This window comes from uncultured Pedobacter sp., from assembly GCF_913776295.1.
Lineage (GTDB): Bacteria > Bacteroidota > Bacteroidia > Sphingobacteriales > Sphingobacteriaceae > Pedobacter.
Genome location: NZ_CAJYOJ010000015.1, coordinates 1 through 57,671, shown reverse-complemented (window position 1 = coordinate 57,671; position 57,671 = coordinate 1). Strand labels below are relative to the sequence as shown.

Below are 57,671 nucleotides of genomic sequence, written 5' to 3'. Positions count from 1 at the left end.
TACCCTGAATTTTGAAGAACGTTATTTCGAATCGCTGCACTTTTATAAAAAAGCGATTGATTTAGAAGCTGAGAATGCAGATTTCTGGTTTGCCATGGCCGATGCTTATTATAAACTAGGCCAGATTGACGAATCGATCGAGGCATACGAAAAAGTATTGGAGTTTAATCCTTTGGATATTGAAGCCTGGCTGGATTTTAGTACGGTGCTTTACGAACAGGGAAAATTATTGGAAGCTGCGGAAACAATGGCAGAGGCGATTAAAAATAACCCTGAAGCTGCAGAATTATATTATAGAATGGTGGCCTATCTTTTTGCCATAGGAAATTATGGTGATGCATTGGGTTATTTAGAAACCGCATTAACAACTGACCCTGACAAACACTATATTTTATTTGAATATTTACCGCAATTACAGGATAACAGTGCTATTTTGAATGTTATAAACCGGTATATAAGGTAACTACCTTGTGAGAAAAATTTAACTGATAAATCTGAAATTTTTTTTCACTTTTGTACGCATATGAATTATCCATTATTAAACGTTCCCGAACGTCCGACTAAACCACGCCAAAAGGGCTTAACAATGGTTATGGATAAGGGATTGAGCCTACGCCAGGTTGAAGATTTTATTGAAGTTGCCGGCATACATACAGATATCGTAAAATTAGGTTGGGCAACATCGCATGTAACACCAAACCTGAAAGAGAAATTAGCTTTATATAAAAGTGCAGGTATTCCTACCTATTTCGGTGGAACATTATTCGAGGCTTTTATTATCCGTAACCAATTTTCAGATTACCAGCGCGTTTTAGATCAATACGGAATGGAATACGCAGAAGTATCTGATGGATCCATCGAAATTGAGCACGATAAAAAATGTGAGTTCATTAGCGAACTGGCCAAGCAGGTAACGGTTATCTCTGAAGTAGGCAGCAAAGATGCCGCTAAGATATTTGCACCATATAAGTGGATTAAATTAATGAAGGCCGAAATTGATGCAGGTTCATGGAAAGTGATTGCCGAAGCACGGGAAGGTGGCAACGTTGGTATTTACCGTGGAAGCGGCGAAGTACGCGAAGGTTTGGTTGATGAAATTTTAACACAGATTCCTGAAGAAAGTATTATCTGGGAAGCCCCTCAAAAAGAACAGCAGGTTTGGTTTATTAAATTAATCGGCAGCAATGTAAACCTGGGTAATATTGCCCCGGCCGAAGTAATTCCATTAGAAACCATCCGTTTGGGGTTGCGTGGAGATACTTTCGACTATTTCCTGAACCAGGTAAAATAATTAGATATAAAGCAACAGTATTTAAATCATTTCTTGATCTTTAAAATTGAGCCTGTCGAAATGCTTTGCAAAATCCTTCGACAGGTTACTATTGACATCATCGTTTAATTATTTACCTGTAAAAGACTTGTGAAATGTTCATTTCCATCTAACAAGGTCTTCGCACTGTATCTACGTTCTAATTACATCGGGCCTAAAAAATTTTTTGGTATCCACTACCCAAGCCCTAAAACTGACTTTGAAAGAAAACGGCGAAGCCCTCATGAATGCAGCTGGAAACTATAACCACAAATGAATAAATTTTCAGCCGGCATTTTATTAATGGTTTTCTATGGTTTCATTTGTATTAATGAACTCAGCAGAGCCTCGGTTTTGTTTCTTTTTGATGCCAAAAAGAAAGAGCCCTTCGGCGGCGGCAGACCTGTACCGATTTTTCATCGGTAGCGGAGGCAAAACTTGTGCGAAGGGAAAAACATCATTATATTGATATTTTTAAAATAAATTATCACTCAGGATGACATCTGCCTAATATGCAGTGTTTCTTGTTTCTAGTTGAATATGAAAACATACGGTTTAATCGGTTACCCGCTTTCTCACTCTTTCTCTAAAAAATATTTTACCGAAAAGTTTTTAAATGAAGGCATTGCCGATCATCAATACGAGCTTTTTCCAATTGAAGATATTAAATCGCTGCCCGATTTACTAAACGATAACCCATCATTGCAGGGGTTAAATGTAACTATTCCGCACAAAGTAAATGTACTTTGCTATTTAAACGAGGTAGATGAAGCTGCCGATAAAATTGGTGCGGTAAACTGTATTTCGATTAAAAACTTTGAAGGGAAAAACTATTTAAAAGGCTATAATACCGATGCTTATGGTTTTGAAGAATCGCTAAAACCGTTATTAGAACCACAGCATACCAAAGCCCTGGTTTTTGGCGATGGTGGTGCGGCCAAAGCCGTAAAATATGTTCTGGAAAAGTTGGATATCCAATATCAGGTGGTGGTGAGAACTGCAGCTCCTGATGCTATTTTGTATGCTGACATTACACCAGAAATTTTGTCTTCGCATCAATTATTAATCAATACCACGCCATTGGGCATGTCGCCAAATATAGATACCTTTCCGGATATTGATTACAGTTTGGTTGGAACAGAACACCTGGCTTACGATCTGGTTTATAACCCACTCGAAACTGCATTTCTGATTAAGGCTGCAGCCGGCGGAGCAAAAACTAAAAACGGACTCGAAATGTTGCATCAGCAGGCCGAAAAAGCCTGGGCCATCTGGAATAAATAATTTGGCCTATCTTTATCCTGTTAACCATTAAGCTATTCTGAAGAATGAAACTAAAACAGCTGATTTTTTTACTCTTTGCACTGCTTTTATGCGTAACAGCCTGTCAAAACCACGATTATAGCCCTAAGCCAAAAGCCTATTTCAGGATTGTATTCCCTAAAAAAAACTATACCCCGTTTACTGAAGCAGTTCCTTTTACATTTAAGTATCCTACCTATGCCACAGTAGAGCAAGATCAAAGCCGGGATGCCCGAAAAAACTGGTACAATTTGCACTTTAAACAATTTAATGGCTTTTTGCATTTAACTTACTATGATGTTTCAGGTAAAAGCGAATATGATGAAATGGTGGAAGACGCAAGAAAACTGGCCTTTAAACATACGATAAAAGCAAGCGCGATTGATCAAAAAATGATCAATTACCCAAACCATAAAGTTTATGGCATTTACTACGCCATTGAAGGGAATACGGCTTCATCTGTCCAGTTTTTTTTAACAGATAGCGCTAAGCATTATTTTAGAGGAGCTTTATATTTTAACGAACGTCCGCAATATGATTCTATTGAGCCTGTTGTTAAATTTATCAAAAAAGATATCGATACCCTGATTGCTACCTTCAGGTGGAAGAATTAATTTATTTATGTGATCCTGTTTATGCAAACAGGCATTTTCTAAGACTTATGATTACCGTAAAAACCTTTACTTTTAATGCTTACAGCGAAAATACCTATGTACTTTACGACGAAACCAGGGAGTGTGCAATTATCGATCCGGGGATGTACGAAGGTTTTGAGCAAAATGAATTGGCAGATTTCCTCAAACAGGAAGGTTTAAAGCCTGTTTTATTGCTGAATACACATTGCCATCTTGATCATGTTTTCGGGAATAAATTTGTGGCTGAAACTTACGGTTTAAAACCCCAGTTCCATCAGGGCGAATTACCGATTTTAAATGCCGTTCCGGGTTACGCACCGTCAATGGGCTTTACCCGTTATGAAGTGTCTCCCTTGCCAGATACATTTTTGCCCGAAACAGGAACCGTTTCTTTTGGCAATAGCAGGCTTAACTTAATTTTTGCGCCAGGACACTCGCCTGCGCACCTGTGTTTTTACAGCGCAGCTGATCATATTTTAATAGGTGGCGATGTGCTGTTTTATGGAAGTATCGGACGTACAGATCTGCCAGGCGGCAACCACCAGCAACTAATTCAAAACATTTCTGATAAGCTTTTTGTCTTACCTGATGAAACTAAAGTTTATCCTGGCCATGGACCAGCAACCAGCATTGGTTTTGAAAAACAACATAACCCGTTTTTTTAGGTGGATTAAAGGTGCATTATTTTTAAAGTGTTTATAACCTTAAGCCTTCAACCTTTAAACCCTCAACCTTTTATTTATCTTTACTGCTGTGAATACATCGTTTTACATTGCCAAAAGGTATCTTTTTGCCAAAAAATCAACCAATGCCATTAACCTGATTTCGGGCATATCAATGGTTGGTGTAATGGTAGGTAGTGCTGCGCTGATTATTATCCTTTCGGTATTTAACGGTTTAGAAACAGTGGTATTGAATATGTTTGATACCATTACCCCGCAAATTGCGGTTACACCGGCCAGGGGAAAAACTTTTGATCCGAACACCAACTATTTTAACCAGCTCAGAAAGGATAAAAGGGTTGCTGCCTTTACCGAGGTGCTGCAAGAAAATGCATTGCTGAAATACAACAACAAACAAGCTGTCGGGATGGTTAAAGGGGTAAGTTTAGACTATTTGAAGAATGCCAAATTAGATAGCACCATCAAAGAAGGCCGTTTTATATTGCATAATAAAAGTGGTGATAACGCAGTAATCGGTTCGGCATTACAAAGTTATCTGGCTGTTAATACGGTTGATCCTTTTACCGAACTGGAAATTTATTCGCCCAAAAAAGATATCGCAGTAAATACGGTCAATCCGGCCGACGATTTTGTGGTGAAAAACATCCGGGTTAGCGGTGTTTTTGAGGTGCAGCAAGATTTCGACAACGGGATTATTGTTCCGCTAAACTTTGCCCGTGAGCTGCTTGGAGAAGAAAAAAATGTGTCTGCTATAGAGATCAATCTGCAAGCTGGTGTTGATGTAGATGATTTTAAAAACGAAATAATCGAAAAGACCGGTAAAGAATATGAAGTCAGAAATCAGGCCGAACAAAATAAGTCACTTTACCACATTTTAAATACAGAAAAATGGGCAGTATATATTATCCTTACTTTTATCCTGATTATTGCCATATTTAATATCATAGGGTCATTAACCATGTTGGTGATCGATAAGGTAAAGGATGTGGCCATTCTGAGTAGTTTAGGAGCAGGGAAAAATTTAATCAAACGCATATTTTTATTTGAAGGCATGATGATTACCATGTCTGGCTGCGTGCTGGGGCTAATTATTGGGATCATATTTTATTATTTTCAGCACACCTATGGCTGGATTAAAATGGGCGATGAAGTAAATAAAACATTGGTAAGCGCCTATCCGATTGCACTAAAATGGAAAGATTTTGTACTGGTTTTTATTACAGTAGGTATCTTCTCATTTTTGGCATCTGCTTTGTCATCCAATTTAAGCGTTAAAAAGATAGATCAAATTAATCAAACGATATAAAATGAAGTTATTTAAGCAAGCAATTGTAATCGTTGTGCTCCTTGGCGTAGCTGCTACAGCTTGTAACAGGAATGATAAAGCCGAGGGAGAAAAGAACAATATTAAAACTGTAAAGGGCTTGTATACATTTGGCCCCGAAATGAAATCAATTACGCTATGCGAGGATACACGGGAATTTTGGGTGGCAGACAGTGTAAAAAAATTAGAGTTATCATACAGTAATTTAGGATTCGAAAAGCCTTACGAGCCGGTATACGTAGAGTTAGAAGGTTATTTTACCAAAACGGATACTGCTACGGTTGCCGCCGATTTCGATTCTACCCTGGTGGTTACCAAAGTAATCAAAATAAGCAAAGAGATTCCGGACGGGCCCTGCGCGCAGTAATTTCCTTTTATTTCCTATCCGTAGAGTTAAGCGCAACGTCTTTACGGATTGACGAATAGGATAGATTTTTCAAACCCAATATTTCGAGCTAAACCGAGGTGAGTTTTATCTAGGTAAGTTTGGTTAGCCAGGTTCGGTTAATTAAAGGATCATAAATTGTTATTTCTATTTTTTGAAGCGCAATTGTAGTACTGATCGGTTATTCCTGTCCTGCTTTCCGTTATAAGTCCGCGCTCATGCTTCGCTTGCGGGCTTCCACTTCAATCAGGGCTATGTTGGCTGGAGCCTGTGCGACTATGAATCCCCTTTCCTGACCATATTTTCCTGTGCGTAGCGTTAACCGCAGCGTCTCTACGGATTGACGAATAGGATTGAGTTTTCAAACTCAATATTTCGAGTTACACAGAGGTGAGTTTTATCTAGGCTAGTTCGGGTTAGCCAGGTTCGGTTAATTACATAATCTCAAATTATTATTTCTATTTTTTTGAAGCGCAATCGCAATGTTGATTAGTTATTGTAGCAGTGTGGCCTATCACTGTTGCAGTGCAAGTAGTGGCAGCAAACTGTGTCCCGGTTCTGGTCAGGTAATTAGCTGGCTTTGAACGGAAAGAAAGAAAGGTTTATGAACGAGTAATTGTGTAAGAAACAAAAGGTAACAATGCTGAAGTCATGTTCAGACTGAAAAGTTTCCTTTCAGGTTCATCCGGTTGGCCAACTGAGTCAGACAAGACAGACAGCAGGTGGTTAGGCAGGGACAGATATCAACGGTAAAACACCAAACGTTTCTACGGAACGCAACCGCAAATTATATAACCGGATAACGATGAGGCGTCTCAACGGGACGAACATTTTTCATACGAACCAGTAAGGGCGAATATTAATTTTACAGTTACGTTTCGTCCCATCAGGACGAATGCCCGGTAGAAAAAAATGTTTTTTTCGTTCCGTAGGAACGTTTCATGTGCGGACATCATATTAACAAGCCTTTGTTCAATAAACCCGACAGCAGCGAACACGAATCCCGGTTTTTCATCGGGTGATTAAAGCGAATGGCGGGATTGCCGGCCGCCAAAACCAACTGACAATCGTTTCCAAAAAAGGCAAACCTTTTATTTACCCAAAAAAACATCGATGGCTTTAATGGCATTTGCGACTCTCTCTTCACCTAAACCTCCGATAACTTTATAATTGGCCCGGAGCGCCTGCAATTCTTTATGCCAAACCTCCATAAAATATTCGCGTTTCTCCGGAAAATCGCGCAACGGATCGTCCTGCCATGGCAAATCGATATCCATTAACAGATACAAATCGTACGGCTTTTTGGGCAGTGCCTCCAATACAACCTGCGGTGTCTCGCCAAGCACTTCATCACTCCATATCTTTACCGTAATAAAAGTGGTATCACAGATAATAAAATCACTCTCGGCGGTAACCAAAATTGCATCCTCTAACGCTACCTGCCCGTAATACATATTTATTTCATCTTGCAATGTATAATCGGTAATCAGATTTTCGCAGTAATAACGGGCATACTCTGGCACCCACGAAACTTTGTAGTATTTGGCCAGTAACTGAGATATGGTAGATTTCCCCGTACTTTCCGGCCCAACAATAGCTATCTTTTTTATATTTTTATTCACGATACGTTTTCTGGATACGGTCAAATGTAAAAGAAAAAGCCTTAAAAGAAAAAATCCGGTTGAGGAGGGCTCCTCTAACCGGATAATAAACCAAACAAACTATTTATGAAGAAATCCTCATGGCGGGTAACTAATCCGCGGAGGAAGCTTTAGATCATTGTCTAAAGTATATACAAAACGCGTATATGTTTTGCTTATTACAACATTGTTGCCAATAATCGGCTCATCACAACTTCGTGACTTAATTCTGACCAACAGCCCTTATATTGACAAAATTGCTTAACACGAATTAACGTTTGTGACAAATATACACATTTTGATTTTACATTTATGTATAATTTATAGTACAAACAGAAAAATAGTGTTCACTATTTAAAACTATTTGCCCTAACCGCTGTTATGTATTTAAGACATTTAGCAACTAAAACGTTATACCATGAAAAATTTGTGTGTTGTACTATCTCTACTGATCATATTTGCTTTAGGTTCTGTTGCCTTTAAAAATGTTAAAATGGGTGGTATCATTGGGAAAATCACACCAATTGATGCGGCTGCTTCCGTATCTCTTGTAGCAACAAAAGACACGCTAAGTACACAGATTAATCAAGGTGTTTTTACTTTTACCGACCTCAAAGAAGGGGTTTATACTGTAGTGATAAAAGCCAATGCACCATATAAAGATGCAGTGCTGGAAAAGGTTGCCGTAAAAGATAGCGCCACTACCGATTTAGGCGAAATTAAATTACAACAGTAAGCCATTCTGCAAAAGGAAAATCTAAAAAGAGCACTGAAATAGCGCTCTTTTTTATTTTAAAAAAAACGCCTCAAATCACATCTAAAGATGTATCTTTGCATCCCGACAGAACAGTTGGGATTTTCTTCTCGCAAGCATAAGACCTCTTGCTTCTTTCACCTTCGGGTTCAAATACTTTAGAATTTTAATTATTGTTTAAGCTTTATCATGCCTAAAGACACTTCCATTCGCTCAGTACTGATTATCGGATCTGGACCAATTATTATTGGCCAAGCCTGTGAGTTTGATTACTCAGGTTCTCAAGCGGCGCTTTCTTTAAAAGAAGAAGGAGTAACCGTTTCCATTATCAATTCCAATCCGGCCACGATTATGACGGATAAGGTTATTGGTGACCATGTTTATCTACGCCCGTTAACTGTTGATTCAATAGAGGTGATTTTACAGGATCATATCGAGTCTGCGGATCTACCTAGAATTGATGCTGTACTTCCTACAATGGGGGGACAAACAGCACTAAACCTTTGTAAAGAAGCTGAGGAACGTGGTGTTTGGGAAAAATATGGGGTTAAAGTTGTAGGGGTTGATGTTGATGCAATCGAGAAAACAGAAAACCGCGAAGCTTTCAGGCAGTTAATGGTTGATATCGGTGTGGGTGTTGCTCAATCTAAAATTGCTAACTCATTTCTGGAAGGTAAAGAAGCGGCTCAGGAAATCGGATTCCCTTTGGTAATTCGCCCATCATATACTCTGGGTGGTTATGGTGGTGGTTTTGTACACAAAAAAGAAGATTTCGATGCGGCGCTAAAACGCGGTCTGGAAGCTTCGCCAACACACGAAGTACTGGTAGAGAAAGCGGTTTTAGGCTGGAAAGAATACGAGTTAGAGTTATTAAGAGATAGCAACGATAACGTAATTATCATCTGTTCGATCGAAAATTTCGATCCGATGGGAATCCATACAGGAGATTCAATTACAGTTGCGCCGGCAATGACCCTGTCTGACCGTTGCTACCAGGATATGCGAAACCAGGCGATCAGAATGATGCGCGCCATTGGTAACTTCGCCGGCGGATGTAACGTTCAGTTTTCGGTTAACCCGGTAGACGATGAAATTATCGCCATCGAAATCAACCCGCGCGTATCACGTTCATCAGCACTGGCCAGTAAGGCAACCGGTTACCCGATTGCAAAAATTGCAGCCAAACTGGCTATAGGCTATAATCTCGATGAAATCGAAAATCAGATTACCAAAACGACTTCAGCATATTTCGAACCTACTTTAGATTATGTAATTGTTAAGGTTCCACGCTGGAATTTTGACAAATTTAAAGGCGCTAACAAAGAGCTTGGCCTGCAGATGAAATCGGTGGGTGAGGTAATGGCCATTGGCCGTACTTTTATTGAAGCATTACAAAAAGCTTGTCAGAGTTTAGAGATCAACCGTGCAGGTTTAGGGGCAGATGGCAGACAGGTACGCAATATAGAAGAGATTATGGACGGTTTGGAGCATGCTTCATGGAACCGTTTATTCTTGATAAAAGATGCCATGGCTATGGGCGTACCTTTGGAATCTATCCGTAAGGTAACCAAAATCGACAAATGGTTCTTAAACCAGATTCAGGAACTGGTATTGCTGGAAACGGAATTAAAAAGATACTCACTAAACAATATCCCTCAGGATTTCTTTGCAACACTTAAACAAAAAGGTTTCTCTGATGTTCAGATCTCCTGGTTGTTAGGCAACGTTACGGAAGATGAAGTTTATGAGCGCCGTAAAGCTTTAGGCATAAAAAGAGTATATAAAATGGTTGATACCTGCGCAGCAGAGTTCCCGGCCAGAACGCCTTACTATTACTCTACTTTTGAAGAAGAGAATGAATCGAAACCTTCTGACAGGAAAAAAGTGATTGTTTTGGGGTCGGGTCCTAACCGCATTGGTCAGGGTATCGAATTCGATTACTCATGCGTACACGGTTTACTGGCTGCAAAAGAATCAGGTTTCGAAGCCATTATGGTTAATTGTAACCCCGAAACGGTTTCAACTGACTTCAACATGGCTGATAAATTATACTTCGAGCCGGTTTTCTGGGAACATGTTCGCGAAATTATCGATTTGGAGAAACCTGAAGGTGTAATTGTTCAGCTAGGTGGTCAAACTGCTTTGAAAATGGCTGAAAAACTGACCCAAAACGGTATCAAAATTATCGGAACTTCTTTCGAAAATATGGATATTGCTGAAGACCGCGGCCGTTTCTCTGACTTGTTAAAAGAATTAGAGATTCCTTATCCAAAATATGGCGTTGCAGAAAATGCCGAAGAAGCCATCATTGTAGCAAACGAGGTCGGTTATCCGGTACTGGTTCGTCCGAGTTATGTGTTGGGCGGGCAAGGGATGAGCATCGTAATTAATGATGAGGACCTGGAAAAAGCAGTAGTAAAATTGTTAGGCGATTTGCCTGGCAACCGCGTATTGATCGATCACTTTTTAGATAGGGCAGAAGAGGCAGAATCTGATTCGATCTCTGACGGGGAGGATGTACATATTGTAGGTATGATGGAACACATTGAGCCTGCAGGTATCCACTCGGGAGATTCATTTGCAGTATTACCTACATTCAGCTTATCAGAAAAGGTAACTAAAGCCATGGAAGAATACTCCATCAAGATTGCAAAAGCATTAGATGTACGTGGTTTATTAAACATTCAGTTTGCCGTTAAGGATGAGAAAGTTTATGTAATCGAAGCAAACCCAAGGGCATCGCGTACGGTTCCTTTCATTGCAAAAGCTTACGATGTTCCATACATCAACATTGCGGCTAAAATAATGCTGGGCGCTGCCAAACTGAAAGATTTTACCATCGTACGTAAACTTAAGGGTTATGCCATTAAAGAGCCGGTTTTCTCTTACGAGAAATTCCCTGAAGTAACGAAAGAATTAGGTCCTGAAATGAAATCTACAGGCGAGGCGATCCGTTTTATCAAAGATTTGGAAGATCCTTACTTCCGCAAGCTTTACAAAGACAAATCGATGTATCTAAGCAAGTAATTTGCCCACAGAGATTATAAAAATAGCAATGGCCAGTGAAATCATCACTGGCCATTTTTTACGATCGCGTTTAAACCTATCAGGTTTTAAAAACCTGATAGGTTTATTTAATCGCTATTATTGCTTCAACTTCGGAATCCTTGTTGGTGTATCTGTACCATTTACGATACTGGTTGCACTCTTAGCAATTGCTTTGATGGTAGAAAGGATATTGTCCACATCTAAAGAACTATATTCATCTTTCACGCTGTGGTACAGTTTATCGATATCAATTTTATCCGTACTAATGGTGTGTGCGGGCACACCTAAGGCGGCTAAAGCTGCATTATCACTTCTATAGAATAAGTTTTGATCTGGATAGGGATCCGGGTGGAATGTAAATTCAGTTCCGGCTAAGTTTTTCTGCAAAATCTTTCCGAAATCAGATCTTTCATAACCCGTGATAAAGGCGGTATTTTTACCAAATTTCGAATCTTTGCCAATCATCTCAATATTAAACATGGCTACCACATCATCAGGATTCAGTTTTGCAGAGAAATATTTTGCACCATAACCACCTATTTCTTCAGCAGTAAAAGCTACAAAGATTAAGGTACGCTCATTTTTTTTCTGTGCTTTGTAATATTTGGCCAGGGCAATCATGGCTGTTGTACCCGAGGCATCATCATCTGCACCATTGGCTATACTATCGCCATCTACCGGTTTTAAGAAACCCAGGTGATCGTAATGACCGGAGAAAATAACCATTTCTTTCGCTTTTGATTTACCAGGAATTACTCCAGCCACATTAAACAAAGGCATTTTATCTACCTTACTTTTAAATGTTGCTGAAAAATCTGTTGCGGCATCTTTACCTAAAACAAATACCTGTACAGCGCTCGTGGTTGCGTTCACCTCTTTCTCATCAACAATTTCCGGTTTACCAAAATAACCTTTGTAACGGTTAAAAAGATCGGCAAATTTACGATCTACCAATACAACCTGATTTTTACCGGCCCCCATCATTGTTCTCAATTGCGCCACAAAAGGTTTTTCAGGATCTAATTTCACAACGGTAGTATTCGATTGATCAAGGGTAATACTTTCTGAAGTTACACCTGAAACCATTAAATTTTCCGGGGCAATTTCCTGTCCGTCTATTTTAACGCTTGTGGTTAATGGGCTAACCTGGTATTTATAAAACGTTTGCCGGAAAGTTTTTTCACCAGGTAGAGGCTGCAAACCAATTTTTTTAAACTCAGATTCGATAAAAGTCGCTGCCTTATCAATTCCGGGCGTAAAAGTTGCACGTCCCTGCATATCATCCGCGCTTAAAGTTTTGATCAGGTGATCAGTATATTCGCGGGTGATGATTTTATCGATGTTTTGCGCTTTAAGCTGCAAACTTGTCATCCCGACAAGGGTAAAAAAAAGTATTTTTTTCATATTATATCTATAGAAGTGTGAATTTAGGCTTTTTGGCTGATAGTTTATGGTTTAATGCTTTGATCGTTCATAGTTGATGGTCATAGCAGGCTTCCTCTCCAATACTCCACTATCCCTTTCACATTATACATTTTCCATTTATTCCTTGTCCCAATCGTATTTTTCGAGATCGCGATAGGCTTTGCCCTTAATAATTTCTTTTTTCTTTGACGACTCGGAATCAACTCTGGTTTCGTGAACATTATCGGCCACCTCGAAATGGAAATCCTTATCTTTTTTAGAATGGTAGATTGATACCTCATCACCATCAGCAATCGCATAATCATAAGGGCCCCGGGAACTCATCAGTTTTACAAAAACGGGTAAACATTCAAAGAATATAAATAGCAGCCCGATAAAAGTTACCGCAATTGCCGTATTGTTATCCCGCGTGCCATCTACATTGAATTTAAGCTGCCCTAATGCCCAGTTGCGATCGGCAAAACCAGCAATATCTGATAAACTATCCAACTGTTTTTTGGTGTACAGCTTTTCAGTAAACAGGCCATCAAATTCCTTGCGTTTATCCACAAAACTTTCCGATTTATTGATGGAAGCTTTCAGCGAATCCAATTCGGCCGTGCGCTGTGCAATTTCGGCTTCCTTGCGTTTGGCATATGGCCCATAACCCATTACACCAGATGTTTCGGTGGTTTTGTTTCCGAAGATCTCAAAATTGAGCTTTTGCCGATCCGCTTTAATGCCTTTCTCCAGAGAATCGCGCGTGGCTTTTTGTTGATTTAACCTGCCAAATTCTACCTGATATTTTTTTTCAAAAGCTTTGTTCAGGGTATCGATTTTAGCACGCTGGCCATTGAGGTAACTCACCTTCAGGCGTTCTTTAATTTCTTTATCGAAAATCTTTAGTTCTATCGGCCTTGAAATGACCATACCGATCATAACAGCCAATAGGATACGCGGTGTAGCCTGCAATAATTGTTTACTGGTACCGGCACTTTTATTTATGCTGGATACAATGTACCGGTCCATATTAAATATGGCTGCTCCCCATAAAAGGCCGAAAACAATGGCAAAAACCACTGCCAGATCGTTGCCTTTAAAAACAAAATACATGGCGTAGCCTCCGGAAAGCGCAGCAAATAAGCCGGTAAAAAAAATGGTGGCACCAATGCCTGTATATTTATTTTGTTCTGAAGGATATTTTTCCAGTGTCGGGATGTGAGCGCCAGAGCAAAACCAAAAGAAACGGTTCAGTTTGTCCATTTGTAACTATTTATAGTTAAACGCCTAAGGACAATAGTTGTTACAGTTTCAGACAAAATTTTATGGCATTTTTTTAATGTGGGAGCGTAAATTTGATTTTCCTATATTTGCATAAATACATTTAACAAAATGAAAGAAATATCGGTACAAGAACTAAAAGAGAAAATCGATAACAAAGAAGATTTTCAATTAATCGATGTTCGTGAAACATTCGAATATGAGGTTTCCAATCTGGAAGGTGAGAATATCCCTTTAGGCGGAATTTTAATTGAAGCTGACAAGGTTGCGAAAGATAAACCGGTAATTATCCAGTGCCGCAGTGGAAAAAGAAGTGCCGCAGCGGTAATGCAGTTGGAGCAACAATATGGATTTGACAATCTTTATAACTTAAAAGGCGGTATTTTAGCCTGGCAAGAAGCTTTTGACCCGAATATGCCGGTTTATTAGAATAAACAGTATTCAATAACCAATTATCCAGAAAACAATGACCAATAACCAAACTCCAATGATCAATCGGAGAAGGGTTTTATAGCACAAACAAAGATCAATTTTCAAACTTTAACCTTACAGGAACAAACCTTTTGAATATTTCAGCTCAGGATGGTGTTTGAAAATTGATTATTGCTAATTGGTACTTTGCACATAAGTTCTCGTAAAACTAAAATCCTCTATCTGTGGGAAAAAAATTTGCTTTAAATATTTTCTATAACCTGGCCATTATCCTTTCTATTTTCGGGCTGGTTTGGTGTTACAATAATCACAAATATCTTCCAGCCGGTTTTTTGGTAGGTGTAACGGCCTGTTTGTTCTACTTTAAGTATCAGCTTACGAAAGACATCAGAAAAAGCTTTAAGGAAAAAGATCAGAAGTAATATCCGCTAAGCCTAAACCTGGCTGGTCATTTAAAATATACTTCCCGTTTTCAAAGGCCGGATCTTTAAACGGGTTATTTTTGGTGAGCCATGGCCCGTCTAAATCGGCCCAATTACATAGCGGAGCCAAAGCTGCGGCGGCCAAGGTAGCGCAACTGGTTTCGCTCATACAACCAATCAGCACTTTCATCCCAAAAGAACGGGCCTTCAAAATCATCTGATGGCCTTCATACATTCCGCAGCTTTTCATCAGTTTTACGTTGATCCCATGATAGGCTCCCTTCAATTGATCCATATCGGCTAAACGCTGTACGGCTTCATCAGCAAGTAACGGAATTGGGCTGCGCTCGGTTAACCAGGCGTTACCATCCAGGTTGTTCTTATCCATAGGCTGCTCAATTAATACCACGCCCTGGTTATGCAACCAGTAAATTAAATCAATAGCCTTAATTTTATCTGCCCAACCCTGGTTCGCATCTACATATAAGGGCACATTGGTCATGCTGCGGATGGTTTCGATAATTTCCCGATCGTTATCCCGCCCCAGTTTAACCTTAATCACTTTAAAAGCTTCAGCATCTTTCAGTTTTTCGCGGATAACTTCAGGGGTATCAATACCAATGGTATAGGAAGTTACCGGCATTTTAGCCGGGTCGGCACCATAAACTTCATAACAGGGTTTATTTAACAGTTTACCTTGAATATCGTTAAGCGCAATATCGATAGCCGCTTTAATAGCTGGCTGGCCCTGGGCAAGACTATCTAAATAAGCGATTATTGCTGCAAAATCGAATGGATATTGGATCTTACCCCAATCTACAAGTTGCAGAAAAGCGGTTGCACTTTCATAACTCTCACCCATGTAAGGCACCATAGATGCCTCACCATAACCGTTTACACCTTCATATTCTATTTTTAATAACATCAGCGGTGTGCTGGTACGGGTAAATTTCGAAATTGAAAAAGGATGTTTTAGTGCTAATTCAAATGGCCTGCAACTAATTTTCATGATCAATCGTCTTATAAATATATAAAGTAAATTATCTTGTTACCAATTATCTTTGTTTATTAACATAACGCCATCGCCATGAAAAACAGTTCAAGATTACGGTATTTTATTTATTTATCCTTAATAATTATTGGAGGATGTACCACAGGAAAAAACGCCTTACAAAAAGGTGACTATGATGCTTCTGTTGAAAAATCGGTGAGCAGGTTGCAAAATTCGCCTAAAAACAGTGAAGCCATTGAAGTGTTAAAAAATGCCTACAGTCTGGCTTTGCAGAATCATCTGCGAAAAATAGAAGAAGCCAAAATGTCGAACGATTTATTCAGGTGGGAATCGGTGATGTACGATTACCAAAAAATAAACCAGTTGGCAGACGATATCAATAGCTGTCCGGCCTGTTTAGCGATTGTTCCCAATCCTTCAAAATACATTACCGAACTGGCTGATGCTAAATACAATGCTGCCGGTGCAAGATATCATGCTGGTTTGGACTACTTAAGGGGAAACAGCCGCCAGGCCGCCAAAAAAGCATATTATGAGTTTGAAAAAACCCTGAATCTTCAGCCTAATTATAAAGATGCCAAAGCAAAAATGGAAGATGCATATTGGGCAGCAGTAACCAGGGTTGTAGTGCAGCCAATACTGGTAAACAGCAGTTTGTATAAATTAAGCGCTGATCATTTCCAACAACAGATTGACCAGTATATTGCAAAATATTCCAGAAATAAGTTTGTGATTTTTTATGGTGAAGCGCAGGCTACCGGGCAAAAAATTGTTCCCGACCAGGTACTGAGTTTAAACTTCGACGATTTTGTAGTGGGCCAAACCTATGTGAAAGAACGTGTTGAAAAGTTAGAACGCGATAGTGTAGTGATTGGCGAAACACGCAATAAAAAACCAATTTACGGCACAGTGAAAGCAACATTGAGCATTTTTGAAAAGAATATTTCATCGTCAGGATTGTTGGACATGAGCATCACGGATTGGAAAACAAAAAAATTGGTTCACCAACAGAAATTTCCCGGAACTTATGTTTGGAGAGACAGCTGGGCCAGTTATAAGGGCGATGACAGGGCCCTGACTAAACAACAACTGGCCATTACCAAACGCAGGGAGCAATTACCGCCTCCGCCCAATGCTTTGTTTTTAGAATTTACTAAACCTATTTATAACCAGCTTGTTGATGATATCAGTTATTATTACAATAATTACTAGATTTCTCTATATTAAACGATGTAACAGCGCAATTTATTAATTAGGTATACGATGGTGTAATTCCACATCAGATGCCGTGTTCGTAAAGGCACTATTGATAGAAACCAATTTATCAGATCGGTTGGTTTCTTAATTACTGACATAAAAGGCTTATTTTAGAAAATGAGGGAACTGTGATTCTTGGTGGCATGCAGTCCCGCCATTTGCTATAGCTCCGATTAATTCCGATTTAAAATCGGATCGGAGGCTGCCGCTACTGTCGGGTTTAGGCACAAAGGTTATGCGCCTTACAACTCCGCCATGAAATACTGCCGAAGCCAATAGCCCTCTTGCCCGTTGCAGGCGGGGCTGAAGCATTACCCTGCAGCAACGAGGTACGAGGTGGCGAAGCGTAAAAGGAAAAGACAGGAACACCTTTCCCTATTTAACAAAGGCCTTGCGCTCCAAATAAAAACTGATCATTGAGATAAACGATACCAGTACAGGCTGAGGTGGTTGTAATCGCTGCGTTAAAATAAAACATCATTGCTCAGCCATAAAAATATAATGGCTAATATTGCAATAATGAATACCGGCTTATATAATCCTTTCCAGAATTTCGATTTTTTATATAAAACCTGCTTTTTAAGCGGAAAAACATTTAATTCTCCTGTTATTCAGGTGCCTTTGCTTCCAAAATGGTTATTGGAACAGGCAGGTTTAAGCGGCGAAGAGCAAATCCAGTTTTTGGATGAAAGTATCCGTTCGTACAATACACTCGTTATTCCGGTGAATACCGAGATTAACGAACAGTTTTTAAATCCGCTGGAAGATAAAATAGAAGCGGCATTCGGACAAGGTTATGATGCGGTGTCTGCATTGCCGGAACTGGACCTTTTTAACTGGATCGGCAAATTTTTGTATGGCTTTGTCTACATCGAAATGCATTCGGCTTTACGTAAAGAAATGACTGCCGATGGGTTAAACATGTCGCAATCGCTGATGATGAAATTTGCCAACCTGAATTTCATGATGCAAAACCTGTACACCAGCCTGGAGTTTGAAGACTTTACACCGTGGTCTATTACGGTGGTAAAACTGGAAAACGCAGAAACACCATTCAGTTTCCGTGATGAAATTAATACGTTGACTTTCTCGTTAAAAATGAAAGATTTTGGGATCATCGCCTGTTTACAGGATAATGGCACCAATAAACGCTACCACCAGGATATCATCAAGGAGATAAATGGAAAGGCCTTAACGGCTGAGCAGTTTGAAGAACTGAGCGCCCGCTTTTATTATTCGGCTTATCTCTTTAACCGTTTACCCGAATATACCTTTATGCCTGTTGAGGGTACTACCTATATTGAGGCAATGCCGCTGCGTGGCAACATGACCAAACCACTTTTTGATGTCTGGCAGCATAAGATATATGCCCAGGTGCTGGAAAATTTCTGGAAACCTTGGGGTTATGTGGTGTTCGAGATTATTAAAAACCCTGATGAACCAATGAGTTTCTTTGAGAAACCTTATCTGCCTACAGCAGGGTAATCTCTTTGTTATTCGTTGTACTTGGCTTGATTTGTGCCTTAAAGCGAAAAACATATAACTTCTTGCATCAGGATTCCGCTTTCAGGGGAATGACGACTCTTTCTAATGAGGAACTACCTGCTGCCTGTTAACATGGTGATAAAGTTCTGTAAAATACCTGGCACGAAAATGATCGTAAAAATCAATCCGGTTAAGGCACCAAAAAAGTGTGCATCATGATTGATATGATCCCTTGAATTGCGGGAAGCGTAAGCACAATAAATGAGGTAGATAATACCAAATATCCATGCCGGAATTCCAATAGGAATAAACATGATATAAATTTTGGAAACCGGATTAAACAAGATAAAACTGAATAACACTGCGCTGATTGCTCCTGAAGCGCCCAGGCTATTATAGTGAAAGTTATCTTTATGTTTAATCACCGTAGGTAGATCGCTCAACACCAGCCCCAAAAAGTAAAGTAATCCAAAGCGCCAGCTTCCCATCATACTTTCAAGTGCAAAGGCAAAAGCATAAAAGGTAAACATGTTAAAAAACAGGTGCATCCAATCGGCGTGCACAAGTCCGCTGGTAATTAGAGTATATACATTCTGTCCTTTAGAAACACTAAAAGGATGCAGCATAAATTTTCCATAAATTGAATGATCGTAGAAAGCATATAGGCTGGTAATAATGGTAAAAACAAAAATTACGGAAGCAACGGGGGCAATATTGAAGTATTCCATCTGGGCTTATTTTAAATCCAGTTTTACATCTGTAACCAAACGTGCAACCGGATATCTGTTGTGTGTTTTTTCGTAATAATCAGAATTTTTATACACAAAATCAAGTTGTGCGGCTCCATTCTTTTCAAATTCCGGGTCGGCCAGCTTTTTGGCTTCTAATTTACTTTTTAAATCAGAATTATTTTTTAACAATTCTGCAGCAGTATCTTCAAAAACATAGGCCGAGTAGTGTTCTTTCATATCCAGAATAGAATCGAAAAAATTCCAGTTGAAATAAGAATCTGTAGCCTGAGGCTCCAAGGTTTCTACAATATAGCGGTTAGTCGGTTGGTTTACATAAACCACATAATCGCCGGCGTAATATTGTAGTTGCTGTGGAACAGCACGTAGTTCTACGCCAGAATGCAGGTAATGTCCTTCATATGGCCTGGTTCCTGTTTTAAAATCGCCGATATAATAGCTTTCTACTGCAATTTTCTGATCGGTTTTTAATTCCCTCAGTTTAACATGATTGAGCTTGAGCAACGTAACTGCCCGGTCCCAGGCTTTCGGAATTAGGTAGGCAACAGGCTTTTGAACAGTTAAAGCAGGCTCAAACTTGTCCCATTCTTTGATGCTTTTGATGTAGGGTTTGCTACGATCATAGTATAACCGATCGGCACCGCTCACCTCGCTGGGCTTTTGCCCCGCTTCAAATCCCTTAAAATCTATATTATTAACCTGGTCTTTATTCAGTTTCCATGTTAACGGAAATTCCTTTTGCAGCGCAACAGATTGATCGGCCTTTCGTTTATTCGCCCCAATAATTTTGGCATCCCGTTCTACCACCTCCATATAGGTTTGTAAAAGCTTATAAGTGGCATCCACACGTAAATCATAAGATTTTAACATATGTGTTTCAGGCATAAAGCCGATGGTATTGTGCAGCGTGGTATAACCGGTTGAGTAACGTGGCGATTCAATAAAACCTGTTATCCCGGTTTCCGGGGTTTCGCCTATTGAGTTGACATAAGGGATCATCGGATAACCCAGTTTTTCCATACGGCGATATAAATCAGGCACCAATGTTTTGGTTAAATAATCAGAAAGGATTGGGTTTAGCTTATCTTTTTGCGTGGGGATAAGTGTCATCACGTATTGATAATCGGCACCGTTGCTGGTATGGGTGTCTACAAATATTTCGGGCTGCCAGGTATTAAAAATGAGTTGAAATGCTGCTGAATTTTTCGAATCTGTTTTAATGAAATCGCGGTTCAGATCGAGATTCTTGCTATTTCCCCTAAAACCATAAGCAAGGGGCCCGTTTTGGTTAGCCCTTGAGGTTCCGCTACGGTTAAAACTGCCGTCTATATTGTAAATCGGGATGATGCATATCACTACATCTTTAGGCAAATTATCCGCTTTAAGCAGATCGCGGGCCAGCATCATTGATGCATCAATACCCTCTGGCTCGCCTGGGTGAATGCCATTATTGATCAATAAAATCCTTTTATTTTGCTTTCTGAGCTGAACCGGGTCAAAAACCCCATCACGTGATAAAACCAATAAATGTAATGGCTTTCCAAAATCGGTATGCCCATAGGTTAACAGTTTAGCCGCTGGATAGCTTTTATCCAGTTTCTCGTAATAAGATATGGCTTCAGTGTAGGTTGTGGTTGCTGTTTTTCCACTTAATTCGAAAGGTGTTTTTTGCGCAATGGCTTTTAGCCGCATGGATAGCAAACACAATAAAAAGAGTTTTCTCATACCTTAAGAATGTATCAACTGTTTATTAAAGTGTTCTGCGATAGAACTTAATGTTACCGAACATATACCTGAACCCTATGGTAAAGGTACTGTAAACATCGGGAGAGTTGTTTCTAAATTTTGATCTGGAATCATTATAGCCATCAAGTCCTTCCCCAAAAGTAAAGTTTGTCTGCGCATTGATATTGATGACATATCGCATATAGCCGTAACCATCATTGATGTAATAATTAAAACCGAAATTTAAAGGAATCATCAGTTCCAAACTCTTATCCTCGCCTGGAAACGGACCATAGCCCGGATTGGATGCGGCCCAGCTTGGTTTATACCTTACGATATCGGTGATGTTATTATCAATTATACCTACACCCAAACCGGCATACAAACCTCTTATATTGTATAAAAATTCACTTTTATCATAGTCAACCACCTCGCCAAGCATCAGCTTTACATTGGCACTGAGCGCTTTGTATTGATTTACAAACTGACGGTTGTGTGGGTCGGTTACTATGTCACCGCCCTGAACCATGCCATACTGGCCCTCTAAACCTACGGTTACAAATGGAGTGATATGAAAATCGAATACGCCATATATGGTATGCCCCAAACCTCCTTTTACATCGGCATAAGACTTGTTTATTCCTCCGCCCAAACCGAACGACATTTTAAAATAGTTGGATTGGGCAAATGAAAAACTTCCTATAAAAACAAGTAAAAGCGTTATATAAATGGCTTTCAGTAAATTAAAAATCATATCGTTTTTTTACAAAAATAATATGTTTATCGAATATCTTTAACTTTTACCTTTGATTTATGAGTACATACGTCAACTTAAACCAATCGCTCGAGCAGCGGTTTATCAAATATGCAAAAATTGATACCCAATCCGATCCAAATTCTCCCACCTGCCCTTCAACCCTGAAACAAAAGAACCTGGGTAAAGTATTGGTTCAGGAATTACTGGAAATTGGCGTTTACGATGCCGAAATCGATGATAATGGTTACGTGTATGGTACAATTCCATCAAATACACATAAATCGTTACCGGTGATTTTCTTTTGTTCGCACATGGATACATCACCTGATTGCAGTGGTGAAAATGTCAAACCGATCATTCATAATCATTATCAAGGGCAAGATTTGATTCTGCCTGATGATCACCAGATTGTAATCAAACTTTCTGAACACAAAGACCTGGAACAGCAGATTGGCAATGATATTATCACCGCAAGCGGTACAACTTTATTAGGGGCAGATAATAAAGCGGGATTAGCCGAAATTATGGAAGCAGCAGCTTTTTTAATGAAAAATCCTGAAGTTAAACACGGGACTATAAAGCTTCTTTTTACCCCTGATGAAGAAATAGGCAGAGGTGTAGACAAAGTAGATTTAAAGAAATTAGGAGCCGATTTTGGTTATACGATTGATGGGGAAACACTCGGATCTATTGAAGACGAAACTTTTTCTGCGGACGGGGCAACCCTCAAAATTTATGGGGTGAGTACACACCCGGGCTTCGCAAAAGGAAAAATGGAAAGTGCCATTAAGATCCTTGCCCAAATTTTAGATTCGCTGCCAAAAGATACCCTTACTCCAGAGACTACCCATCAAAAGGAAGGTTTTATCCACCCGGTAAGTATAACCGGACAGGTAGAAGAGGCAGAAGCACTGTTTATCATCAGGGATTTTACCGATGAACAATTAGCCGAGCACAGCCAGTTTCTGGAAGAGACTGTCAGGAATGTAATGGCTAACTATCCGAAATCAACCTATCAGCTTACTGTTAAAGCACAATACCGCAACATGAAACAGGTATTGGATCAGCACCCTAAAATTGTACAATATGGTGTTGAGGCCATTGAAAGGGCTGGCGTAGTACCCAAACAACAAAGCATCCGTGGTGGTACCGATGGCTCGCGACTTTCTTATATGGGTTTACCTTGCCCCAATATTTTCGCCGGAGAACATGCTTTTCATAGCAAGCAGGAATGGGTAAGCGTACAGGATATGGAAAAGGCTGTACAAACCATTATTAATATTGCCTGCATTTGGGAGGAGAAGGGTTAGTTTGAAGCCGGGTGTTTGGAGTCATAATAACACCAAATATCCATCGCTAAACGCCAAATCCGGTGGGATTCATTTTTTAACAAAAGATAGCTTCAAAGCACAAATTTTGCTAATTTTAACCTGTAATGATAACTCTCGAAAACGACTATATAAAGGTTAGCCTGGCGGCTAAAGGCGCAGAAATTCAAGGTTTATTTAGTAAAGAAACCAAACTTGAATATTTATGGAATGCCAACCCCAAGTATTGGGCAAAACATAGCCCTGTGTTGTTTCCTATTGTTGGCTCATTAAAAAACAACAGCTTTATTTACCAGGGCGAGCACTATGAATTGCCCCGTCATGGTTTTGCCCGGGATCATGTTTTTAATTTTGAAAAAATAAGTGAAGGAGAGGGTGTTTTTACGTTAACCCAAAATGCAGATACCTTAAAAGGATATCCGTTCTATTTCGAGCTGAAACTAAGGTATCAGTTAACAGACAGCAAGCTGAAGTTAACCTACGAGGTAAAAAATACCGGTACCAGTGAACTTTTATTCTCGATTGGCGCACACCCGGCATTTGCGGTTCCCAATACGCCCGATACCGTTTACGAAGATTATTACCTGACCTTTAATGCCGATCAAAAATTAACTTTCTGGAAACTGGCAGACGGCCTGGTGGCCAACGAAACTGAAAATATTGAACTTAACGCACATAAGCTAAAGCTTACACACGAGCTGTTTTATAACGATGCGCTGGTTTTTAAGAACCTGCAGAGTAATTGTATTAGTTTACTGAACAGCAAAAACGATCACGGCCTACACTTCCATTTTGAAAAGTTTCCTTATTTCGGGATATGGGCTGCGCCAGATGCGCCTTTTGTATGTTTAGAACCTTGGTGCGGAGTGGCCGATGGAATTAATCATAACCAGGAGCTGTCAGCTAAAGAGGGCATCATAAAACTTGATGCAGGTGGAACCTGGTCGCGGTTTTGGGAAGTAGAATGTTTTTAAATTGGATTGCTTAATCGGGATGCATCAGAACCGTGAGTTTGATCTGAAATCAGCAGTTAGATCATGATCTCCGATAGGCTACCACTTTGTGTCGTCCAAACTTTCTTTTGCAACCTTTGCGCCGGAAAATGGAGCCACCAAAAACAACTAAAAATTTTAAAGCGATAACCTGCTTAAAGTTTCCCTTGTTACCCCAAGATAAGAAGCAATAAGGGTTTTCGGAATTCTTTTCTGTAAAGATGGGTATTGGTTACGCCACTGCTTATAACGCTCGGCGGCATTGTTGCTTAATAAAGCCAATACCCTTTTTTGTAAGGCCATATTGCCGGTTGTATATTTTTTCCTGAAAAAATACTCCATTTTGCGGGAAGAGGCGCAGAGCTTTTCTTTATTTTCAAAAGAGATGGAAAGTGTATCTGTGTCTTCAATGCAATCGACATTTAAGGTTGCCGGCATCCCCGTATTAAAAGCATTTGGATCAGAAAACCACCACTCTTCCATAGCCAACTGTAAAATATATTCTTTTCCTTCATGGTCGGTGTATGAAGATTTAACAATGCCCTTTACCACAAAATGTTCCTGACTGGCCGTATCACCTGACTGGATAATATACTGGTGTTTTTTGTATTTCCGCCTCGTAAAAAAAGATGCAGCATAATCAAATTCTTCATCTGTTAAACAAACGATCTGATGGATATGCGCTCTTAAAAAATCTAGTTCCATGTGTCTGATGCAAACAAATGTACTGTTTATTCAAGATTTTTAAACCTGATATTCTTGTTTTGACCCAATATTTGCGTGATCATCATCACACTAAAATAGTGATGTATGTCCTTTCCTAAATTTCTTTCCTGTTTTATGTTTGCAGCAACACACATACGAACACACAGATGAAACTTAAATTTCCAGCATTAATTGCCGCATTATCTTATTTATTTATTCCAAACGCGCATGCCCAAAGTTTAGCCAAAATGAACTGGTTTAACGAACCTGAAAAATGGGAGATCAGGGATAAAAACACCTTTAGCATGTTTGTTCCGGCCAAAACCGATTACTGGCGGATATCACACTATGGTTTTACCGTTGATGATGCCCCTTTTTATTACGCTACTTATGGCGGTGAATTTGAGGTAAAAGTAAAAATCACGGGAAATTATGTAACCACTTTTGATCAGATGGGACTAATGCTCCGCATTAATGAAGAAGAATGGATAAAGGCCGGGGTTGAGTTTGTAAATGGAAAACAGCACGTAAGTGCTGTGGTAACACATAAAACCAGCGACTGGAGTGTAGTAGAACTGGAAAAAGCCCCTGCATCAATCTGGATGAAAGCCGTTCGAAAACTGGACGCAGTCGAGATTTTCTATTCATTTGATGATCAAAAATATACCATGTTACGCACCTGTTATTTTAAAGACAATGCACCTGTAATGGTGGGCCTGGTGGCGGCGTGCCCGGATGGCAAGGGTTTTAACGCTACTTTCGAAAATTTTAAGGTGACCACCACACCTGATCAGCGCCGGCTGGATTGGGCAAAAAAACAACAGCATTGATATTTTTTATCAAGTGGTTGTCATTTCGACCGTAGCGCCGCCCGTACAGGCGGGGAGAATTTTTTAACTTGATTATAAGTCTCTCCATTTCGCTTTGCTCCAGTCGGGATGACGATTTTTCTATAAACTTAAATTAATCATCTATTATTCTCAGATCTTGACCAACTGATCAACCAATTCCTGAAAAGCTGGCCGCTCCAAAGGCACCGGATTTAAACAGGTATTCCTAATTTCGCTGATAGCCGTATAAACCTCCTCACTTACTGTTTCGTTTTTTAAAGAAAGTAAATCATCCAGCAGGTATCCATAAGCACTTACTTCTATCCGCTCAAGCACAGCGGCAGCCTCAGCTGTTTTATCGTAAAAGCTGGCAGCACCAAAATCGCCAAACAAGGTGTGGCCCTCGTCATCAATCAAAGTATTGTGCGCATATAAATCGCCATGCATTATGCCTGCTTCATGCAATTGGGCAGCTAATGAGGCAATCGTTTTGGCAATGCCGGTAATCTGTTTTTCGGAAAGTTTTCGTTCAGGAGGAAAAACATCCCTGGTACAGCTTTCTAAACTCGGCGGAAGGCCCAGATTATAAAAATGATGCGGAATCAGGTCCATCACCAATCCTTTTTTATCTTCCGGATGAAGGGCAATCTGCCCGATTAAATTAACCAGGCCGGGATGGTATCCTGCGGCAATATAAGCGCTCATTTCATCTTCCGGCAAACCGTCGCTCGTTACCTTGCCCTTAAATATTTTAACGGCCACTTCACGGGTTTCATCACCAATGGTTCTGTTTGCCTTCGAAATGATGCCCGAAGCACCCTCGCCCAATAAATGGCTGACTTCTAAATCATGCCAATTGATCAGTGAAAGTGTTTCAACAGCAGGTGTTTTGCTAAAATTATTGCCCGAAAAGGCAATCCACGATAATTTTGGCAATTGTGTAATCCACCATGGTAATTCCTGAAGTTTATTGGCTGCGATCCGCAATAAAGCCAGATTCCTGCAATTGCTTAATTCTTTGGGCAGCGCCGATAAACGGTTACCCGATAACATCAGCTTTTGCATCCTGCCGCACAGACCTATTTCTTTGGGTAATTCGGCAATATTGTTGTTTGTTAAAATCAGCCAGCGGAGATTAGGATTCAGGGATTTAGCTGGCACCGATATGATCTGGTTAGATTTAAAACCCACAATATCAAGCAAAGGGCAATCGGCCAATTGCTCGGGCATAACCGTAAAAAGGTTTTCGGAACAGAAAAAAATCTTCAGCTTTTTTAACCGGCCGAAATCTGCCGGCAATGCATTTAATTTGTTAAAAGATAAATCCAGCACTTCCAAAGTATCAGCAAGTTCAAATATTTCCTTTGGGAACTCGGTCAGGTTTTCAGAAAGTTTTAAGGATACAGCGCCTTTTAGTTCGCCATTTCGAAGCGCTAACAAGCTTTGCATAGATATTGGTTTTATAATTTGGACCGAAGATAAAGGATTTGGTTTGAAGTTTTCTGGCAGAAGTGGGAGGGAAGGGCTGAAAGGCTGAAATTACTTGTTTTATTCTTAAAAATTGTCAATCCTGAGTACAATCAGGGATCTTGATTGAATAGGTTTGTAATTTCTTGCTCATTAATGATGGATTGCCTCGCATAGCCTACTCCTGGCTCCCCACTATGTTCAGCAAGAAAAAATACGATATAGTCATTAATTATTATATCCAACTTAGTTATAAACAAAATCTATACATCAATTTTTATTGGCATTAAAAATTTAATCGCCTATATTTACAAAAAAACTTTAGGGGTGCCTACGTGCTGAGAAATACCCTTTGAACCTGATGCAGTTAGTACTGCCGAAGGGAAAAGTGAAAGCAATCTTATCATTGCTGTCTTTTCGATCTCCATTTTGGGGCAATCTCTATAGTTTTTCCAATTTTTTTTAATATGGAAGTAACTATAAATAATCAACACTACCAACTTCACGAATCCTGTTCCATCGAACAGATGCTGGCTGCCATCATTTCAACCGAAACGAATGGCCTGGCCATCGCGGTTAACCAAACCATCATTTCCAAATCGGTTTGGAATACCTATGTGCTAAATCCCGGCGATCAGATTATACTCATTAAAGCCACTCAGGGCGGATAAAATCATCTCACATGAAAACAGAAAAAATTCCAGATCAGGAAATCATCAGCCGCAATCCGTTTCCGGCTTCACGAAAAATATTTGTGCCAGGTAAAATCCACAATATCCAGGTGGCCATGCGTGAAATCAGCCTGACGGACACTAAAATCCATAACAGCTTTGGTTTAACCGAGCCAAATCCACCGGTAACGGTTTATGATACCAGTGGCCCCTATACCGACCCGAATGCGGTTATTGACGTAAGGAAAGGCCTTCCGCGTTTAAGAGAGCAGTGGATTAAAGACAGACTTGATGTTGAAGAGCTTTCACAATTATCGTCGGTTTACGGGCAGCAACGGCTAGCCGATGAAAAACTGGATGCCTTACGCTTCAATTTTATCAAAAAACCTTACAGGGCAAAAGCAGGTGCCAATGTATCACAAATGCATTATGCCAAAAAAGGCATCATTACCGCCGAAATGGAATACATTGCTATCAGGGAAAATCAGCAGATCGAATTGCTGAATGCGCAATTGGGCGGGCAGCATGAGGTTATGAACCATCAGCATCAGGGCAATAGTTTTGGAGCCAATACCCCTAGAGGATTCATTACACCAGAATTTGTGCGGGATGAAGTGGCTGCCGGACGGGCAGTAATTCCATGCAATATCAACCACCCTGAACTCGAACCGATGATTATCGGACGTAACTTTCTGGTAAAGATCAATGCCAATATTGGTAATTCTGCGGTTACCTCTACCATTGAAGAAGAAGTAGAAAAAGCCGTATGGGCCTGCCGTTGGGGTGCAGATACGATTATGGACCTTTCTACAGGAAAAAACATCCACGAAACCCGCGAATGGATTATCCGTAACTCGCCGGTTCCCATCGGTACCGTTCCCATTTATCAGGCCCTCGAAAAAGTAAATGGAAAAGCGGAAGACCTCACCTGGGAAATTTTCCGCGACACCTTGATTGAGCAAGCCGAACAAGGCGTTGATTATTTTACCATCCATGCAGGCGTACTGCTCCGATACGTGCCTTTAACAGCCAAACGAATCACCGGAATTGTTTCACGGGGAGGATCCATTATGGCCAAATGGTGCCTGGCCCACCACAAAGAAAATTTCCTTTATACCCATTTTGAGGAGATCTGTGAAATCATGAAAGCTTATGACGTGGCTTTTTCATTAGGCGATGGTTTAAGGCCGGGCTGTATTGCAGATGCAAACGATGCCGCACAGTTTTCGGAACTCGAAACACTTGGTGAACTGACCAAAATTGCCTGGAAACACGATGTCCAGACCATTATCGAAGGACCTGGCCATGTACCCATGCACCTGATTAAAGCCAATATGGAAAAACAGCTCGAACATTGTGCTGAGGCGCCATTTTATACTTTGGGTCCGCTAACTACCGATATTGCTCCGGGTTACGACCACATTACATCGGCTATTGGCGCAGCCATGATTGGCTGGTATGGAACAGCAATGTTGTGTTATGTTACGCCTAAAGAACATTTAGGCCTGCCAAACAAAAAAGATGTTAAAGATGGTGTGATTACCTATAAAATTGCCGCACATGCGGCCGATCTGGCCAAAGGACACCCCGGCGCACAATACCGCGACAATGCTTTAAGCAAGGCAAGGTTCGAATTTAGGTGGGAAGACCAGTTTAATCTCTCGCTCGATCCGGATACGGCAAAAGAATTCCATGATGAAACCTTGCCGGCAGAAGGCGCAAAGATTGCGCATTTCTGCTCCATGTGCGGACCAAATTTCTGTTCGATGAAAATTACGCAGGATGTACGTGAATATGCCGCACAACAAGGGGTAGAAGCAAACGAAGCTTTGACCAAAGGGATGCAGGAAAAATCGAAAGAGTTTACCGAAAAAGGAAGTGAAATTTATTCTTAGCCTGTCATGGAACTGATCGTAATCTCCAGGCCCGACTTTTTTAAAGCAGAATGCCACTTCGTTAACCAGCTTTTCGAAGCCGGTTTAAGCATTTTCCATTTGCGTAAACCAGCCGCAGATGAAACTGCACATCGTAAATTTATGGATGGTATTTCAACCGGATATCATCCACGGATTGCTTTGCATCATTTCCATTCGCTTGCTAATAATTACCATATCCATCGCATCCACCATACCGAAAGTTTCAGGAAGGAAAGGAATAATGTAGAATTGCCCGAAAGCCAAATTTTAAGCACTTCTATCCATCACCTGGATGATAGCACTCAGATCGGGCAATACCATTACAGTTTTTTTGGTCCGGTGTTCAATAGCCTTTCCAAGTCTGGTTACCGGGGTATAATTCCGCCAGATTTCCGTTTGGGAAAACAGTCTGCCAAACCTAAAATCATCGCCCTTGGCGGCATCGGCTTAACCGAAATCGATAAGGTAAAGGCAATGGCTTTCGATGGTGTTGCGCTACTGGGCTGCATCTGGAGCGATCCTTCGCAAGCCCTGACTAATTTTAAAAAAGCACAGGCAAAATGCCTTGCTTATGAAGAAAATTTAACCATACCATTATGATTCAGCACATCCAATACATCTCGCAATCCCCTAAAACAGGCAACCATATTGATGCCATTGAGCAGGTACTCCGGGCCGGTGGAAAGTGGATCCAGCTCCGCATTAAAAACCAGGCAGAAGCCGAAATCCTGCCTTTTGCAAAAACTGCACAGGCTTTATGCGAAAGCTACGGGGCCAAACTGATTATCAATGATTACCCGCACCTGGCAAAAGCCGTAAACAGTTATGGCGTGCATTTAGGCCTGCAGGATATGCCTATTCCCGAAGCGCGAAAAATTATCGCTAAACACCAGATCATCGGAGGTACGGCAAATACTTTCGAACATATCCAGCAAAGGGTAGCTGAAGGAGCAGATTATATTGGCCTGGGGCCTTTCAGGTTTACGCGAACAAAAGAAAATCTAAGTCCTGTTGTAGGCCTGGAAGGTTACCAGAAGTTGATGGATCAAGTAAGGAAAGCCGGAATCAGTACACCTATAATTGCCATTGGCGGTATCGAAACAGCAGATATTCCGGCTATACTCGAAACCGGAATTTACGGAATTGCCCTATCAGCGGCACTCACCAACCAAACACAAACAGCTGCGGTTCTTGATGAGATCAACAGCAAATTCAATATTCATTCGATTTAAAAAATGACAGATATGTTAACTATAGCAGATCAAACCTTTAGTTCACGCCTTTTTACCGGAACCGGAAAATTCAGTTCGGCAAAAGAGATGGAAAATGCTATCATTGCTTCGGGTTCCGAACTGGTGACGGTGGCCCTCAAACGGGTAGATCTAAAAAGCAAAGATGATGATATCCTTCATCACCTTAAATACCCGCACATTAATTTATTGCCCAATACTTCTGGTGTGCGTAATGCAAAAGAAGCCGTTTTTGCCGCTCAACTGGCACGGGAAGCCCTGGAAACCCACTGGATCAAGCTGGAAATCCATCCGGATCCCAAATATCTTCTGCCCGATCCGATCGAAACGTTAAAAGCGACCGAAGAACTGGTTAAACTTGGTTTTGTAGTGCTGCCATACATCCATGCCGATCCCGTTTTATGCAAACGTTTGGAAGATGTGGGAACCGCAGCAGTAATGCCCTTAGGATCGCCAATTGGCAGCAACAAAGGCTTAAGAACAATCGATTTTCTGGAGATCATCATCAGCCAGAGCCGGGTACCGGTAATTGTAGATGCAGGCATTGGTGCACCCTCTGACGCTGCAAAAGCGATGGAAATCGGGGCAGACGCCGTTTTAGTGAATACTGCGATTGCCATTGCTAAAAACCCAACTGATATGGCGACAGCTTTTAAACTGGCTGTTGAAGCCGGCAGAATGGCCTTCGAATCTAAATTGGGTACCCAACAACATTACGCTACGGCAAGCAGTCCATTAACCGCATTTCTAGATGAAGAGTTTTAACGAAGTATTTGAGTCCTACAATTGGGACGATACCAAAGCCAGTATTTACGACAAAACAGCAGCAGATGTAGAGCAGGCTTTGAGCAATCCGCAGCGGACACTGGAAGATTTTAAAGCCTTGATCTCGCCCGCCGCATTGCCCTATCTCGAAGATATGGCGCAGATCAGCCAGCGTTTAACCTTAGATCGCTTTGGCCGGACCATCCAAATGTATATTCCGCTTTACCTCTCTAATGAGTGTAATAATATCTGCACCTATTGCGGCTTCAGTTACGATAATAAAGTGCGACGCCGGACCCTTAGCCCCATGGAAATTATGCAGGAAGTGGCCGTAATTAAAGGTATGGGTTACGACCACGTATTACTGGTAACGGGCGAAGCCAACCAAACGGTACACACCGGTTATTTTAAAAAAGTATTGGATCTCATCAGTCCACATTTTGCCCATATCGCCATGGAGGTACAGCCTTTGGATGTGGAAGACTATCAGACACTCATTCCACACGGCTTAAATACGGTACTCGTTTACCAGGAAACCTATCATCAGGACGATTACCGAAAACACCACCCGAAAGGCAAAAAAGCTAACTTTTTATACCGCTTAGAAACTCCAGACCGTTTGGGGCAGGCTGGCATCCATAAAATGGGGCTCGGCGTGCTCATTGGCCTCGAAGACTGGAGAACAGATTCATTTTTTACGGCCCTACATTTATCTTACCTCGAAAAACAGTATTGGCAGAGTAAATTCAGCATCTCCTTTCCAAGGTTGCGGCCATTTAGTGGCGGTTTGGAGCCTAAAGTGGTGATGAATGATAAGGAACTGGTACAGCTGATCTGTGCCTATCGGTTATTTAACAGTGAAGTGGAACTGTCTATCTCCACCCGCGAGACAGAAAATTTCCGGAACCATATTATTAAACTGGGGATTACGGCCATTAGCGCGGGTTCTAAAACCAATCCGGGCGGTTACAAAGTAGCGCCTCAATCTTTGGAGCAGTTCGAAATATCTGATGAGCGATCGGCACAGGAAATTGCTGCCATGATCAGAAAACAAGGTTATGAACCCATCTGGAAAGATTGGGACAGGAGTTTAATCCGTCAATGATGTTAGCTAAAACAGAATTAAACCGCTATAACCGCCAAATGATCTTGCCCGAACTGGGCCTGGAGGGACAGGAAAAGCTGCAGGCGGCCAAAGTATTGGTTATCGGTGCCGGTGGCCTGGGCTGCCCTATATTACAATACCTCACCGCAGCAGGCGTGGGCAAAATAGGTATTGTAGATGATGATGCAGTGGAGTTAAGCAACCTGCACCGGCAGATTTTATATAACGATAACGATATTGGCCTGGCAAAAGCAAAGGTAGCGGCTACTAAACTTGCATTGCTTAATCCACACGTAAATTTTACGGCTTATAACGAACGCCTTACTGCAGAAAATGCAATATCTATCTGCCAGGAATATGATCTGGTGATGGATTGCTCTGATAATTTTAACACACGGTACCTGGTGAACGATACCTGTATAAGCTTAGGCAAAACCTTGGTATTCGGCTCCATCCTGGCTTTTGAAGGACAAGTTGCGGTGTTCAATCATCAAGGTGGCGCTAATTACAGAGACCTTTACCCGGCACCGCCAGCCGAAAGTATGAATTGTGTAGCAGGCGGCGTAATCGGAATTTTACCCGGAATTATCGGATTATATATGGCCAATGAAGCCATTAAACTAATTTGCAGCATCGGCGAAACGCTTTCTGGGAAATTGATGACGATCGATGCCTTGACCAACAGAATATCCGTATATAAAATTGCTTCCGAAAGGCAAACAACAATCATTACATCCGAAACGAAGGCAATACAGGAAATTGACAAGGCCACTTTGGATCAATGGCTTTCTGAATCGCCTGATAAAGTTTTTTTAATTGATGTACGCGAAGATTATGAACATGAAGAAAACAATATGGGCGGGGTAAACATATCCTTATATGAACTAAAAAATTCGCTCACCGCTATTCCAAAACATAAAAAAGTGGTTTGTTATTGCCAAACCGGGCAAAGGAGTAAAATGGCGGTGCGGTTATTAAAGGGTATATATGAGGGGGAAGTGTATGGTTTAATTGATCCGTTACGATAAAAGCTCAATCCAGTGCAACGAATTTCCGGACCATGAACGCTTAAAATATGAGCGTATGACCCAAAGCCAGGTGATTATCCTAATACTTGAAAATATCTTTTTCAAGTCGCTCTACCCTTTGTATGCTGGTACATTCTATGCGGGTTCTAATTCAGTTTCATTTATTCTATCTACAGTTTCTGTTACCTTTGGACCTGTATCAGCTGCACCTCCCTGTTTCGTCGGTAATTTTTCTTCTTTCTCCATCTTACTCGCAGCAAAACCACAAAGGCCTACAAAAAAAGCTGCACATATAAACCACACTAAACGAGTAAGCATATACCTGTCATTAGAAGTATATTTAGTTAAAATGTTACTGGTGAGTGGTTTTAGCACTCTTTGTAAATCTTTAGGATAAGCACCGCTATCAGTAAAAAACTCATGATCCTTTCCATGGCCTTTATACCACACTTTACCAATCGAATAACTGGTCAAGGTATCGGGTAAAGTTATTTTCTGTTGCTGCCTTAGCGTTTTCTCATTTAAAGGAATGATTGGCGCACCAACGTTTTGTTTTCCATCCTTAATGGGCTCATAGTGATCTTCATCCCAATACATATATTTTTCATCTGGTTCTGGCATCCTGATTTTGGTCCTACGTTCCCAAACCGCAAAAGAAGTGGTGCCAACAAATAATAAAATGATGCAGAAAATAGTGATATAAGGCTGGGAGAATTTTGGAACATATACTTGTCCCCTAGGTTGTCTAGGGTCGGGCTTTGTGGTATCCTTATCCGGCGGGGTTGGAGAAGGAAAAAGTTCATCTATAGGTACCCCACCTATTTTAATTGTTTTTTCAGTACTTGAATAATAATAAGAACTTCTAGGTCTAGGTTCCAAATCTATTAACCATGCTAAAAGATTACTATTTCTTTCATCTGTTGTTTCTGTTTCACCTTTGATGTGTTTCCAAAGAGCTCTGTAATCATCAGGCTCAGAAGCGATTATTTTTTTATGGAAATCGACCCCAATTTTATCTACATCAAAGTACATTGCAAGTACATCCGCATCCTTAGGGTCATATCTGTTTGCATAAACATTTAAACATGCACTTCTTAATTTGGTAGTAGTCTCTCTTGGCAAAATAGCATGTAGCTTCCCATTATCTCTCATTTTTTTATAGGCAGCCAATACTATGTCTTGATAATCTTCAGGCATTTTTCAAAAATTTTAGGCGTAAAAATAGAAATGGAATTTCTGGAATCTTTACGGGTTTCCGGAATTCCTTGGAATTTAAAAAGAATTCTTTAGAATCTTTGGAATTATCTGAAAACTAGCAGTTTGAAGCTTGGATATTTGTCCCAACAATTAATTCAAGCAACGATTCAAACGATAATCCAAGCAAGAATTAAAAGTTAAAAAAGAGTAGAAATCGCGGTTGTGAATAGCCGGTTTGGGAAGCAGTTATTGACTCCCGCGACAGACACTCGAACACTTCCCAAAAATTTTCAGAAGGCCTTCTGAAATCCATGTAGCAGCCCCCACTCAAGGTGAGTGGGGAACTACGAGTATTTCATTCTAAAATTTTTGACAAAATGTTTTTACCTCTTTTTATTGCCATTTTACTTGGCCTGGCAACGCCTGCAAATACAAATAACAATTGCGGCCACAACAGTGGTACAGTAGTAAACGCTAATGATACCGACCCTAATGATAACGGTGACCCGGGAGACACAGACCCAGGCGACGATACTGGAGGCGAAGGGGCTCACGTGCCACCTAAAAACCCTTAATAAAAAAAGAAAGGCAGCCTAAAAACTGCCTTTCTTTTTTTATATTTGATTAATTAATAGCTCAATCTTGAAAAAATCGTCCGCATTTTTATTCTTTGTTTTAGCAATACTTGCCTGTAAAAAAGACATCAACAATAGAAATATCGTTAAGGATACTAATTATAGTATCGCAGAGTCTTATCTAAACAAAAATACTGATTCAGCTTTTTATTATTTTAGTAAAGTTACTACCAATCCTAAGGATAGTCTACAAGTAGCTATGGCTTATAATTATATGGCCGTTATGCAATCTGACGCAGGGGATTACTTTGGAGCTCAAGAAAGCTTAATTGCATCATTAAACTTTTTAGATGACGATCGAAAAACAGATTTCAGCTGTATATCATCTGATTATAATGAGCTTGGATTAAATAGCATTAATTTAAGGAAATACAACGAAGCCGTAGATTTTCATGAACTTGCTATCAAATTCTCAAATAACAATTCCTTCAGATCAATGTTCCTAAATAACAAAGCATTGGCCTATCAGAAGGCAGGGAATTACAATGCTTCAATCAAGATTTATTCGGGCATTATTTCAAAGAAAATCACTAGTAAAAAAGAATATGCTAGGGTACTTTCTAATCTTGCCAAAACTAAATGGCTTCAAAATCCCAATTATAATGCAGCTCCTGAATTTTTAAAAGCACTACATATCCGCGAGATAGAAAAAGATCAATGGGGGCAAAATGCAAGTTATGCTCACCTTTCAGATTACTACGAGAAGAAGAAGCCAGACTCAGCATTAATGTATGCGAAAAAGATGTATCAAATTGCAGAAAAATTAGCTAGTCCGGATGATCGCCTGGAAGCCCTGCAGAAACTGATCAAACTAAGTCCACCTAAAGAAACAAAAACATTTTTCAAAGTTTACGAAAAACTAAACGATAGCATTCAAACCGCACGCAGCGCCGCCAAAAACCAGTTCGCACTGATCCGTTATGAAACCGAAAAAAGTAAAGCCGACAACCTGGTGCTGCAAAAGGACAATGATGGTAAAAGATATCAAATCATCATTCTGGCTTTTGGTATTGTTTTAATATCGGTTACCGGAACCATTCTTTATAAGAAAAGGAAACAACGGATAGAACTTCAGGCACAAAATACCATCCGCGATAACAAACTCAAAACTTCACAAAAAGTGCACGATGTGGTTGCCAATGGATTGTACAGAATCATGAGCAAACTCGACAATCAGGAAACGCTGAAAGACCATCCTATAGTTAATGAGATTGAAGCGCTTTATGAACAGTCGCGGGATATTTCTTATGAAATACCGGGATCAAAAAAATTTCCTTTCAACGAGAAAATATCCGAACTGCTGCAATCCTTTGCTTCAGAAAGCACCAAAGTGATATTGGTCGGCAATTCTGCTCCATTATGGGAAAAAGTTTCCGAACAGGCAAAAAATGAGATAGCACACATCCTTCAGGAACTGATGGTAAACATGGGTAAACATAGCCAGGCAAGCGATGTGGTGATCAGGTTTGAACAGGCAGCGCAAAAAATAAACATTTATTATACTGATAATGGGATCGGTATCAGGGGTGAAATACAACCCAACAACGGACTTACCAATACGGGAACCCGTATTGATGCGATTGGTGGTACCATTACCTTTGATACCAAAGTTGAAAAGGGGCTTAAAATCAAAATCTCTTTTCCGGTTTCCTAATTGTATTAATATGTTTAAAAGAATACTCATTGCCGAAGATCAAGAAACACAGAATATTTCGCTACAGAAAACACTGGCCGATTTGGGTTCAGAAAAACCTGAATATGTTTATTATTGCGATGATGCCCTAACCTGGATAAAAAATGCCATTAAAATGGAGCGCCCTTACGATTTGTTGATTACCGACCTCTATTTTGAGGAAGACCATAACCGGCAAAAAATTGCCGGAGGTGCCGAACTCATTACAGCGGCCAAAACATTACAGCCTGAATTAAAAATCCTGGTGTTTTCGGGAGAAAGTAAACCGGCAGTTATCGACATGTTATTCAAAGAAATGAATATAGACGGCTATGTCAGAAAAGCCCGCCACGATGGTCAGTACCTCAAGCTGGCCATTAATGCCATCTACAATCATAAGAAATACCTTTCACCAGACCTAAAACAGGCCAGAAAAGAAAATAATTCGCACGATTTTACAGATTTAGATATTGCCATTATTTCTCAACTCGTGGAGGGGACACCTCAAAAAAATATCCCCTATTATCTGCAGGAGCACAACATTAAGCCATCAGGCCTCAGCAGCATTGAAAAACGTCTTAATTTGATGAAAGAGGTATTAGGTTTCTCCAAAAACGAACAGCTCATTGCCTATTGTAAAGATATCGGGATTATTTAGAACGGTGTCTGGCGATAAGCAATTGGCGGGTCAATTGATTAAAAGTGCTGAATGCATATTCCCCCGGCCTCCATTGTAAGGGGAATGAAGAACTCGTTGCTGCAATAAGCATTTTATCAATCCACATAAAATCAGAAATTAATGGAGACACAGTTTGAATCAATTTCAAACAGTTAATGCCATGATCTTCGCCCTGCTACGGTTTCCCGTAAGGATAACATTTTCAGCCGCACTACTTTTGCTCAACAAACCAAAAGCAACGCTTAAATGGATCTTAAATTAAAATTAGAACAACTCCACCAGCGGGTGGTTGGATTAAAAGACCAGATCAATACCGAAGAGGCGACGAAAAATGCATTTGTAATGCCATTTATTCAAATCCTGGGTTACGATATTTTTAATCCCACAGAAGTAATCCCGGAGCACATTTGTGATATCGGCACCAAAAAAGGGGAAAAAGTAGATTACGTGATCCGTAAAAACAACGAGCCCATTCTGATCTTTGAATGTAAACATTGGAAAGAAAATGCCGATGCGCACAATTCTCAGTTGCACCGTTATTATCATGTGTCTAAAGCCAGGTTTGGCGTATTAACCAACGGTACGGTTTATAATTTTTACGCCGACCTTGAAAAACCGAACATTATGGATGAAAAACCTTTCCTGACCATTGATATTGAGGATTTGAAGGATAACGCCATCAAAATACTCGAAAGTTTTACCAAAAACGAGTATAACCTGGAAACAATCCTCGATTCGGCCGAAGGTTTAAAATACATCAAAGCCATCAGAAAGGAATTTGAAAAAGAAACAGATAGCCCCTCTGATGAAATGGTAAAGTTATTGGTGAACCGGTTTTTCAATAAGCCTTTAACTGCAAACCGGATGATTGCCTTTAAAGAATATACCAAAAAAGCCCTGGCCATTTCCATTAACGAATCCATCAGCGACCGTTTAAAATCAGCATTGAACATTAATGAGAAAATAGATAAAAAGGAAGAAGATAAAGTGATTTCCGTTATTGGAGATGCTGATGCCTCAAAAATTGTAACAACCGAAGAGGAACTGGAAGCCTTCCAGATTGTAAAGGCCATTTTACGCGAAAAAATTCCTGCGGCACGCATTGCCGCGCGTGATACCCAATCTTACTTTGGGGTACTGTTGGATGACAATAACCGCAAACCGATCTGCAGGTTCTATTTTAATACGACCAATAAATACCTCGAAACTTTCCACAACGGAAAAGACGCCGGCGAGAAAAAACAGTTGTTCAGTCTTGATGAGCTTTACAATTACAGGGATCAACTACATCAAACCATAACGAATTATTAAATAAACGCTTCATGCTCTCGAAATGTAGAGGTTGTTTCATTGTTTGTTGTGAGCAGACAGAACAATCTCTCATTTTCTATTGTATGTTATTCCCTTAAATATACATCTACCATCCAACCTTCTTTGGTTAAAATAATCCTCGCTGGGGTTAGCCGTAAAGAATCCGTTTTTAGCCTGAATACCTTAGCACAATGAAAAACCTGATCATAGTGCTATTGTCGCTATTTGCCACAGGCTACGCCCGGGCTCAAAAAAAGAAAGTAATCACCTATCAACTCATGGAGGCTGGTTTTAACACGAAAACAATTAAAGGAACCATTAGCGAAGTTTACACGACCAAACGTTATGGCAAAACATTCTGGTGGGTACGAATCGGCCCCGATACCATTATCCACGTATGGCCCAGGCACCTCGATACTGCCACCATGAAACCAGGCATAACCCGAACATTTATGTCTATTAAACGCCTCGATAATAGCTGGTGGAAGAAAGAAAAATCGGAAGATTATATCAAACCGATAAAAGAATGACAGGTTTTCTCTCATTGAAGATTCTGACAAATTTAAGATATTGAAAATAAACCATTTACAATGGTTATTTCTAAGGAAATATTTTTTGGCGTTACGGTTTCCCGTAAGGTTTGAGGCTTGGGCTTCTATACTTTTGAATAGTTAACATTATCAACTTTATCTTAAATTAAAATGGAAACAAACGCTCCTATTGGAACTCCGGTAATACCGAGGTACTTTCATCAACTGGGCATTCTCGTTTTAGATGGCAGTGGCTCAATGACAGACAAAGCCCCTATGAACTCGACAAAAGCAAAAGAGGTTAATTCTGGTGTGGTAGAATTATTCAACCGACTAAATGTTAGTCGCGTAAAACAGAATTTTTCTTTTGCCTGTATAAAATTTGACGAAACTGCTACGGTGACATTACCACCAACATCCTTCGACTTTAATCGCCTAATGGGTGAGGACTATGATCCGACTATTGGAAAAGGTGGTGGAACACAAATTTTTGAAGCATTAAATGAAGCAAAGAAACTTGCCGAAAGTTTCTTAAACAGTAACCCAATAGACGGAGTACCTCATAAAGTACTAATACTACTGATGTCTGATGGTATGTGTTTCCAACCTCAAACAACTATTAGTGTTGCAGCAAATCTAAAGTCAAATCCAAAGATAAACATAGCTTGCGCATATTTTGGAACTGTTGGTGAAACGAGTACTGATGCTCAGAAAGTATTAAAGGAAGTTAGTACAGATCCGGCTACCTTCTACACAACAGTTTATGATGGTGAAGCATTAAGGGCTTTCTTTGAACGTTCAATCAGCCAATCAGCTGGAATTAAAATTGACTAAACATGGGAAAGCTAATAGCATGCGCGACTGAGACGAACAAAAATAGTATAAATCAAGATTTTTGCCTAGTAGTGAAGAACAAACTTTTAGGTATTTCTGGTGTAATTATAGCTGATGGCATTGGTTCTCACTTCAAATCAGAGATTGCTGCTAAATTTTGTTCTAGTAAATTAAAAGAACTAATAGAACAAATACAAACAATTGAAGAACTAAATCTTGAAATACTATATAAAGATGTCAAAGTATCTTTAATGGAATTTGCCAAAAATAGTAGTGAGTTTGACTTTAATACGATTGACAAGAACTCCTCACTAGGTACAACTCTTATTTGCATCCTCGATTGTGACAATACATATCTTATTGCATATTCTGGCAATGGATCTATATGGCATGTAGATGGTAGGTTCAATACATTTAGCAAAAACTTCTATCTACCATGGAATTCGGTAAACTTGTTAAATCCACATACGATTGAACAAGACGGGAAAGCTGCCTTATATCGTTATCTATCGATATCGGATAGACAGTACCTACCAACTATCTTGATTTTAAACAAAAATCAATTCCCACCTGGCGAAATAATTTTAGCCACCACAGACGGTGTATTTAGTAATGATGCCATCCCAATTGGGAAAGACTCAAATAATACGATATGGATTAAGGGAGAAGAAACCATGCCAATTCTTTATTCGCAACTTTCAAATTTTCTTAGCAGAAATCCCAAGGATTCGACGGCCGAAGATCTCGAACATGTTTTAATCCAATATCTATGTGAATTAAAAGAAAAAACTATCATGCATGATGATACGACCATTGGTATTATAATTTCAGAAAATACAATAGGATATCATCAGACGATTTATGAGAAACAGCTGAAAAGCAACCCTATAAATGAAGAAGATATTAGTTAACAGTGGCTTATCAAGCGGCATCAGGACAGAGTTTGATCTTGTAAATTCAATCGAAATCGAAGACAAGCCATTTGCCGTTGGTGGATTTGGAGAAGTTTATCACTGCATTTCCATTAATGGAATTCCTACGGTTAAAAAATTGGTTGTCAAAATTTTCAAAGACAATCTAAAAGGTTCTGAAGAGCACAGCTTCAAAACTACGCAAAGACTTCAGAAAAAAGTCAACAATGAAAACCAGACACTCTTGGCACAAAAAAGTCAAGACATTATAGAAATTTATCCTGCTTTCGCTGGGATACCACAATACAGTTTTAAGGGAGTCGTTAACGGGAATCAAATCTCTGGATTTATGGCAGACAACCTTGTAAGCCTTGGTTTTACTGAGTTCCAGCATTTCTTGCAAAATCCGTCATATTTGGCCCAATATCAAAACTTTCCAATTGAAAAAAAAATGCAAATAGCCTATCAATTGGTTTCAGCATTTAAAGTATTGGAAGATTTTCAATTTATACACGCAGATTTAAAGCCGGAGGCGTTATTTATCAACTTGACATTGGGACAAGTCGCTATAATTGATTTTGATAGCGGGGTTATAACTGAAAACCCAGATGACGAGCCATCAACTTGGGGTGCTGCGAACGATTGGGTTGCACCTGAGATATGGGAGCAACAAACAAATATACAACTAGGGGATAAAATAAAAGTTGATGTTTATTCTGATAGATGGTCTGTTGCTGTTGGCATTCATTATCTAATGACCACATTCCATCCATTATTCTTCTTAACGGAATTATCTCCTAGGATATCAAAGCAGTATTTTACTCCTCAAAATCAATGGCCTGATATTAACAAAAGTGCGTCCTACTTTCAAAAAGCAAATGAAGCCATTTACGATCAATATTTACCTTGGCTTAACTTAGCAATACCACAGCTAGTTAGAGAAAAGCTGGCTCATACGATAAATTTCGGGTACAAAAACCCTGTTGCTAGAACTTCTTACAGCGATTGGAAATCTGCCCTATTTGCAATACAACAACCGCCAAAAATCCTATTCTTTAGAACTGATAAAAATGCAATTATTGATAGTTTGGATGTGGAACTGAGTTGGGAAGTTGAGAATGCACATACAATTGAAATCGATCCAAACTTAGGCCAATTAAAATCTAAGGGTTCGGTGAAAACTAAGCCTGCTAAAAATCAAAAATTTAAGCTTACAGCAATAGGGTATTACGGGCAAACGGAATCACAATTGGAGATTAAAGTCTTTCCAACCCCGATAATAGAATCCTTAATAGTACCCACTCCAGAGATTCAACAATACTACAGTATGGATAGGTTGACCTTTCAAGGCTTTAACCTTGATTTATCAATCAATATTGAAACAAATAATATTTCACTGACATCAGAAAAGCTTATTAAGGAGAATCCTAAGATTCATCGGATATCGCAAGTATTAGATCAAATAAAACATATATTATGATAATTGGAGATTTTTTTATTTGGTGTAGTGGCGCAAAAAAACAAGTCCTCTCAGAATGTCCTATTGAAAAAGGAAAATTTATTGGAATGGGAATGGCGGTATTTTTTGTGTCAATCCTATCAGTTATATCTTCGACTTTCTTTATAACTTATGCATTCGCAAAGAAAAACGCAAATGAGCTATCTTTCGATATTCATTGGCAATACCTATTATGCGGCATTTTATGGGGTATAATTATTTTTACTGTAGATAGAAATATTGTATCCACTATTCGTAAAACAGGAGTTTTAAAGAATGAATTACAAAAAGCATACCCAAGGTTTATTCTCGCTTTGTTTATAGGAATTGTCATATCAACCCCTTTAGAGATGAAGTTTTTTGAAAAAGAAATTACCCAAAAAATTGAAGAGAAAATTCTTAGTCAACAAATTGGGCTGAATAATCAAACAACCATCCCTCTTAAAAATCAGATTGCAAATACGAAAGAACAGATAGTGCTAAATACATCATTAAGAGATGATGCTTATGCAAAGGCAGTTGCAGAAAAAAATGGAAAAGGCCTAACAGGAATAAAAAGGTATGGACCAAAAGCAAAAGAATGGGAAACTAAATCTTTTCGTTATAGCCAATTAGTTGATTCACTAAATTCCAATCTTGTAAAATTGAATGATGAATTAATGAATAGTCAAGATGGATTATCTATTGAAAAATTATATGATAAGGGAATTATACAAAAATTTGATGGAGCAGAAATGCGGATTGGTGCGTTGTATGAACTTGGTGTATTCCATTGGGTGATAACTTTGCTTTTTATTTCGCTTGAAATACTTCCTTTAATTGTTAAACTCATGATTCCAAGAGGGCCTTATGATGAAATTTTAGACAGAATGGAATACGAAGTTTTTATTGAGCAAAAGAGAATTATTTCAGACAAAAATTCTGAGATAAATAATCTTTTGGAAGAAATAGACAAAATAACTAAGCTCAAAAGTGAAACTCGGCTTTTAATAAATAAAACTAAACTCGATGCGGAGATAAAAGCAAATGAAAGTCTTCTTCAAGACATTTCTCAAAAACAGGCAAATCTTGCTAAAATAGCAGTGAAAAAGTGGTATGATGACGAGCTGAATAAGTTAAAATCAAATCAAAAGCCTCAATACATAACAACCAATACCAATTTCCAGAATCCAGGTCTGCTTACTGAATCTGATAACAAGATATCTGGCATATTTTGGATGCAGAAGGGGGCGGTAGATAATACTGAATATTATTTCCATAATGGCTCGTTAAAGGGAAATTCCTTACTTCACCTCAAAAATAATCAATACAATAAGGGAGAATGGGGATATAGGAGTAAACATGAAATTGATATTGATTTGTTGGACAATAAAACGGAGTATATCATACTTGAATTAACTGATAATTATTTAAAGTTAAAAGATAAATTGACAAATGAAATTCTTGAATTTGAAAAGTCATCCTGATTTTAACGAAGAGTTATTCTCAAAAATAATTTGTAATGGAAAATAAAATAAAGGTTTCCTTAGCACTACTCTTATTGATTTGCCTTATAAATATGCCTTATGGTTACTACCAACTGGTTAGGTTTTTAGCAATGATAGGATTTGGAATTTTAGCATATCGGACATGCAGTAAAGGCCATCTTAACGTCGCTATTATTTACACTGCGTTGGCTGTTTTGTTTCAGCCCATAATTAAAATCGCATTCAGTAGATACCTATGGAATATGATAGATGTGTTAGTGGCGATTGGACTAATCCTTTCAATTTATAGAAAAACAAAAAATTTACCAAGATAATATAAAACTTCATTAATGATGAAAACCCTCTCCCTAATCATCTTCTTCTTCGTAAACGTTACCTGCAAAGAAACTACAACCGTATACATCTGCAACAGCCCTGGAGCTAAAAAATACCACAATAGCTCAAATTGTCGCGGATTAAGTAATTGTACTTACAAAATTGTAAAGGTAGATATCGAAAAAGCCAAAAAAGACGGCAAAACGTTATGCGCCTGGGAAAAGTAAGCCTGCTGCTGTTGCTGCTTACGCTCCAGTCATGCTTCATCCAGCCAGCTGGAAACATAGGCATCGATTATAGCAACCTGGTTTTTCCCGCCAAAGTGATCCGCATTTTAGATGGCGACACCATGGAAGTTTTGTACCAGAACCACCCGGTTAAAATCCGGTTGGCACATATTGATTGCCCCGAGAAACGCAGGCACCAGCCTTTTGGTACCCAAGCCAAACAGGCCTTATCTGATTTATGCTTTGGACGAATAGTTACGGTTCAGGGCCAAAAATATGACCGCTATAAAAGACTGATCGCCCTGGTGATTAACGATAAAAAACAGGTAATCAATCAGGAAATGATTAAACAGGGCATGGCCTGGCATTTCAAAAAGTACTCCAGCGATCCGCTTTATGCTCAATTGGAAATGACCGCCAGGAAAAACAAAACAGGTTTATGGCAGGACAGCACTGCGATTGCCCCATGGGAATGGCGAGGGATGAAGCATGTTTTAGCAAAGTAGCAGCCCGATGCTGCTTACAAAGTATAATTAAGTAAAACGGTCCCCTGTGGTTTCCCGTAAAATAAACTGACTTGATGTTTGCACTTTTAAGGTAGCGAAAGCTATAATGTTAAACCTTAAAAAATCAATTATGCCACAAAGAATTTTAAATGAAGATTGGGAAGATTACGACAATCGAAAAATCAGAGATGGAAGAGATGGTAGATTCTTTTCATGCGAAGAGAAATGGGAAGTAGATTACCTGGTAGCCAAAATCAAAAAGCACAAAAGCAATTCGGATCAAGAAATCAGGAATGCTATTGATGCATGTTGCAAAACAGTGCCTGCACCCAGACCAAGAAAGCAATTTGTTGAATGTGTGATGTCAAAATTGTAATAATTTTAGGGGAAGTCTAACTTTCCCTAAAATTATTTACCATACCAACAACCGGTTATGATGATACGGTAAAGATCTTCTTAAACAACGTAATTAATTTAGATTATGCTGGTTGTGTGATCGACTTTAGCGGAAACTTTACCATGCCACAAGTTTAACCATTAAACCACTGCGCTAGCTGGCCAACTATAACCTTTAGCACAGGGTTTTTATTTTTTTTAACTAAATTTTCCGCACTGCCGTTCTTAATACTGAGAGGAGGAAAAGGATCAGAAATACGATGATTACAGGCGCAAAAACTTCTACCCAGCCTATGCGCCCGAAAATGATTTTGATGATAAAGAGGATGCCGCTAAAAAGCATCCCCAAAAAGATTAAGGTTTCTTTAAAACCCCTTTGTTTTGTTTTCCTAGTCCTTCTTTTTGCCACAATTTTTTTTAAATGATTAACTAATAACCTGATTCCGATAATTGATATACCCTTAAACAGTCTCTTGAAGATATTTTTAGTTCATGGTCGTCACCCTGAATTTATTTCAGGGTCTATCTAGGAGGAAAGATGCTGACCACGCAGTAGCTACAATGCAATTAAAAAATACTAGCACTACTTGTAAAATAAATTCAGCATAACGATCGCGCTAGACTCATTAGTCCAAGATTAGTCCTTAAGAATAAATATTAATCGAATTTAGGTTTATAGCAATGTTATCTCAACACGCCTGTTCTTTTTTCTTCCACCGGCGGTTTTATTGGAGGCAACAGGGTTTTTAATTCCTTTTCCTGTGGTGCTTATCCTGCTTGCATCGATATTTAATTCATTTAAGTGATTTTTGAAGGCATCGGCCCTTGCCTGCGATATCTGCTGGTTTAGCGCTATCGGACCATCACTGCTGGCATAACCATCAATATGTATGGATGCCATTGGGTTGTTAACCAAATAAGTCACAATGCGCCTGATCAAAACTTCATTAGTGTTTGCAAAAGATGATGAACCCTGTACAAATGTTACGGGTATGCTATGGTTTAAATCCCTGAGCGCTTTGGTTGGTAATTTAACAGGCGCTGCCTTCTGGCGGGTTTTAATGGTCAAATCTTCTTTTACTGCAGGTGATTTTGCCTGGATAACAGCCGTGGTATCCATACCGTCAACGTTTTTGTTAGCTGGTGTTTCCGGAACAACAACTGAAGCCGTATTTGAAGAAACAGCAGGTATGGATGCCTTTGCTGCAGGATCTGTTTTACCTGTTGCATAATACCAGATGCCACCACCAACAACCAGTACCCCGAATAAACCAAGTAGCCATCCCTTCGATCTGCCAGCGGTTTTTTCAATCTCTCCTTTTGAAAGATCAAATTTAGATGGGGCTGTTTTAGCACCATCGTTTTTATTTAAATCGAATGCCATAATTTTCTATTCTTAGGTGTACATATCAACCAAAGTTTGCAAACTGCCTGTATGTGCCCTGCCCATTGCTTCAAACTCCCAGCTTTCTCCCACACGGAACAAACGCCCAAACTCTACGGCATCTTCATTTGTATACTGGTCTTTAAGATCGTAGCGCAGGATTTCCGAACCATTGCTTTCATCCACAATCCTGATGTAGCAGTCGTTCACTTTTCCAAAATTCAGGTCTAATGTTCTCCTGTCTTTTTTATTGTCGTTAGGGTATTTACAGATGGTGCAGCAGATAATAATCTGCTCTACCTTAGGGTTAACTTTTGATAAATCGATAAACATATCTTCATCATCGTCGCCGTCGCTTCTGCTCCCGTCCGGATCATCAATGGCGCCGATAATGGCACCGTCTTCTGTAAATGGCCTAAAGAGACCTTTTTCTACTTTATCCTCAATTTTGTTACCCATTCGGATTTGCCCGTAAAAGGTGAAGTATGAGTCGGAAGGGATCTTGAAATCGCCTCCGATCGAAAACGCCGAAACATCAAGGTCGAACTCCGGACCGCCTGGTTCTTCATTAGGGTTCCAGCCCATTCCTATTTTTACAATAGTGAGTCCTGGTGCTGCCTTGGACAGAGAGAACCGGTCTCCCTTATTCAAATTAAAACTGCTCATGATTGATATAATGCTATTAGTGTATTTAAACCGCCCGAAAAGGCCTGACCAAGGGCCTCAACATTCCATGATCCCCCGTTTCTGGAAATGGAAGCAATCATAATGGAATCCTCATTTGTAAATTCCTCTTTAAGCTGGTATTGGCATAAAACCGATTGATCAGCACGGTTTCTGATATTGATATAGGAGTTTTGAACGTGGCCAAAATGGTGTCCTCTTTCTTCACTCTGATCAATGGTTACGGCAAAATAAAGGAACTCTACCTTCGGATTTATTTTGGATAAATCGATGTGGATGACCTCATCATCTCCCTCGCCTTCGCCACCCCTGCTATCGCCAGGGTAGTGGGTTGAACCATCAGGGCTGGTATCATTGTTATAAAAAACAAAGTATTCATCAGCAAGTAGTTTACCGTTTTCGCCCAGCATAAATACCGAGAGATCCAGGTCTACGGGGTGTCCGTTTACAACAGCAGTATCCCAGCCCAGGCCTGCAATAATGTGTTTTAAGCCGGGTTCTTCCCCGATTAGGGAAACAGGTTTTCTTTTTTCTATTTGTATAGCCATTTCATCAATTTTTAGTTTATACGCCCTATTTCTTTTTTGGAGGTAAGGGCGGTAGTTTTACCGGATTATTTTTAGTGTTTGGTGTTGCTTTTATTTCAGGCAACCTGGGGATATTTATGGGTTTTGGGATATCGCCTGGCTTTTTTGGTGGTAATGGTGGTGGCAATTTTGGCGCTGGGAGCGGAGGACGAACCAATACCGGAGGCGGAGCAGGCACTTTTGCTTCAACTTTGTACCCGGCACTGGCAATTGCCTGGAAAATCGCCAGCATAGTATCTTTAATATCGGCAGGCTGCAAAGCCCTAACATGAGGATACTTTTTTAATAGTTTGTCAGAAAAATACGAGGTGCTGATTTCTTCTGATCCCAGCAGGATCATCACAGCATTTGCCTGCAAATTGTTGGTCTTCAGCAGATCGTCTATTGCCGTTAAAATCATCCCGTCATTGGCATAATATTGTAGCCTGTCGTTCAGATTTCTTTCTCTTAGGTTAAACCAATACCGGTTTCCATCGGATAGTTCGGCTTCGCCTTTTATAATCGGACTGATGTTTTGAAGCAAAGCCGCACAGAAGGGAAGCAGGAAAGCGATTTCTTCATTTTTATCAACAGACAGATAAGAATTTTGCAGGATGATATATTCTACAACCATATCGGCCAGGATTTTTACCCTGGGGTCAGCACCCTGACCGGGTAGCTTAGCTGTACCAAGCGCTTCCTCCCTGATATTTTTGTAGAGGTTTAAATAAAGTACATCATCAACGCCATTCATAAATAAAATGGCCTTATCGTTGGATAAAATCTGCTTTTGGGAGAGTGTATTAAAAAGGGCACGGTGATATCCAATACGGCCTACATTAAAATAGCCAGCCTCCAGAAACAGGTTTTCAATCAGCGACTTCTCATTGTCTTCAATATCATCATCAAATAAAAAGCGCAAAGGGAACTGCTGTCTGTACGATTCGATAGAATCTGATTTGTATAATACCGTGTTTAAAAAGTACGATAAGTATTGTTCAATACCATAATAAAATAGCTGTTTAACTGGTTTTTTATTGCCATATATACTGAAATGTTTCGCCGGATCTTTTACTATTTCGAAATAATTGCCATAAGCATAAGGATCGTTTTTGTAAAAGCGTTCCTTTGCTGCGGCACCAAAAATAAAATCGTTGCCATTTACATAAAAGTACAGGGGAACTTCGTTCGACTCCCTCATTTTTAATGGGGCATAAGGGTTACTGTCTGATTGATACCAGATAGTAACCGTCCGCTTCGATATTTTTGCCAACACACAAAACCCCATCATTATTGTTTTTGAATACCCTTAAGCAAATGTTTTTCAAAGAATTTCATCCCTTCCAGAATAATGATCGGCACTACATAATCAAAATCTTTCTGATCATCTTGTTTCCGCTTTTGTGCTTTGATAAAATCGGGTTCTCCTTTGATATAGTTCTCGATGTTCATATCCTGAAAACCGGCCATAAAATCTGTGGCGTTCATTTTTAAACCGAACATGCTGGAGGAAACCTTGTAAAACAGATCGGCAAAATCCATAAATCTTGGGCAATGCGCTTTGCCTTCCTTTGGCAAACAGATAAAATGATTGCCAATGTGTTCCAGCATTTCGGGCGTAATGGAATTAGTTGATTCAAGGTATTTAAATTCGCCATTTGGCGTAACCACACAGAAATTATCTTCGCCTAATATTTCAATGGCCTGTTTGTTGGTCGGCACCAGAATACTGGTGATATTGGTTGGGATGGCCAAACCTTTTGACACTTCGTATTTAACATCCGCGTTATCTGTTCCGCGTTGCGAATTGATATCGATTATTTTTAAAGGGCTTGTGGTAATGGGGCTAATGGTTTGTTTCGCCACTGCTTCTCCACCCATTCCCCTGATAAACATCTGCGTATAATAATCATCAGCTGCGGCCGGATTTACCGCGGTAAACCAGTCGAATATTCTTGCGCCTTTACCTGCAAATGCTATTTTTATTTTCGGTGGAATGGCTTTAACGGCAGGTGGTGCATCTTCTGATTTTACAATTTCATTCCGTAGTTTATAGGCCAGCTGACCTGCGTAAAACATAATCAGGCCGGTAACGTAGAGGTTAATGCTCATCATTTCCTTGCATTCGGCGGCGATTAAGAGATAAAAAGTTTCAAAATCTGAAGCTTGCAACCGATCAACCACTTGTTCGAAATAATAGGGTGCGGTATTTTCGTTGAATTTAGGAGTGCCGGAATTTAGCCCTTGGATCGATATTTTTTTCTTTTCACAAATCCGGAGCAGTACATTTTTAAAATTTGGAGAAAATTTCGTTGCCTGCGCCACCCGTTCGGCCGCAAAGCGGATGGAATTCTGTTTGATCATGGCCTTTCCGCCTTCCATCTGGCAAAGGGCAGTAATATCTGTTGTACTCCCTCCAATATCAAAACAAAGCACCAACTCGCCGGGATTAATGGAATATCCTCCATTCGGGCGTACCAGATAATTGGCTACCGCACATGCTTCTGATAAGGACTCTTCATTGCTCAACTTTTTGAAATCGAACCTTAACGGACCGGTTTCCGTTTTGATGTCAACAGCTGTAAGTGTTTTTCTTGCATCATTTCCCCATCCAGTGGCTTCCCCTGCTTTGGCTTGTTCGCCCCAGGTGCTATTTCCGGTACCTGTTGAACCCCATGCCGAGGGCGTAGCCGCAGGTGTTGAAGCTTGACTGCCCCATCCATCAGACTGCGCAGCCGAAGTGCTCCAGCTGCTGCCCGACGTATCCCCGAGATCAGAAAGATCGGAAGGAGGGAAGGTTTTTAATTTCACCTGGCTTTCAATTGGCGATATTTCTTTAAGCGAATCCCATATTCCCCTGTATTCACTTAACAATTCTTTTCCCATTGATGAAGGGTACGACCATTTTAAAGTATGTGGCTCATGTCCTTCAATAAATAACTGTGCGTACACATGTAAGAGTAAGGTACTGAGGTATGCTGTTTTATAACTTTTATCAATCTGCTGGGTCGACCATTTCATATTGTACACCAGCTCCGCCCGGCCAATCCGGTTATACCCTAAAATGTAGCGGTTGTTTTCTGCATTTTCGATGGGCAGGTTTTTCTCAAAACAGGGGAAACCACCTTTTACGGCCTGGGCCAATAAAGAATTGACCTGGATGTTGCCATCATTTACCACTCTTCTCGGATCGTGAATCGTTAATACTGATTTGATGGAATTGGTGAGGATTTCGTCGTTCTGGAAAAAGAAAATTTCATCTTCAACAGCGGGACGTTCGTCGTTATTTTTACTGTCTGTAGACAATAATGAGACCCTTTTATTGGTGAGTTTCAGGTTTTCGCAAACCTCGTTCCGCTGATCGGAAAAATAAGCAATAGAAGAATTTGTACTGCCAAAATCGACACCTAAAAAGGCTGGTGACAGTGCCCTTGGCGCACTTAACATATTTACGGGTAAAGCCTGCGTATTGCCCGATCCATCGTAACGGATAATACCAAAACCGCAATCAACCCCAGCATGTGCAAATTTTACGCCTTTAAACGGTTTATTGCTTTCGTATATTTCATATTTATATTTATTGTCGGCCACTGCATTGTTGGATGCAATATGCAACCGGGCTTTAATATTGCCATATTTTTCGGGGATTATTACTGCTTTTCCGTTAGTTGCCAGGTATAAAGGAATGCCTTTTTCATCCAGTGCGATTCTGAAAAAATCGTCGTCCACATTGCCGATAAATGGCGTAGCCTGAAACTTAGCATCGTTATGTGGTATTTCCGAATACAGGAAGTATCGGTTCCATTGTTTGGAAATAAAATTTGGCCACATTAAAATATCCTTGCCGCTGATCGATTCGGCGGTTATCTTATAAATAACCTCTTTGACAATTTCGTTTCCGGTTTCGGTATATAACTTTAACTGAACAATCAGGCGTTCGCCGTCTTTATCTGCCGGATCGTAAATGGCGTTAATCCGCGATTTTACGTTCGATGATTCGGAAATACCCACCAATGCATCAAGCGTGGCACCGAAAACATTTAATGCCAGTGGCGTTAAGGGTAGGGTAAAATAGGCATAGCTGTTCAGTTGCCCTTTGGTTTCGGCGGCCAGGAGCAGTATAGGTTTTGATTTCAGGAAGTTCCAGGTTTCCATTCCATCCCTGCCAAAATCGATCTGGGCAATTTCGGTAGTATCAGGAAGCAGTAGATCTTTCGGATCAAACAGGATACTGCCTTCTTTCGATTCGTTGTAGATCATTCCTTCCGAACCAAATAATGCTGTAGAATAATTAAAAAGCAGGCTAAAAGGATAATTAAATAACGAACCGACTTCAGGCGGAGTGGATTGATCAAGTTTATGGTAACCTTTGGTCTGTTGATAAATCACCATCTCGTTCATCCAGGCCTGGATACAAGTCGAAATATTGCCATACTCCGGCCTGATCAGCTCGTCTACACCAGCATAATTTAACCTGAACCTTTCAATGTGATCTAAAATGTGCCTGGCATATCCGTAAAGTGTAGAGAGTTCCTGCGGATTAATCTCCGACTGCAAAGGATCGATAAATTTTCCATTCTGAACATTGATAAAGGGAAATTTCTCCCTGATCTGGTAAGATACTGAAGTAAACACAAAACTATCAGGAGAGGTTCCGCCGATAACATGACCTTTAAACGAAATGACGTCGATAAAGGGTATCCTGTCGGTATTATTAGCCAATGATTGATCACACCACAAAGGCTTACGCTCGAATAGCATGTTGCCAAATGCACCAGTAGGCTCGTATAGGTTTGCAGTGGTATTTAAGTGCTGGCCATCTGAATAAGATAGATGAATCCTATTAACTTCTATATCTTTATAGTTTAAGGCTATGCAACTGATCAGGCCTTTCCATTCGCTTATGAGCGACTTATAGAATAACATTAAACCCGATGCTTCAGCATCTTTATCGCGGATGTTATCTATCGCATTTTTGAATAAATTAGCACGGGCAAATACAGATGGTATACCTGAGACAATCGTTCCGATATTAACAGCAGCATTACCATCCTGATCAACAGCAATTTCAGGGATCAGGATGTTTTTGGTAAATACTTCCAGCTGAGGGATTTTATCCCAGGCAAATTCGACGCCATTCGGCTCTGTTTTGGGATGAACTTTTATCGCCAGTGCTTTGATTCTTTTATCAGACATGGTGCTTTAGTTTATATCGAAGTTTTGTGAAATGGTAAGTGCGTTAAAAATATGAGCGAGGAATTTCTCTTTGGTGGTATTTACTTTTTGCTCCTCTTTTGGATTGGTATTGATCAGATTCTCCACAAAAACATTATATCGATCGCTAAAAAATCGTCCTTTGCTCCAATGGTGTTTTTCATCAAGGAAAATGGTACCAACATCCAGTTTTTTTAGTTCGGAAGGATTATCTGGAAAAGCTTTGCTATCAAAAAGGAACCGGCCCGGTGCAACGGAATTCCTCACCTGATAAAGCCAGCCTGGTATAAATTTCGCATCTTTAAAGGTGTAGGCAAAGAGTTTAAAATATTCGTTGATGTCTTTGCATTCCGCATCGGTAATGGTACTGTATTGGTTGAGTTTTTGGTTTTCGCATTGTTTAATGAATCCTTTTATGCCTGCATCATCAAAAGCGCCACCGTTTTTGGTTAAAGAAATGTGTGCCAGGGAGAAAAAAGCACCTAATTTATTTACAAAGATTTCGCCCGATTGATTTTCATTGCCTATAAAGTCGTCAAAAGAGAAATTGAACGAATTATCCTTAAATTCTACCGCTTTATAGAGGTAATCGGCCTTTGCGCTGCTAAAACCATCGTTGCGGGTAAAGAAATCGTAAGCCGCACAGGCACATAACAATTCTGTAATGTGACAAGGATTTTTCTGTTCGCCCCCACCGGTGATGGTTTGATTGGAAACGTTGTTGCCATCAATTTTTTTGCTTTCTATTGGCCAGCCAATATGATAAAGCAGTTTGTAACACCTTTGAACAGTAGGATCGCTTTGGTAAAACTGTAACGCCGCCTGACTGTTTAGCGGAAAAAACGACGAATCGGCAATTACGCTATTGGCTTTGCTGGCCTTCTGTTTATCATCGGGTTTACTAAAAGTGAAATACTCCGTTAATAAAGTTGAACCAAATTTGGCCTTTGCGAAATCGATACTGGCGTTGCCATTAGAGCGGATTTTTACAAAATCCTGTAGCGCTTTCGGGATCACGGGGATGGATGAGGCACCTGTACCACCGAATATAGAACCAAAAATAAAAACCCTGGCATTTGCACCCGCCCCCTCGAGTTTGCCCATAAAAGTATCCAGTTCGCGTTCCTGCAATTCGATTGCGGAACCTTTGACGATATTTCGGGCAGCTTCTACTATGCCGTGATACATCAGCATAGAACCCAGGTGAGTTTGCGCCCGGTAGCCATGTTCTAAAGCAAATTCCTGTACCGAGCCATTGTCTAAAAACAGATCCGAAATTAATTTATTGGCTTTCTGCTGTTCTGGCGAACCTGTTGTAATTTTACTGATGTTTTTATAGGTTTCTCTTCCAGGGCTAGCATAATTGGTGAAAAACCGGTGTAAATTCAGTTTTGCCGAGAAAAAGGTATTTGCGTTTGGGGTTCCGCCCAGGCTGGCGCCGGTTGTTTTGATCCGGTTGTAAAGGCTGATCAATTCTTCAACCCGCCCTTTGTTCCCGTTATTCTGGTCGGTATCAAGCGTGAGGATTTCGATTTCCTGATTGTCGAACATCCCAATTCCGCACAGGTGGGTAAAGGCTTCCAGACAGCGCATCCCTGTACCGCCTATGGCTATGACAAATAATTTATCCATTGCTATTATGATTAGGGATTAAAACCAGTGTCCGATTTTTCCGGTGGCAAATATTTTGCTCATGACAAAACCGATTAGAATGTAGAGCATAAAACCGATAGCGGTACCAATACTCAAGGCTGTAACATAATTATTTACGACCATGATGTTTGCATCGGGCTTAAACGCATAATAGCCTAATAAAAAACATACAGCCGGATTTAGGATAGCCAGTATCCAGAACCAGGTTTTACGTGCCTGCGGATCTTTGGGGTTACTCCCTCCTTCAAATTTGATGGCATTTGCAATGATGGCAGATAAAAGAAGAAAGATCAATGCGGTGATGATTGAGATGATGTACGCTGAAGCTGATTCCATTTTAGAATGATTTTAATGATTTTAGATTACTGTTTAGTTTTGATGTAGTAAGAGTACACTACTTTATCTACAGGTTTGAGTTCCTGTAAAGTATTTTTTATCGATTCTGACAAAGCGGTATTTGGGGCATTTTTTGAATTTATCCACTCGAATTTCGTCATTTTAGCGCCCTGCAAATTTGGTGTGACCGTGCTGGGTAAAATTTCTACCTTTATTAACCCATCAGGATTAGGGATGTTGGCTATACTGAATTTAGGGTCGAAAGAAACACCAAATTCTACGTGTTTAGGGTTGGATGCCCTGGTATTGGCGAAAAGGGTTTGGTTGAGGGTAAAAACCTCATTAAGCAGGTTGGATGCCTGTGCCTTATAAATCCATTTTTCTTTTAATTTTCCATCGGCATTATAACAGGATAATGCAATTGCATCCTTTTCCTGATCAGAAAACTTGGCCTCGCCATTACTGCCCTTGCTTAGTTTTGGCTGGTGTTTTTTAGCCTCTTCTGCTTTTGCAAAGTTTTCGAAATCAGCTGTCACATCCGAAACTTTCACTTTGAAGTTTCCAAAAGTGTAACTATCTTCATTATTGAGGTCAATAAAAAGTTTCCTGAAGAAATCGTTAAACTGGTTTTGTGCGGCATAAGTATGGTGCAGTTGATCGATGTTTTTCCAATCCAACCCAAGCGGATAAAACTCAAAGTCCTGTCCGTTTTTAAGCCCATTAATGTAACCCTCTTTTAAATCAAGTATATTTTTGGCCTTTTCAGATTTTGCAGTCTCATCGTAAAAAATACCTCCCGATTTTTCGGAAGGATAGGCCGTAGATAGCTGATAAGTACTATTGGATAAATCAAACCGTGTTGTTGATGGTGAAAGCTTCGATTCGAGTTTTGAGATCAAACTTCCCGCATCAGAACGACCATAACTGAATATGGTAAAATAAAGATGTTTATTCACCTTACCTTCCTGGTAATCGGCAATAAAAAAGTGAATGGAATTTCCTTTTTCAAGCCACCTGGAGAATGGGATTTTCAGGAAGGCGGTATTGGTCACCTCGATATTTTTTTGCCACTCCTCAAAATCAGTTATCAGCAGTGCATCGCTGTTACCGGCAACAATTTTTTCTACTGTTGCCTGCAAAGGTGCCCAAATGTCTGCATATTGTTTCGGGTCGCTCACCTGTTGCCCCAGTTCAGTCGTGTTGGCTACATTGAGTAATGATATTTTATTTGACCCTAATTTGTAAACTTCAAACTGTTGCGTAAGAACGGTATTGAAGCAGGCTGACATCATACTTTTAATCGCAGGGTCGCTAAAAGCCTTGTTTATCCCAGAGGAAAAATCAATATAAAGTGCAGGAGTGCCTTTTTTGGTCTCACTACCGGGAGTATTCGCGCTATGGTAGGCTTCAATACGTTTTCCTAAATCCTGATCATAAAGGTTGAAATTTATAGCTGCGAAGGGATCTTCTGATTGAGATTCTCCGGAACTTTTACAAGCTGAAATTGCAAATAGTCCCAATAATCCCATGATCCTGATAAAGTTCCGGGTATTGCCTGTTTTCATAATTTATACATTTTGGTGCTTTAAGTATGGTTTAGTTAACCAAAAGTATAAGCACGGCAACGGCAATCCTTACGGAAAACCGTAAAGAGAAAATTATAGGCAATAAAATTTTGATTTAATTTTTAGAAACCATCACATTTTCCTCATTGGAACCAGTCATCTAAAATTAAGCCCTGTATATCACCTGCTCAATGCGGAGACAGGTGTAAAAGGATTAAAATCCAATTAAAATTTACCATCGGCTAGCTTCACATCATACAAAAATATTCTTTGGATCATCTCCTTAAACAAAAAAAGCCGCCCAAAACAGGCAGCTTTATTCATCTAAATAAATAATCTTCTATTTTGCTAAAACCATAGCATTTTGCTCCGCTTTCATAATAGCCTCAGAAGCGTATGATTCTGATTTA

54 protein-coding genes and 1 riboswitch (1 of these 55 running past the window's edge) are annotated in these 57,671 nt (G+C 39.9%); of the genes, 36 read left to right on the top strand and 18 right to left on the bottom strand.

Annotated elements, in window-relative coordinates; genetic code table 11:
* The 7 genes from QZ738_RS03320 to QZ738_RS03290 form a co-directional block, all read left to right on the top strand.
* Positions 1-463, top strand: partial view of a tetratricopeptide repeat protein gene (locus tag QZ738_RS03320; protein WP_293784546.1) — the 3' end only. Its footprint begins 941 nt before the window's first position; 463 of the gene's 1,404 nt are visible here — the last part of the coding sequence; its start codon lies beyond the left edge, outside the window; its stop codon occupies positions 461-463.
* 60 nt (positions 464-523) lie between these two features.
* Complete coding sequence (locus QZ738_RS03315) at positions 524-1,291, top strand: phosphosulfolactate synthase (protein ID WP_293784544.1); 768 nt, start codon at positions 524-526, stop codon at positions 1,289-1,291.
* A gap of 558 nt (positions 1,292-1,849) precedes the next feature.
* Positions 1,850-2,593, top strand: coding sequence for a shikimate dehydrogenase (locus QZ738_RS03310; RefSeq protein ID WP_293784541.1), 744 nt, complete (start codon positions 1,850-1,852; stop codon positions 2,591-2,593).
* Between the two features lie 44 nt (positions 2,594-2,637).
* A complete protein-coding gene (locus tag QZ738_RS03305; protein WP_293784538.1) occupies positions 2,638-3,225 on the top strand; it encodes a gliding motility lipoprotein GldD in 588 nt (195 codons plus the stop codon).
* 47 nt (positions 3,226-3,272) lie between these two features.
* A complete protein-coding gene (locus QZ738_RS03300; RefSeq protein ID WP_293784535.1) occupies positions 3,273-3,911 on the top strand; it encodes an MBL fold metallo-hydrolase in 639 nt (212 codons plus the stop codon).
* Positions 3,912-3,999: 88 nt separating this feature from the next.
* Entirely contained in the window at positions 4,000-5,235 is a 1,236-nt protein-coding gene (locus QZ738_RS03295; protein WP_293784532.1) for an ABC transporter permease, read from the top strand.
* Between the two features lies 1 nt (position 5,236).
* Entirely contained in the window at positions 5,237-5,620 is a 384-nt protein-coding gene (locus tag QZ738_RS03290) for a hypothetical protein (RefSeq protein WP_293784529.1), read from the top strand.
* Between the two features lie 1,109 nt (positions 5,621-6,729).
* On the opposite strand, the gene QZ738_RS03285 is transcribed toward QZ738_RS03290, so the two are convergent.
* Entirely contained in the window at positions 6,730-7,260 is a 531-nt protein-coding gene (locus tag QZ738_RS03285; RefSeq protein ID WP_293784526.1) for an ATP-binding protein, read from the bottom strand.
* 436 nt (positions 7,261-7,696) lie between these two features.
* Here QZ738_RS03285 and QZ738_RS03280 point away from each other — a divergent pair, with 436 nt between their 5' ends.
* Together QZ738_RS03280 and carB are read left to right on the top strand one after the other, a co-directional pair.
* Complete coding sequence (locus QZ738_RS03280; protein WP_293784523.1) at positions 7,697-8,014, top strand: carboxypeptidase regulatory-like domain-containing protein; 318 nt, start codon at positions 7,697-7,699, stop codon at positions 8,012-8,014.
* 207 nt (positions 8,015-8,221) lie between these two features.
* Complete coding sequence (gene carB / locus QZ738_RS03275; protein WP_293784520.1) at positions 8,222-11,059, top strand: carbamoyl-phosphate synthase large subunit; 2,838 nt, start codon at positions 8,222-8,224, stop codon at positions 11,057-11,059.
* A gap of 117 nt (positions 11,060-11,176) precedes the next feature.
* On the opposite strand, the gene QZ738_RS03270 is transcribed toward carB, so the two are convergent.
* A complete protein-coding gene (locus tag QZ738_RS03270; protein ID WP_293784517.1) occupies positions 11,177-12,484 on the bottom strand; it encodes a M20/M25/M40 family metallo-hydrolase in 1,308 nt (435 codons plus the stop codon).
* Between the two features lie 138 nt (positions 12,485-12,622).
* Positions 12,623-13,747 carry a DUF4407 domain-containing protein gene (locus QZ738_RS03265; protein ID WP_293784514.1) on the bottom strand — a complete coding sequence of 375 codons (1,125 nt, stop codon included), beginning with the start codon at positions 13,745-13,747 and terminating at the stop codon, positions 12,623-12,625.
* A gap of 129 nt (positions 13,748-13,876) precedes the next feature.
* On the opposite strand from QZ738_RS03265, the gene QZ738_RS03260 reads away from it, so the two are divergent.
* On the top strand, positions 13,877-14,194 hold the full coding sequence (locus QZ738_RS03260) for a rhodanese-like domain-containing protein (protein ID WP_215165554.1): 318 nt from the start codon (positions 13,877-13,879) through the stop codon (positions 14,192-14,194).
* A 227-nt stretch (positions 14,195-14,421) separates the two neighbouring features.
* On the top strand, positions 14,422-14,619 hold the full coding sequence (locus QZ738_RS03255; protein ID WP_293784505.1) for a DUF6358 family protein: 198 nt from the start codon (positions 14,422-14,424) through the stop codon (positions 14,617-14,619).
* On the opposite strand, the gene QZ738_RS03250 is transcribed toward QZ738_RS03255, so the two are convergent.
* The gene (locus tag QZ738_RS03250) at positions 14,597-15,628 is read right to left on the bottom strand and encodes a dipeptide epimerase (protein ID WP_293784502.1); all 1,032 of its coding nucleotides are present in this window, start codon (positions 15,626-15,628) and stop codon (positions 14,597-14,599) included. The genes QZ738_RS03255 and QZ738_RS03250 overlap by 23 nt on opposite strands.
* A 78-nt stretch (positions 15,629-15,706) precedes the next feature.
* Here QZ738_RS03250 and QZ738_RS03245 point away from each other — a divergent pair, with 78 nt between their 5' ends.
* The gene (locus QZ738_RS03245; protein ID WP_293784499.1) at positions 15,707-16,843 is read left to right on the top strand and encodes a hypothetical protein; all 1,137 of its coding nucleotides are present in this window, start codon (positions 15,707-15,709) and stop codon (positions 16,841-16,843) included.
* A 564-nt stretch (positions 16,844-17,407) separates the two neighbouring features.
* Positions 17,408-18,373: a hypothetical protein gene (locus tag QZ738_RS03240; RefSeq protein WP_293784496.1), complete on the top strand. Its 966-nt coding sequence runs from the start codon at positions 17,408-17,410 to the stop codon at positions 18,371-18,373.
* A 113-nt stretch (positions 18,374-18,486) separates the two neighbouring features.
* Here QZ738_RS03240 and QZ738_RS03235 read toward each other — a convergent pair whose 3' ends face one another.
* From QZ738_RS03235 to QZ738_RS03225, 3 genes are read right to left on the bottom strand one after another with little or no spacing between them, the layout of a single operon-like run.
* Positions 18,487-19,101, bottom strand: coding sequence for a rhomboid family intramembrane serine protease (locus tag QZ738_RS03235; protein ID WP_293784494.1), 615 nt, complete (start codon positions 19,099-19,101; stop codon positions 18,487-18,489).
* 6 nt (positions 19,102-19,107) lie between these two features.
* Positions 19,108-20,847, bottom strand: coding sequence for a M14 family metallopeptidase (locus QZ738_RS03230; protein WP_293784491.1), 1,740 nt, complete (start codon positions 20,845-20,847; stop codon positions 19,108-19,110).
* Positions 20,848-20,872: 25 nt separating this feature from the next.
* A complete protein-coding gene (locus QZ738_RS03225) occupies positions 20,873-21,601 on the bottom strand; it encodes a hypothetical protein (RefSeq protein ID WP_293784488.1) in 729 nt (242 codons plus the stop codon).
* 59 nt (positions 21,602-21,660) lie between these two features.
* Here QZ738_RS03225 and pepT point away from each other — a divergent pair, with 59 nt between their 5' ends.
* Both pepT and QZ738_RS03215 read left to right on the top strand, forming a co-directional pair.
* Positions 21,661-22,914, top strand: a complete 1,254-nt coding sequence (gene pepT / locus QZ738_RS03220) for a peptidase T (protein WP_293784485.1) — start codon at positions 21,661-21,663, stop codon at positions 22,912-22,914.
* A 125-nt stretch (positions 22,915-23,039) separates the two neighbouring features.
* The gene (locus tag QZ738_RS03215; protein WP_293784482.1) at positions 23,040-23,906 is read left to right on the top strand and encodes an aldose 1-epimerase family protein; all 867 of its coding nucleotides are present in this window, start codon (positions 23,040-23,042) and stop codon (positions 23,904-23,906) included.
* A 156-nt stretch (positions 23,907-24,062) separates the two neighbouring features.
* Here QZ738_RS03215 and QZ738_RS03210 read toward each other — a convergent pair whose 3' ends face one another.
* Positions 24,063-24,629, bottom strand: coding sequence for a Crp/Fnr family transcriptional regulator (locus tag QZ738_RS03210; protein WP_293784479.1), 567 nt, complete (start codon positions 24,627-24,629; stop codon positions 24,063-24,065).
* Positions 24,630-24,796: 167 nt separating this feature from the next.
* On the opposite strand from QZ738_RS03210, the gene QZ738_RS03205 reads away from it, so the two are divergent.
* Positions 24,797-25,459, top strand: coding sequence for a DUF1349 domain-containing protein (locus QZ738_RS03205; protein ID WP_293784476.1), 663 nt, complete (start codon positions 24,797-24,799; stop codon positions 25,457-25,459).
* Between the two features lie 150 nt (positions 25,460-25,609).
* Here QZ738_RS03205 and QZ738_RS03200 read toward each other — a convergent pair whose 3' ends face one another.
* Complete coding sequence (locus tag QZ738_RS03200) at positions 25,610-26,908, bottom strand: leucine-rich repeat-containing protein kinase family protein (protein WP_293784473.1); 1,299 nt, start codon at positions 26,906-26,908, stop codon at positions 25,610-25,612.
* 331 nt (positions 26,909-27,239) lie between these two features.
* A riboswitch (TPP riboswitch) is annotated at positions 27,240-27,328 on the top strand.
* A 65-nt stretch (positions 27,329-27,393) separates the two neighbouring features.
* Between QZ738_RS03200 and thiS the strand changes: the two genes are divergently transcribed.
* The 7 genes from thiS to moeB are packed head-to-tail and all read left to right on the top strand — an operon-like array spanning position 27,394 to position 33,661.
* Positions 27,394-27,597: a sulfur carrier protein ThiS gene (thiS, locus tag QZ738_RS03195; RefSeq protein WP_293784470.1), complete on the top strand. Its 204-nt coding sequence runs from the start codon at positions 27,394-27,396 to the stop codon at positions 27,595-27,597.
* An 11-nt stretch (positions 27,598-27,608) separates the two neighbouring features.
* Positions 27,609-29,492, top strand: coding sequence for a phosphomethylpyrimidine synthase ThiC (gene thiC / locus QZ738_RS03190; RefSeq protein WP_293784467.1), 1,884 nt, complete (start codon positions 27,609-27,611; stop codon positions 29,490-29,492).
* Between the two features lie 6 nt (positions 29,493-29,498).
* The gene (locus tag QZ738_RS03185; RefSeq protein WP_293784464.1) at positions 29,499-30,113 is read left to right on the top strand and encodes a thiamine phosphate synthase; all 615 of its coding nucleotides are present in this window, start codon (positions 29,499-29,501) and stop codon (positions 30,111-30,113) included.
* Complete coding sequence (locus tag QZ738_RS03180; protein ID WP_293784461.1) at positions 30,110-30,745, top strand: thiamine phosphate synthase; 636 nt, start codon at positions 30,110-30,112, stop codon at positions 30,743-30,745. Before QZ738_RS03185 ends, QZ738_RS03180 begins: the two co-directional genes overlap by 4 nt.
* Positions 30,746-30,757: 12 nt before the next feature.
* Entirely contained in the window at positions 30,758-31,528 is a 771-nt protein-coding gene (locus QZ738_RS03175) for a thiazole synthase (protein WP_293784458.1), read from the top strand.
* Positions 31,515-32,633, top strand: coding sequence for a 2-iminoacetate synthase ThiH (gene thiH / locus QZ738_RS03170; RefSeq protein ID WP_293784455.1), 1,119 nt, complete (start codon positions 31,515-31,517; stop codon positions 32,631-32,633). Before QZ738_RS03175 ends, thiH begins: the two co-directional genes overlap by 14 nt.
* Entirely contained in the window at positions 32,630-33,661 is a 1,032-nt protein-coding gene (moeB, locus tag QZ738_RS03165; protein WP_293784452.1) for a HesA/MoeB/ThiF family protein, read from the top strand. The genes thiH and moeB overlap by 4 nt, the downstream gene beginning before the upstream one ends.
* A gap of 135 nt (positions 33,662-33,796) precedes the next feature.
* Here the strand turns inward: moeB and QZ738_RS03160 are convergent, their stop codons facing one another.
* Complete coding sequence (locus tag QZ738_RS03160) at positions 33,797-34,858, bottom strand: hypothetical protein (RefSeq protein ID WP_293784449.1); 1,062 nt, start codon at positions 34,856-34,858, stop codon at positions 33,797-33,799.
* 377 nt (positions 34,859-35,235) lie between these two features.
* On the opposite strand from QZ738_RS03160, the gene QZ738_RS03155 reads away from it, so the two are divergent.
* From QZ738_RS03155 to QZ738_RS03095, 13 genes are all read left to right on the top strand, one after another.
* Entirely contained in the window at positions 35,236-35,433 is a 198-nt protein-coding gene (locus QZ738_RS03155; RefSeq protein ID WP_293784446.1) for a hypothetical protein, read from the top strand.
* A gap of 67 nt (positions 35,434-35,500) precedes the next feature.
* A complete protein-coding gene (locus QZ738_RS03150; RefSeq protein ID WP_293784443.1) occupies positions 35,501-37,147 on the top strand; it encodes an ATP-binding protein in 1,647 nt (548 codons plus the stop codon).
* Between the two features lie 10 nt (positions 37,148-37,157).
* Positions 37,158-37,823, top strand: coding sequence for a response regulator (locus QZ738_RS03145; RefSeq protein ID WP_293784440.1), 666 nt, complete (start codon positions 37,158-37,160; stop codon positions 37,821-37,823).
* 267 nt (positions 37,824-38,090) lie between these two features.
* Positions 38,091-39,155 (top strand): type I restriction endonuclease, encoded by a 1,065-nt coding sequence (locus tag QZ738_RS03140; RefSeq protein ID WP_293784437.1) that lies wholly within the window; start codon positions 38,091-38,093, stop codon positions 39,153-39,155.
* Positions 39,156-39,346: 191 nt separating this feature from the next.
* Complete coding sequence (locus QZ738_RS03135; RefSeq protein WP_293784434.1) at positions 39,347-39,685, top strand: hypothetical protein; 339 nt, start codon at positions 39,347-39,349, stop codon at positions 39,683-39,685.
* Positions 39,686-39,856: 171 nt separating this feature from the next.
* Positions 39,857-40,519, top strand: a complete 663-nt coding sequence (locus tag QZ738_RS03130) for a vWA domain-containing protein (RefSeq protein ID WP_293784431.1) — start codon at positions 39,857-39,859, stop codon at positions 40,517-40,519.
* A 2-nt stretch (positions 40,520-40,521) separates the two neighbouring features.
* The gene (locus QZ738_RS03125; RefSeq protein WP_293784428.1) at positions 40,522-41,430 is read left to right on the top strand and encodes a protein phosphatase 2C domain-containing protein; all 909 of its coding nucleotides are present in this window, start codon (positions 40,522-40,524) and stop codon (positions 41,428-41,430) included.
* The gene (locus QZ738_RS03120) at positions 41,411-42,910 is read left to right on the top strand and encodes a protein kinase (RefSeq protein ID WP_293784425.1); all 1,500 of its coding nucleotides are present in this window, start codon (positions 41,411-41,413) and stop codon (positions 42,908-42,910) included. The genes QZ738_RS03125 and QZ738_RS03120 overlap by 20 nt, the downstream gene beginning before the upstream one ends.
* Positions 42,907-44,394 (top strand): DUF4407 domain-containing protein, encoded by a 1,488-nt coding sequence (locus QZ738_RS03115; RefSeq protein ID WP_293784422.1) that lies wholly within the window; start codon positions 42,907-42,909, stop codon positions 44,392-44,394. The genes QZ738_RS03120 and QZ738_RS03115 overlap by 4 nt, the downstream gene beginning before the upstream one ends.
* A 35-nt stretch (positions 44,395-44,429) precedes the next feature.
* On the top strand, positions 44,430-44,729 hold the full coding sequence (locus QZ738_RS03110; protein WP_293784419.1) for a DUF6804 family protein: 300 nt from the start codon (positions 44,430-44,432) through the stop codon (positions 44,727-44,729).
* Positions 44,730-44,744: 15 nt separating this feature from the next.
* Positions 44,745-44,957 (top strand): hypothetical protein, encoded by a 213-nt coding sequence (locus QZ738_RS03105; protein WP_293784416.1) that lies wholly within the window; start codon positions 44,745-44,747, stop codon positions 44,955-44,957.
* On the top strand, positions 44,939-45,463 hold the full coding sequence (locus QZ738_RS03100) for a thermonuclease family protein (RefSeq protein ID WP_293784413.1): 525 nt from the start codon (positions 44,939-44,941) through the stop codon (positions 45,461-45,463). The genes QZ738_RS03105 and QZ738_RS03100 overlap by 19 nt, the downstream gene beginning before the upstream one ends.
* Before the next feature lie 130 nt (positions 45,464-45,593).
* Positions 45,594-45,839, top strand: a complete 246-nt coding sequence (locus QZ738_RS03095; protein ID WP_293784410.1) for a hypothetical protein — start codon at positions 45,594-45,596, stop codon at positions 45,837-45,839.
* A gap of 693 nt (positions 45,840-46,532) precedes the next feature.
* Here QZ738_RS03095 and QZ738_RS03090 read toward each other — a convergent pair.
* From QZ738_RS03090 to QZ738_RS03055, 8 genes are read right to left on the bottom strand one after another with little or no spacing between them, the layout of a single operon-like run.
* The gene (locus QZ738_RS03090) at positions 46,533-47,243 is read right to left on the bottom strand and encodes an OmpA family protein (protein ID WP_293784407.1); all 711 of its coding nucleotides are present in this window, start codon (positions 47,241-47,243) and stop codon (positions 46,533-46,535) included.
* 12 nt (positions 47,244-47,255) lie between these two features.
* Positions 47,256-47,909, bottom strand: coding sequence for a TerD family protein (locus tag QZ738_RS03085; RefSeq protein ID WP_293784404.1), 654 nt, complete (start codon positions 47,907-47,909; stop codon positions 47,256-47,258).
* Positions 47,906-48,475 (bottom strand): TerD family protein, encoded by a 570-nt coding sequence (locus QZ738_RS03080; RefSeq protein ID WP_293784401.1) that lies wholly within the window; start codon positions 48,473-48,475, stop codon positions 47,906-47,908. Before QZ738_RS03080 ends, QZ738_RS03085 begins: the two co-directional genes overlap by 4 nt.
* A gap of 25 nt (positions 48,476-48,500) precedes the next feature.
* Complete coding sequence (locus QZ738_RS03075) at positions 48,501-49,784, bottom strand: hypothetical protein (RefSeq protein WP_293784398.1); 1,284 nt, start codon at positions 49,782-49,784, stop codon at positions 48,501-48,503.
* Positions 49,784-53,689, bottom strand: coding sequence for a hypothetical protein (locus tag QZ738_RS03070; protein WP_293784395.1), 3,906 nt, complete (start codon positions 53,687-53,689; stop codon positions 49,784-49,786). Before QZ738_RS03070 ends, QZ738_RS03075 begins: the two co-directional genes overlap by 1 nt.
* 6 nt (positions 53,690-53,695) lie before the next feature.
* The gene (locus QZ738_RS03065; RefSeq protein WP_293784392.1) at positions 53,696-55,339 is read right to left on the bottom strand and encodes a hypothetical protein; all 1,644 of its coding nucleotides are present in this window, start codon (positions 55,337-55,339) and stop codon (positions 53,696-53,698) included.
* Between the two features lie 18 nt (positions 55,340-55,357).
* Positions 55,358-55,696 carry a hypothetical protein gene (locus tag QZ738_RS03060; protein ID WP_293784389.1) on the bottom strand — a complete coding sequence of 113 codons (339 nt, stop codon included), beginning with the start codon at positions 55,694-55,696 and terminating at the stop codon, positions 55,358-55,360.
* Between the two features lie 26 nt (positions 55,697-55,722).
* Complete coding sequence (locus QZ738_RS03055; protein ID WP_293784386.1) at positions 55,723-57,261, bottom strand: hypothetical protein; 1,539 nt, start codon at positions 57,259-57,261, stop codon at positions 55,723-55,725.
* Positions 57,262-57,671 lie beyond the last annotated feature (410 nt).

Excerpts from the sequence above, each read along its gene's own strand:
- QZ738_RS03065 (WP_293784392.1), bottom strand. The coding sequence starts at position 55,339 with ATGGATAAATTATTTGTCATAGCCATAGGCGGTACAGGGATGCGCTGT.
- QZ738_RS03090 (WP_293784407.1), bottom strand. The coding sequence starts at position 47,243 with ATGGCATTCGATTTAAATAAAAACGATGGTGCTAAAACAGCCCCATCT.
- thiS (WP_293784470.1), top strand. The coding sequence starts at position 27,394 with ATGGAAGTAACTATAAATAATCAACACTACCAACTTCACGAATCCTGT.
- QZ738_RS03055 (WP_293784386.1), bottom strand. The coding sequence starts at position 57,261 with ATGAAAACAGGCAATACCCGGAACTTTATCAGGATCATGGGATTATTG.
- QZ738_RS03260 (WP_215165554.1), top strand. The coding sequence starts at position 13,877 with ATGAAAGAAATATCGGTACAAGAACTAAAAGAGAAAATCGATAACAAA.
- QZ738_RS03105 (WP_293784416.1), top strand. The coding sequence starts at position 44,745 with ATGATGAAAACCCTCTCCCTAATCATCTTCTTCTTCGTAAACGTTACC.
- QZ738_RS03185 (WP_293784464.1), top strand. The coding sequence starts at position 29,499 with ATGGAACTGATCGTAATCTCCAGGCCCGACTTTTTTAAAGCAGAATGC.
- QZ738_RS03155 (WP_293784446.1), top strand. The coding sequence starts at position 35,236 with ATGTTTTTACCTCTTTTTATTGCCATTTTACTTGGCCTGGCAACGCCT.
- QZ738_RS03085 (WP_293784404.1), bottom strand. The coding sequence starts at position 47,909 with ATGAGCAGTTTTAATTTGAATAAGGGAGACCGGTTCTCTCTGTCCAAG.
- QZ738_RS03240 (WP_293784496.1), top strand. The coding sequence starts at position 17,408 with ATGAATACCGGCTTATATAATCCTTTCCAGAATTTCGATTTTTTATAT.
- thiC (WP_293784467.1), top strand. The coding sequence starts at position 27,609 with ATGAAAACAGAAAAAATTCCAGATCAGGAAATCATCAGCCGCAATCCG.
- QZ738_RS03175 (WP_293784458.1), top strand. The coding sequence starts at position 30,758 with ATGTTAACTATAGCAGATCAAACCTTTAGTTCACGCCTTTTTACCGGA.
- QZ738_RS03230 (WP_293784491.1), bottom strand. The coding sequence starts at position 20,847 with ATGAGAAAACTCTTTTTATTGTGTTTGCTATCCATGCGGCTAAAAGCC.
- moeB (WP_293784452.1), top strand. The coding sequence starts at position 32,630 with ATGATGTTAGCTAAAACAGAATTAAACCGCTATAACCGCCAAATGATC.
- QZ738_RS03270 (WP_293784517.1), bottom strand. The coding sequence starts at position 12,484 with ATGAAAAAAATACTTTTTTTTACCCTTGTCGGGATGACAAGTTTGCAG.
- QZ738_RS03265 (WP_293784514.1), bottom strand. The coding sequence starts at position 13,747 with ATGGACAAACTGAACCGTTTCTTTTGGTTTTGCTCTGGCGCTCACATC.
- QZ738_RS03145 (WP_293784440.1), top strand. The coding sequence starts at position 37,158 with ATGTTTAAAAGAATACTCATTGCCGAAGATCAAGAAACACAGAATATT.
- carB (WP_293784520.1), top strand. The coding sequence starts at position 8,222 with ATGCCTAAAGACACTTCCATTCGCTCAGTACTGATTATCGGATCTGGA.
- QZ738_RS03250 (WP_293784502.1), bottom strand. The coding sequence starts at position 15,628 with ATGAAAATTAGTTGCAGGCCATTTGAATTAGCACTAAAACATCCTTTT.
- QZ738_RS03225 (WP_293784488.1), bottom strand. The coding sequence starts at position 21,601 with ATGATTTTTAATTTACTGAAAGCCATTTATATAACGCTTTTACTTGTT.
- QZ738_RS03095 (WP_293784410.1), top strand. The coding sequence starts at position 45,594 with ATGCCACAAAGAATTTTAAATGAAGATTGGGAAGATTACGACAATCGA.
- QZ738_RS03120 (WP_293784425.1), top strand. The coding sequence starts at position 41,411 with ATGAAGAAGATATTAGTTAACAGTGGCTTATCAAGCGGCATCAGGACA.
- QZ738_RS03125 (WP_293784428.1), top strand. The coding sequence starts at position 40,522 with ATGGGAAAGCTAATAGCATGCGCGACTGAGACGAACAAAAATAGTATA.
- QZ738_RS03245 (WP_293784499.1), top strand. The coding sequence starts at position 15,707 with ATGAAAAACAGTTCAAGATTACGGTATTTTATTTATTTATCCTTAATA.
- QZ738_RS03115 (WP_293784422.1), top strand. The coding sequence starts at position 42,907 with ATGATAATTGGAGATTTTTTTATTTGGTGTAGTGGCGCAAAAAAACAA.
- QZ738_RS03130 (WP_293784431.1), top strand. The coding sequence starts at position 39,857 with ATGGAAACAAACGCTCCTATTGGAACTCCGGTAATACCGAGGTACTTT.
- QZ738_RS03315 (WP_293784544.1), top strand. The coding sequence starts at position 524 with ATGAATTATCCATTATTAAACGTTCCCGAACGTCCGACTAAACCACGC.
- QZ738_RS03135 (WP_293784434.1), top strand. The coding sequence starts at position 39,347 with ATGAAAAACCTGATCATAGTGCTATTGTCGCTATTTGCCACAGGCTAC.
- QZ738_RS03235 (WP_293784494.1), bottom strand. The coding sequence starts at position 19,101 with ATGGAATACTTCAATATTGCCCCCGTTGCTTCCGTAATTTTTGTTTTT.
- QZ738_RS03305 (WP_293784538.1), top strand. The coding sequence starts at position 2,638 with ATGAAACTAAAACAGCTGATTTTTTTACTCTTTGCACTGCTTTTATGC.
- QZ738_RS03110 (WP_293784419.1), top strand. The coding sequence starts at position 44,430 with ATGGAAAATAAAATAAAGGTTTCCTTAGCACTACTCTTATTGATTTGC.
- pepT (WP_293784485.1), top strand. The coding sequence starts at position 21,661 with ATGAGTACATACGTCAACTTAAACCAATCGCTCGAGCAGCGGTTTATC.
- thiH (WP_293784455.1), top strand. The coding sequence starts at position 31,515 with ATGAAGAGTTTTAACGAAGTATTTGAGTCCTACAATTGGGACGATACC.
- QZ738_RS03215 (WP_293784482.1), top strand. The coding sequence starts at position 23,040 with ATGATAACTCTCGAAAACGACTATATAAAGGTTAGCCTGGCGGCTAAA.
- QZ738_RS03100 (WP_293784413.1), top strand. The coding sequence starts at position 44,939 with ATGCGCCTGGGAAAAGTAAGCCTGCTGCTGTTGCTGCTTACGCTCCAG.
- QZ738_RS03290 (WP_293784529.1), top strand. The coding sequence starts at position 5,237 with ATGAAGTTATTTAAGCAAGCAATTGTAATCGTTGTGCTCCTTGGCGTA.
- QZ738_RS03080 (WP_293784401.1), bottom strand. The coding sequence starts at position 48,475 with ATGGCTATACAAATAGAAAAAAGAAAACCTGTTTCCCTAATCGGGGAA.
- QZ738_RS03300 (WP_293784535.1), top strand. The coding sequence starts at position 3,273 with ATGATTACCGTAAAAACCTTTACTTTTAATGCTTACAGCGAAAATACC.
- QZ738_RS03205 (WP_293784476.1), top strand. The coding sequence starts at position 24,797 with ATGAAACTTAAATTTCCAGCATTAATTGCCGCATTATCTTATTTATTT.
- QZ738_RS03200 (WP_293784473.1), bottom strand. The coding sequence starts at position 26,908 with ATGCAAAGCTTGTTAGCGCTTCGAAATGGCGAACTAAAAGGCGCTGTA.
- QZ738_RS03070 (WP_293784395.1), bottom strand. The coding sequence starts at position 53,689 with ATGTCTGATAAAAGAATCAAAGCACTGGCGATAAAAGTTCATCCCAAA.
- QZ738_RS03160 (WP_293784449.1), bottom strand. The coding sequence starts at position 34,858 with ATGCCTGAAGATTATCAAGACATAGTATTGGCTGCCTATAAAAAAATG.
- QZ738_RS03280 (WP_293784523.1), top strand. The coding sequence starts at position 7,697 with ATGAAAAATTTGTGTGTTGTACTATCTCTACTGATCATATTTGCTTTA.
- QZ738_RS03310 (WP_293784541.1), top strand. The coding sequence starts at position 1,850 with ATGAAAACATACGGTTTAATCGGTTACCCGCTTTCTCACTCTTTCTCT.
- QZ738_RS03075 (WP_293784398.1), bottom strand. The coding sequence starts at position 49,784 with ATGATGGGGTTTTGTGTGTTGGCAAAAATATCGAAGCGGACGGTTACT.
- QZ738_RS03210 (WP_293784479.1), bottom strand. The coding sequence starts at position 24,629 with ATGGAACTAGATTTTTTAAGAGCGCATATCCATCAGATCGTTTGTTTA.
- QZ738_RS03060 (WP_293784389.1), bottom strand. The coding sequence starts at position 55,696 with ATGGAATCAGCTTCAGCGTACATCATCTCAATCATCACCGCATTGATC.
- QZ738_RS03140 (WP_293784437.1), top strand. The coding sequence starts at position 38,091 with ATGGATCTTAAATTAAAATTAGAACAACTCCACCAGCGGGTGGTTGGA.
- QZ738_RS03180 (WP_293784461.1), top strand. The coding sequence starts at position 30,110 with ATGATTCAGCACATCCAATACATCTCGCAATCCCCTAAAACAGGCAAC.